The organism is Microbacterium sp. CR_7 (assembly GCF_041954755.1).
Taxonomy (GTDB): domain Bacteria; phylum Actinomycetota; class Actinomycetes; order Actinomycetales; family Microbacteriaceae; genus Microbacterium.
Window position 1 is genome coordinate 396,951 of record NZ_JAVAYF010000002.1, and the last position, 56,869, is coordinate 453,819.

The window sequence follows — 56,869 nt, forward strand, 5'->3', positions numbered from 1 at the left end:
ATCTCGCGGAGCAGGTCGGGCACCATGGCCGGCTTGACGCCGACGAGCACGATCCGGGCGCCGGAGACCGCCGCGGCGTTGCCGTCCGGCTGCTCGGAGAGCGCGATGCTGGTGACGCCGTCGAGGTCGGCGAGGGCCGCGGCCTTGTCGGCGGAGCGGTTGGTGGCGGTGATCCCGCCGTCGACGTGGATGCCGGAGGCGATCACTCCGCGGAGGATGGCTCCTCCCATCGATCCGGCACCGACGAACGCGAGAGAGGGAAGGGAGTCAGCCATGTCGTCATCCTACGGCGGGCTCACCCGGCATCCTCCGGCGGGCGGTTCTAGACTCGGACCATGAGTGCTTCCGGCGGCAGCAAGGCGATCATCGCGGCGTTCCTGGCGAACCTGGGCATCGCCCTCGCGAAGTTCCTCGCGTGGGCGCTCTCGGGCTCGGCATCCATGCTCGCCGAGGCCATCCACTCCGTCGCCGACTCCGGCAACCAGCTGCTCCTGATGCTCGGCGGGCGCAAGGCGAAGCGCGAGGCCGACCGCGCCCACCCGTTCGGGTACGGGCGCGAGCGCTACGTCTACGCATTCGTCGTGTCGATCATCCTCTTCTCCGTCGGCGGTCTGTTCGCGATCTACGAGGGTGTCGAGAAGCTCACCCACCCGCACGAGCTCGACCAGACGTGGTGGTGGCTGCCGATCGTCGTGCTGCTCGTCGCGATCGGACTCGAGTCGTTCTCGCTGCGCACCGCCGTCAAGGAGAGCAACCTCGTCCGCGAGAAGGGCCAGTCGTGGGTGTCGTTCGTGCGCCGAGCGAAGGCGCCGGAGCTCCCCGTCGTGCTTCTGGAGGACGTCGGGGCTCTGACGGGTCTCAGCTTCGCGCTGCTCGGCGTCGGCCTCACCGTGATCACCGGCAACCCCCTGTTCGACGCACTGGGCACCGTCATGATCGGTGTCCTGCTGGTGCTGATCGCGATCGTGCTGGGCGTGGAGACCAAGAGCCTGTTGGTCGGTGAGGGCGCGACGCCGGCCGATCACGACCGCATCGTCGACGCGATCAACGCGGGCGACGAGATCGAGAAGATCATCCACATGAAGACCCTGTACCTGGGTCCGGACGAGCTGATGGTCGCGGTGAAGATCGCCCTGAGCGCAGACAAGCCCCTTCGCGAGGCTGCCGACGACATCGACGTGATCGAGGCCCGCATCCGCGAGGCCGTGCCGATCGCCCGAGTGATCTACATCGAGCCCGATGTGTACCGCCCGTCGCTGGACCCGGAACCGTCGACCGACGTCTTCGTGCTGAAGTCCTCCGACTGACTGCGAGGCGTGCGCGCTGATCGACTCAGGTCAGCGCCGCTGCTCGAAGAAGTCCCGGAGCAGTGCCGTCGCGGCATCCGCCTCGATTCCTGCGACCACCTCGGCGCGGTAGGGAAGCCGCCGATCACGCAGCACGTCGTACATCGACCCCGCCGCGCCGGCCTTGTCGTCCCATGCGCCGAACACGACACGCGCGATGCGCGCCTGCAGGATCGCGCCCGCGCACATCACGCACGGTTCGAGGGTCACCACCAGGGTGCACCCCTGCAGATTCCAGGAGCCGAGGGATGCCGCAGCGCGCCGTAGCGCCTCGACCTCCGCGTGTCCGGTCGGGTCGTGGGTCTCTTCGCGGGTGTTGCGCCCTTCGGCGATGATGAGTCCGTCCGGGTCGAGGACGACCGCGCCGACCGGGATCTCATCGGCTCGTGCCGCCTCGCCGGCGAGTTCGAGCGCGCGCTGCATGGCTGCGGTGTCGGCCTCGGTCATGCGTCGAGCCTATGGGGTCGGATGTCGTGCGCGCGCCCGCGGCGCATTAGCCTGTATTCATGCGTGTCCACGTCGCCGACCACCCTCTCGTCACCCACAAGCTCTCGGTGCTGCGCGACCATCGCACCCCGTCGCCGGTGTTCCGTCAGCTCACGGAGGAACTCGTGACGCTCCTCGCGTACGAGGCGACCCGCAGCGTCAAGGTCAGCCCGATCGAGATCACGACCCCGGTCACCACGACCATGGGCGTGAAGATCTCGGAGCCCCGCCCCATCGTCGTCCCGATCCTGCGCGCCGGCCTCGGAATGCTCGAAGGCCTCGTGAAGCTGCTGCCCACCGCCGAGGTCGGCTTCCTCGGAATGGTGCGCGACGAGCAGACGTTCGAGCCGACGACCTACGCCGAGCGACTCCCCGAGGACCTCAGCGACCGTCAGTGCTTCGCGATCGACCCGATGCTCGCCACCGGCGGTTCGCTCGCCGCCGCGATCCAGTTCCTGTTCGATCGCGGCGCCAAGGACGTCACCGCGATCTGCCTGCTCGGCACCCCTGAGGGTGTCGCCGCGATCGAGGAGATGGCCGGCGACCGCGACGTCACGCTCGTGCTCGGTGCCCTCGACGAGCGGCTGAACGAGAAGGGCTACATCGTTCCCGGCCTCGGCGACGCCGGCGACCGCCTGTACGGCACGGTCTGACCCGCACGCCTCACACGTTCAGGCGGTAGCCCCGTTCGTCGCCGTAGTGCACGAATCCCGCACGACGGAGGATCGGTGCAGACGTCGAGATGCGGCCCTTCACGAGCGCGGTGGTCGCGCCTCTCTCCGCGCTCGCGCGAAGGCGTTCGGCGAGCACTGCACGATACGCCCCGCGTCCGCGTGCGTGCTCCAGCGTCGCAGCACCCCAGAGCCGGGCGAAACCGTCGACGATGGTGCAGCCGCCGGTGCTGACGGGTATGCCGTCGATACGGGCCAGCACGCGGAGACCTCCTCCGGCGTCGAGCGCGGCTGTGACCTCGGCGAGCTCGGCGCGCAATCCGTCGTCGTCGAGCGCGCTCTGCTCCCACACCGGCACGTTCACGCTGTCGACGTCTCGCACCTGGTCGAGGGTGCGCACGATCTCCACGGTGACGTCAGGCGGCACCTCGATGGCGGGGCCGTCGATCGCGCGGGCGAAGACGGCGACCGTGTCGATGTGGTCGGCGCCGCGGCGGCGGAGTTCGTCCTCGAGGTCAGGCGAATCAGACTCGTTCGTCCAGAACGTGAAGACGGTCTCGCCCCACGACTTCGTCTGCTCCAGCGCGTGGTCGATCACCGCACCCGGGTCGGCGCGCGAGTCGACCTGTGACCCGCGGACCCCGCCGCCGAAGCGTGCGGGGTAGCGCACGAGCTGCAGATGGGTCTTCGCCTGTTCGCTGTCGCGCGGGAACCACGCCCACGCGGCGGAAGCCCGCAGGATCTGCTCGGTGGTGTGCCCGGTCGAGGCTGCCTGGCTCACTCGGCAGCTCCCACCAGTCGTGCGAAGGCGCTCAGCCGGGCGACCCCCTCGGGCGTGCGAGGGAGGTCGTCGAGCAGCGCGGGCGAGTGGATCAGGTAGGCCACGACCTGGGCCCGCGAGATGGCGACGTTCAGACGGTTCTGCATGAGCAGGAACTCCGGTCCGCGCGGCGCATCCTTGCCGCTCGACGCTGCGAGCGATGTGATCGAGACGACGGCTTCCTTGCCCTGGAAGTTGTCGACCGTGCCGACGGGCACGTCGGGGAAGCCTGCCGCGGCGAGAGCGTCGTGAACGAGCTGTCGCTGGGCGTTGTACGGCGTGACGACGATGATGTCGTTCTGGGCGAGGGGACGCGTGGACGTCTCGGCGGTGTGATCGGTGACCGCGCGGCCGAGCAGGTCGCGGACCAGCGCCACCACCTCGGCGGCTTCCTCGGGCGACTGCGTGGCGTTGCCGCGATGACGCAGCGGAACCACGTGCAGGCCGGGATCGATGCCCTCGATCCCGCGCTTCTCCGTGCCCGCCGCCGACGCCAGGCGTCCGGCGTAGGCCAGGCGTGAGACGGGGGCCGCGACGAACGGGTGCATGCGCCAGGAGCGCTCGAGGAAGTACCCGTACTCGGGCCGCACGACCTCATCGCCGTCCATGACCCAGCCGAGCGCCGACGTGTCGACGGGCTCGGGATGCGCGCCCTGGCTGACCTGCGGCAGCTGCTGCGGGTCTCCGAGGAGCAGCAGGTTCTTCGCACCCGCTGCGACCGCGATCGTCGACGCGAGCGAGAACTGACCGGCCTCGTCGACGACGAGGAGGTCGAGGCCGTGACGCTCGACTCTCGTCGTGTTGCTGAAATCCCAGGCCGTGCCGCCGACGACGACGCCCCGGCCCTCGTTCTCGGCGAGGAACGACGCCATGCCGGTCTTCGGGATCACCGTGTACCCCGGCTCAGCCGACGGATCCTTCGGCGCCTTCCCCACCTGTCCAGGCGGCACCCCGTCGGCGACGACGCGTTCGAGCAGGTTCTCGATGATCGAGTGCGACTGCGCCACGACGCCGATGCGGTAGCCGTGTTCGTTCACGAGCCGCGCGATGACCCGTGATCCCGTGTAGGTCTTGCCGGTGCCGGGAGGGCCCTGCACGGCCAGGTAGCTGTCGTCGAGATCGAGGACGGCTCGGACGATCGCGTCGACCGTGTCGTCGGCCTGTGCGGGAAGGCTCTCCCCCGACCGCGTGCGCGGCGGGATGCGCCGCAGGATGTCGGTGGCCGCGTCGCTCGGATAACCGGGTGCGGCGGCATGCACGGCATCCGCCCACTCGTCGATCGCCCCCTGCAGCGACACGACCCGCGGAGGGGCGGCCGGTGTCAGCGCAAGGGGCAGGGCGTCCCAGGTCTGTCCCTGGATCGCCGACTCGGTCACGAGATAGCCGTCATCGAGCACCCCCGTGATCGTGACGGTGTGCGGCACGTGCACGGCTCGCGACGGCACCTCGAGGTCGAACGGCGCCGGCACCTCGTAGAGCGCGAACGGCTGGCCGCCCTCGCCCAGGGTCGTACCCGGAGAGACCTCGCCCCTGATCTCGATGTCGCGCGACATCACGCGGCGCCCCTCCCCCACGCTCCACTCACGGACCACGCGCGACGCCAGGCGGTCGACGCGGACGACGTCACGCGTGTGGTCCCACATCGTGACGGGCTCCCGCAGCCGCTGGAAGTGCGAGACCCAGAAGCTCTTGGCCTCCCGGGGGAAATAGTCGATCGCCGCGGCCGCGATGCGGTGCAGCTGACCGTCGCTCCCCGCTGCGGCGGCGAGCTCGGCGTCGGCAAGCAGCGCGACCGAGCGCGGCGACGGCTCGTAGATCACCTCGTCCGCCTCATCGGGCGGGGCCGGATTCACGCCCTCGCGGCGCGCGATCTCGATCAGCCAGTCGCGGAGGCGCCTCGTCGAGACGCAGTCGTACCGGTTGTAGTCGGCGAGGTCGGCGAGCACGGCATCCGCCTCCGCCTGTTCTCCCGCCGCGGCGAGCTCGCGGGCCGCGACGTACTGCACGATCGAGTCGTCGCCCTTCTGCACGTCGCTCGTGCGCACGTCGTCGCCCATGTAGAGCGGCTCGAGCTTCTTGATCGAGTACGAGCGCGACCCGACGCGCACCGTCCGAAGCACGAGCGGGTAGAGATCGACGAACACACCCTCGCGCAGCAGCCGGTCGACCTCGGCCTCACGCACGCCGTAGCGGGCCGCCATCGCCATGAGGTGCGAGGTCTCATACGGCGCGTAGTGGTAGATGTGCATGCCGGGGTGGGTGGTGCGGCGGAGCTTCACGAAGTCGAGGAACTGCTCGAAGGCACGCTTCTCGGCCGCGAAGTCGTGCGCCCACAGCGCGGAGTACTGGTCGTGGTTGTCCACCCAGCCGAAGAGGTAGTCGAGTCCCCAGTGCGGGCGATCGTCGGGTGCCGGCTCGGTGTACAGCGGGTCGCCCTCGAAGTCGAAGAAGATGTCGCCGTGGCTCGGCACCGGCAGCGTGTGTATCGCAGCGGCGTAGTGCACGTCGTAGGCGGCCACGCCCTCGGCGTCCGCCCGCAGCTGCACCCGCGCCTGCGAGCGGAGGGTCTCGAACGTGTCGACGTTCATGCCCTCCGGCGCCGCCGTCGCCTCGGCGAGCGCGTCGATGGTCCCGATACCGGCCGCGCGCAGACGTGCGCGCTGAACCGGCCGCATCCTGGCGACCATCAGCAGGTCGCGGTGGGCGATCACCTGCTCCTCGCAGGTCGCGCAGCGACCGCACGCGACGACGTCGAGGTCTCCGCGGTCGTCTCCCCAGGCGAGCGCTGCGTCGGGGCTGGGATCGTCGATGCGGCGATCGGCGATGAGGGAGCGGAGCCGCGCACGGCGCACCTGGAACAGGGGCAGCAGGTCGTCGACGCGATGCGTGCTGACTGTGCCGTCGCCGAGGATCAGGTCGACCTCGTCCGAGCGAGGTACCCCCAGTCGATCGAGCTGGTCGACATATGCCGCCAGCTGCATGAGAGCCGTGACCCGCGCCGTGCGGGCGAGCTTCGAGTCCTGCACCCGCCAGCGACCGTCGTCGTCGCGCTTCAGGAAGTCGGCGAACCCCACGAACTCGTCGGTCGAGAACGCCGCCTGGAAGACGACGTGGGCGTCGGAATCGAGAGCCGCGATCGTCTCGGCGACGGCGGCGGAGAGGGCGTCGGCATCGACCGACGACACCTTCTCGACCTGGTGCACTCGCTCGTCTCCGAGCTCCGCGATGTACCGCTCGAGCACGTTCTGCTCATGCACGTCACCGAGGCGGGCGGCGCGGGCCAGGGTGGCGTCTTCCGGCTCGTCGACCGCGGGTACGCGCCCGAGCTTCGCGTCGATCGCGCGACACCAGGCGAACTCGCACTCGGCGGCCGCCTTGAGATCGCTCGCGCTCCAGATGACGCGCTGCGCCAGGGTGTCGATCCGCACGTTTCTCCCGTTCCTTCGGATGCTTCGACCCTAGCCGCGGCATCCGACACGGGACCTCCGTCGCGCAGGGCCCGTCAGCGCCACCAGGTGTCGTCGGGCGTCACCGGGAGGTGCCGCTTGTGCTGCGTCGCGAGGTACCGGGACTCGATGCGCCCGGCGACCTCCGGATCGACGTCCTCACCCTCGAGGAACGCGTCGATCTGCTCGTAGGTGAGGCCCAGCTCGTCTTCGTCGGCGCGGCCGGGCTGTCCGTCGAGCAGGTCTGCCGTCGGCACCTTGTAAGCGAGTCGTTCCGGGGCATCGAGGTGCAGCAGCAGGGAACGCCCCTGACGCTTGGTCAGGCCGGAGAGCGGCAGGATGTCGGCCGCGCCGTCGCCGAACTTCGTGTAGAAGCCCGTGACTGCCTCGGCCGCATGGTCGGTGCCGATCACGAGCAGTCCGTCGTGACCTGCGAGGGCGTACTGGGTCACCATGCGCAGACGCGCCTTGATGTTCCCGCGGTTGAAATCGGTGATGTCGCTCGTGACCGCGAACTCGATGTCGGCCTCGACGCCGTCGACTCCGTTCTGGATGTTCACCTCGACCGACGCGTCAGGCTCGATGAAGGCCAACGCAGCGGCAGCATCCTCCGCGTCATGCTGCACCCGGTACGGGAGCCGCACGGCGAGGAACTTCGCCTCGCCGCCTTCGGCGCGCACACGCTCGACCGCGAGCTGCGCGAGCCTGCCCGCCAGAGTGGAGTCCTGACCGCCCGAGATGCCGAGGACGAAGCCCTTGGCTCCGGTCGTGCGCAGGTAGTCGACGAGGAACTGCACGCGGCGTTCCACTTCGGCTTCCGGGTCGATCTCGGGCTGTACACCGAGCGCTTCCGCGATCTGCTTCTGCAGGGTCATGGCGGTCCTCCGGTCTCGTCGACATCAGTATCCTCCTCCAGTGTTACATCGGAATGACGTGCCGGGCGCGGAGCACGCGGGGCGTCGACGCACGATGGGAGAATGGGCGCGTGAGACTTCTCGTCGCCGCGATGGCATCCGAACTCGAAGCGTTCCCCGACGACCTGGAGGGCTTCGATCAACTCGTCACCGGCGAGGGCAAGATGCAGGCGACGTATGCGCTGACGAGAGCGCTGTCCGCGAAGGACTACGAGGAGATCGTCGTCGTCGGCACCGCGGGCGGCATCGACCCCGAGCTGGACGCCGTGGTGCACGAGGTGGGCAGTGCGCTGCAGCATGACGTCTTCGACCTCGAGGGCGTCGCGGGGCAGCACGTGTCGCTGCCCGCGCGCGTGTCGACCGGCCGCGAGGGTGTGCTGATCGCCACGGGAGACAGCTTCGTGGGCGATGCGGGGATCACCGCGGTCATCCGCCCGTCCGGTGCCGGGCTCGTCGACATGGAGACGTACGCGTACATCTGGGTCGCGCAGCAGTTCGGCGTGCCGATCCGCGCGTTCAGAGCGATCTCGGATCGTGCGGAGGACGGCGCACTCGTCGACTTCCGTGCGGCGATCGCGCGCTGCAGCGTGATGCTGCGCGAGACGGTGCGCCAGGAGTACGGCGTCTGACGCTCAGCGCGTCTCGATCACGCTCGGACCGTTCGGCGTGGCGCGCACGGACAGCTGAGCCGGGATCTGCTCCTGCATCGCCTCGACGTGGCTGATGACGCCGACGGTTCGGCCACCCTGACGCAGCTCGTCGAGCGTGCGCATGGCGACGTCGAGCGTGTCGCCGTCGAGTGATCCGAAGCCCTCGTCGATGAAGAGAGTGTCGAGACGGATGCCGCCGGCTCGCGCCGTGACGACCTCGGCGAGTCCGAGCGCGAGCGCGAGAGAGCTCAGGAAAGTCTCACCGCCGGACAGCGATTGCGCGGGACGCGTCTGGCCCGTGTAGGCGTCGAACACGACGATGCCGAGGCCGGAGGCGGCACCGCGCGCGGCGAGGGCGTCGGAGTGGCGCAGCTGATACCGTCCGGTGGACATGTCGGCCAGACGGCGATTGGCCGCCTCGGCGATCTCCTCGAGCTCGGCGGCCAGCACGAAGGTCTCGAGGGTCATCTTGCGCGTGTTGGCGCCGCGACCCGCGAGAGCGTCGGCGAGCCCTCGCAGCACCTCGAAGTCGGCGGCGCCCGCAGCGCTCTCCTCGTGAGCGGCGGAGGCGGAGCCGATGAGCGCTCCCAGCTGCTCAGCGAGCGCAGCGGCGCGCTCCGCGTCGGCCACGGCCGTCGACCACAGCGATCTCGCCGCGGCAGAACGCTGCTCGATCGGGTCGAGGTCGATCGGCTCCTCGGGCAGGGTCCGGAGTTCGAGGTCGAGGAGGATCGCCCGTTCCTTCTCACGCTCGACGGCGTGGTGGGAGACGCGTGATTCGAGCTCGGCCTGCACGAGAGGCGATCGGAGCGCGGCCTCGGCGGCGCTCGCGTCGTCGAACGCGGAGGCGTCGAGCGCTGTGCTCAGCTCCTGGGCGGCCGATGCCGCGGTGTCAGCGCGTCGCGCTCGTTCGTCGGTCGCCTCGATGAGCGTGCGCGCATCGGTGACCTCGCGTTCCGCCGCGGCGATCCTCTCGGCCACCGAGGGGAAGGCTCCACGAGCATCCGCCACCGCGGACGCCGCCTCGATCTCCCTCTGCTCGACGATCGCGTGGGTCTCGCGTGCCGCCGCGAGCGCGGCGGCCGCCGATTCGCGTTCGCTCTGCAGTCCGGCGATGCGCGCCGACAGCTCGGTGGCGCGTCGGTCGAGGGCGGTCACCCGTTCGGCGGCGGCGAGACTCTGCGCATGCTCGTCTGTCGCTCGGGTCAGCTCGTCAGTCGCAGTGCGGACGTCTCTCCCGTCGGCGCGACTGCTCGCGGCCGCCAGCTCGACGCGCAGCGACGCCACCTTCTCAGCGGCCGAGCGCTCGACATCGACCGCGTCGTCGCGTCGTGCTTCCGCGGCGACGATGTCGTCGGCGGATACGGGATCGGTGTGGTCGGCCGGCGCCGGATGCTCATGCGCACCGCACACCGGGCAGGCCTCGCCGTCGATGAGAGCGCTCGCGAGCTCACCCGCGAACCCGTCGAGACGACGCTGTCGAAGGCGCGCGAGCTCTGTCTGCCTCTCCGCGAGCACAGAGCTCGCCGCGACCAGATCCTGCTCTGCAGCCGCGCTCTCCGCCTCCAGCCGCACGACGTCGTGCGCGGCTGCCACGCGCCCCGTCGCTGCCTGCAGAGCCGCGGCGAGGTCGTCCGATCGGTCCGCGACACGACGGAGAGCGTCGCGCTCGCGGGTCGTCTCGTCGAGTCGGACCGGGAGGGTCTCGCCTTCTGCGTCGACCGCTGCGAGGCGATCCCCAGCGCCGGTGACGGCCTCCGCCGCCCGGTGCAGTTCGGACTCGCGCGCCGACGCCGACCGCTCGAGCGCGTCTGCGCGCCTCCAGGCCCCGGTCTCTCGGGTCCGCTCGGACGCCCACGCGGCGAGGTCGTCGGCGTCGACGTCATGAGCGTCCCAGTCGCGCTGCGCTCGCGCCTCCTCCTCGACGGCCTGGACGAGCGCCACGTCGGCGCGCGTCGCCGCCAGGATCATCGTCCGCAGGGCCTCTGCTTCTCGCGCTCGCGACAGCTCCTCGCGCGCTGCGACGATCTGCGGCTCGACCTCCTCGAGGCGCGCGAGCGCCTGCCTGGCACGGTCGCGCTCCTGCTGGGCTCGGCGCTCCTCCCTGGCGGTACTCAGCGCTTCATCGGCCGCAGCCGACCGTGTCGCGGCATCCTCCCGCTCCGCGGCCCGTCGCTCCGCGCGATAGTCCGCTCGTGCACGGGCGAGGGCCAGTTCGTCGAGCCGCTGCTCGGTCGTGCGCGCGGCGACCGGCTTCGTTCCTTCGCCGCGCGGCGACCCGCTCTCGACGGCTTCGTGCTCCTCGGTCAGAAGTCCGCCGTTCTCGACGAGCCGCTCGGCCTCGTCGAGTCTCGCATCCACGACGGCGAGCCCCGAGGCGAGCTCCTGCTCGGCAGCGCGTCGACGCTCGTCGAACCGGGCCTGTACGTCTTCGAAGCGCTCGGTGCCGAACAACCTCCGCAGCAGCGCCTGTCGCTCGCGGCTGCCGGCCAGAAGGAACTCCGAGAAGCGGTTCTGAGCGAGGAGGATGACCTGAAGGAACTGCTCGCGACTCAACTGCAGGATGTCGTCGAGCTCGTACGCCGCCTCTCGCTCCTTGGCGGCGAGACCGATCCACTCACCCGCGACGAGCGCGTCGAGTTGGACGGCGGACGCCTGCACGGTCATGCCACCGCCGCGCTTCTTGGGCCTCTCGTACTCGGGCGATCGCCGCACGCGATACCGCCCGGCGGGCGTGCTGAACTCGACGACGACCTCGGTGACGTCGTCTGGTTCGCAGTGGTCGCTGCGCAGGCGCTTGTCTCCGCTCTCGTAGCGGGGCACGCCGCCGTAGAGCCCGAAGCACACGGCGTCCAGGATGCTCGACTTCCCGGCACCGGTCCGACCCTCGATCAGGAAGATGCCGTCGTCGGCGAATGCGTCGAAATCGACGATCTGGCGTTCGCGGAAGGGACCGAACCCTTCGACCTCGAGGCGATGGAGCTGCACCGGGACTCTCCGCCTCAGATCAGCGCGTCAGCGCGCACGCGGTCGTCGAGGACCTCGCGAATCAGCTCGCGCTCGCGCTCCGTGGGGCCGTGCCCCGCGCGGACATGCTCGAGGAAGGCATCGATGCGCTCGACGTCGGATACCGCTCCGCGCAGTCTGTCGACGTAGGTGCGCGGCGTCTGATCGCCGGCCTCGGCCGGCTGATGCTGGACCATCGCGCAGAACGGGAACTGCTCGCGCAGACGACGCATCGGCTCCGTCTGAGCGACCGCATCGGTGTACACCGCGGACACCCAGTGCTCGGCGTGCGCCTCGACGTTCGCGGTCGACAGGATCTCGTCGAGCGTTCCCGTGAGGGTCACCAGCGGGCGAGGCACGGGCAGATCGAGCCATTCCACCGTGGTGAGGCCGTCGGCGTCGAGGTCGACGAGCCACGACCCGCGCGGCTTGTTCTGCTCGCCGAAGCTGTAGTGCAGCGGTGCCCCCGAATAGCGCACCCGCTCGCTGACCTGCTGGCGTCCGTGGATGTGACCGAGCGCCACGTAGTCCGGACCGTCGAACACCGCGAGCGGAACGACGTCGAGACCGCCCTGACGCACTTCGCGCTCGAGCCCTACGGTGGCGTCGACTCCCGCGGAGAAGCAGTGCGAGATCGCGACGGAGCGGCCGGGGTGGTCCCGCATGCCGCTGCGGACGAGGTCCATCGCGTGAGCGACGGTCTGGGCCTGCGTGCGCAACTCGACATCCGGCCAGTGCTGGCGGACGACCGCCGGCTCGAGGTACGGGATGCCGAAGAACCGCACCGGCCCGTGCTCGTCTTCGACGGTGATGGGCGTGCCGATCGCGCGCGGGTCGGTGAGCACATGGATGCCGTCCCGCAGCAGCCGAGCCTGGAAACCCAGCCGTGCGGCCGAGTCGTGGTTGCCGCTCGTGACGATCACGCGCGCGCCCGTCTCGCTCAGTGCGACGAGCGCGTCGCTGAGCAGGGTGTAGGCCGCGCCGGCCGGAGTCGCGGAGTCGAAGACGTCTCCCGCGATCACGACGACGTCGACCGCGTGGTCGCGCACCTGCTCCGTGAGCGCTCCGAGCACCTCGGCCAGTGCGTCCATGGTGGAGTTGCCATGGAACGTGCGGCCGATGTGCCAGTCGGAGGTGTGCAGGATGCGCATACTCACACGGTACGAACCCCCACCGACATTCGTTCAGAGGCGTGCCGCCGACAGCACGGACCGGGTCGAGGGACGCTGCCGGTCCCCGGATCTCGAGCGGAGCACGTGTAACACGGCGTCACACGACGGAACGCTCACCGGGAGCGCAGGAGTCCGGCGTGCTCGGGGTGCGCGGAGAACCAGTCGGCGACGTACCAGCACACCGCGTCGACCTTGCGATCGCCCCGCGCCTCGATGTCGGCGACGGCGCCCTCGACGACGGTCCCGGCGTAGCCGTGGCCGCGGAAAGTCGGGATCGTGAAGGCTCTCGTGAGAGCGATGGTCCGGCCGTCGTCGCGGTAGTCGAGCACGCTCACGAGCTTCCCGTCACGAGTCAGCGTGTACCGCGAGGCGTCCTTCTCATCTGTGAGGATGAATCCGGAGGCGAGTGTCGAGGTGGTCACCCGTCCACGTTACGCCCGCCGCGCCCAGGGGTCGCCGTTTTGACACACGGGGACTTCTTCGGACATAATCCCTCCCATGACTACCAACGCAAGCCCTTTGTCCGCCCAGGAGGCGAACGGGACTGCCGGGATGATGATGCCCGGTCGCGTTGGCATGTGTTGCCGAATGTGTCGCTGAACGAACAGCCACTCCGTCTGACCTGACTTCTCGCGATCTGCGAGGTCCGGGTCTCCGAGCATCCACCCTTGCTCGCTCCTCCGGCTCGCCCGGTCATTCATGCAACGCATCAGAGCCTTCCGGCTCACGTCCTGAGGACTTCATCATCATGTCGAACACCGCACTTCTCGAGCGTCCCTCCACCGCATCCGCCCCGGCCTCCGCCGCCTCGGCACCGCTCGCCGCCGATCTTCCCGCCGTCCGCTCCCCCCGCGGCTTCGCCCTGTACGTCGGCCTCGACGAGATCAAGGCCGCCGAAGCCGGCGTGAGCCTCCCGCTCCTCGTCGACGCCCTGCGCCGCACCCTCGCCGAGCTCGCACCCGGTGCCGAGACCCACGCCACCGTGGCGCTCGCCCCGCACGGCTCCGGCGGACGCGACCTCGACGTCGTGCGCCTCGCGCTGCACGAGCCCGGTGCGATCGCCCGCACCAAGGCGGCCGCCGAGGAGGAGACCACCGACGAAGAGGGCGGCGTCGTCGTCGACATCTCCCGCAAGCGCGTGCTCATCGACGGAGAATCCGCCGCCTTCACCTACAAGGAGTTCGAGCTGCTGCAGTACCTCGTGCTTCGGGAGGGACGCACGATCGAGCGCAGCGAGCTCGTGTCCGCTCTGTGGCAGGCGCAGGACGACGAGACCCCCGGCGAGCGCACGATCGATGTGCACGTGCGTCGTCTCCGCGCGAAGCTCGGCCGCTACGAGGACATCGTGCGCACGGTGCGCGGCATCGGCTACCGCTTCGACCGCCACGCCGACGTCGTGATCCGCTACGGCCACGGAACGCCGTCGCCCGACCGCTTCTGATCGGCGCGCACTCGCACCGGGGTGTCAGCCCCGCCGCGTAGGGTGGGCGCATGACCCTGACGCAGGATGCCGCAGCCGCCGAGGCGGCCGCTCACCCTCGTCGGGAATCGGTGTACCGACCCGGTCACGACGTCGACGTCCGACGCACGGTCGGCATGCTCCGTCGCGGCCCCGGCGATCCCACCATGGTGTTCGACGGCGCCGTCATCTGGCGTGCGGTGCGCACCTCGCACGGAGCAGCCACGCTCGCGCTCCGCGCCGTCGGCGACGAGATCAGGGCGAGCGCGTGGGGCGCCGGTGCCGACGAGGCGCTCGCGACCGTGCCCGCGCTGTGCGGCGCGCACGACGACCCGTCGGGATTCGACCCCTCCCACCATCCCCTCATCGCGGAGGTCGCGCGGCGGTCTCCGGGTATCCGCCTCGCCAGGACGAACGAGGTCTTCGACGCGCTCGCCTGCGCGATCCTCGAACAGAAGGTCACCGGGCTGGAGGCCTTTCGCGCCTGGCGTCTGCTGGTCACGAAGTTCGGCCACCGCGCGCCGGGCCCCACTCCCCGCCCCCTGTACGCCGCGCCCGCGGCATCCCAATGGCACCGCATCCCCTCGTGGGAGTGGCACCGCGCCGGCGTACAGCCCCCGCAGTCGAAGACGATCGTGAGAGCCGCCGCGCGTGCCGACTCCGTCTCCCGCGCCCTCCTCGCCGCGACGACCGGTGACGACCGCGATCGCGTGCTCACGAGTCTCCCCGGCATCGGGGTGTGGACCTCCGCCGAGACGCGACTCCGCGCGCTGGGCGACCCCGACGCCGTGAGCGTGGGCGACTACCACCTCGCTCACGAGGTCGGCCACGCCCTCACCGGCCACCGCACCGACGACGACGGGATGCTGGAGCTCCTCGCCCCCTGGGCGGGCCACCGACAGCGCGTGATCCGGCTCATCTTCGCGAGCGGCGTCAGCGAGCCGCGCCGCGGCCCCCGGCTCACCCCGGCAGACCACCGTCGGCACTGACCGCGTGCAGGCCCCGCGGCGGCTCTAGGCTGAGACCATGTCACGCACCGCACTCCGCGTCTCCGTCACCGTCGGTCTGCTCGTCGCCGGCGTCGTGATCGGTCTCGTCTTCCAGAACGTGTGGCTCGGCATCCTGCTCGCGGCGATCGTCTGGCTGGGCTGGTTCCTGGGCTACGAGTCGCGACGCGGTCGCAACGCCGGTGTGAACGACGAGGACCACGGCATCGAGCTGTGACCGCCGACGGTCGCCGCGCTCAGTAGTAGACGGCGAGCGGACCGGACGGCCCCTCGACCACCCGCACCGGGGTGTCGAACACCCGGGTGAGCACGTCGTCGGTCATGATCTCGGCCGGCGTGCCGAACTCGACGATCGCCCCGTCCTTCATGGCGCAGATGCGGTCTGCGTAGTGCCCCGCGAAGTTGATGTCGTGCAGCACGATGACGATCGTGCGTCCGAGCTCCTCGGCGGCCCGCCGGAGGTGCTTCATCATCTGCACCGCGTGCTTCATGTCGAGGTTGTTGAGCGGTTCGTCGAGCAGCACGAACTCCGTGTCCTGCGCGAGCACCATGGCGACGTACGCGCGCTGCCGCTGGCCGCCCGACAGCTCGTCGATGAAGCGCCGCTCGAGGTCGGTCAGACCGAGGAAGTCGATCGCCTCCGAGATCCGCTCCTCGTCGAGCTGTGTGAGACGTCCACCCGAGTGCGGGTAGCGTCCGAAGCCGACGAGTTGACGCACCGTGAGCCGCGTCACGAAGTGGTTCTCCTGCCGGAGGATCGAGACGATCTTCGCGATCTGCTTCGAGGGCGTGCGCTGGACGTCGAGCCCGGCGATCTCGACCCGCCCGTCGTCGGGGGCGAGAAGCCGCCCGATCATGGTCAGCAGCGTCGATTTCCCCGCCCCGTTCGGACCGATCAGCGCGACGATTCCGCCGGAGGGCAGGTCGAGCGTGAGCGGTCCGATCTCGGTGTCGCTGCTGTAGCGGTGGACGAGTTCGCGGATGCTGATCACAACCGCCCCTTTCGGAGGATCACGACGAGGAAGACGAGCCCCCCGATCAGTTCGACGATGATCGTCGCCGCGCTGACCAGAGTGAACACGTGCTTGAGGAGGAAGTAGGCGAGGCCGAGCGCGACGTATCCCAGGAGCCAGGCCATCGGAAGCAGGATCCGGTGGTCGTAGGTGTCGGCGATCGCATAGGCGAGCGTCGCGACGAGAAACCCGAGGAACGTCATCGGGCCGAACAACGAGGTGCTCATCGCCGACAGGATCGCGACCAGAGTGAGCATGAGCATCACCTGCCGCCTGTGGTTCAGACCGAGGTTCGTGCTGACGTCACGGCCGAGTCCGATGAGATCGAGGCGCCTCGACAGCATCCAGATCGCCCCTCCGACGGCGGCGCACACCGGGATGACGAACCACAGGAAGTCCGTGTTCGCGCTCGCGATGCTGCCGAACAGGCGCGCCGCGAGCACGTCGAACTCGTTCGGGTCGAGCATCTGCTGCAGGAAGGCCGACAGCGCGCCCATCCCCGTGCCGAGGATGATCCCGATCAGCAGCATCACGTGCAGATTCCCGAAGCGCCCGGACAGCAGCCACGAATACAGCAGCACCGCGAACACCACCATGAGCGCGGACTGCAGCAGGAAGCGGGTGAACGGATCGAAGCCCGAGACTCCTGCGACGCCGAAGAAGAAGACGATCGCGGTCTGGATGAGGACGTACAGCGACTCGAACCCCATGATCGACGGGGTGATGATGCGGTTGTTCGTGGCGGTCTGGAACGCGACGGTCGCGAAAGCCTGGCAGAAGGTGACGACTGCGACGACGAGCACACCCGAGACGCGCATCCGAGAGATCCGCAGCCACCGCTCGCTGAACGGCGCGTACGGGTTGTCCCAGCACAGCAGGAGAGCGGTGATGACGACCGCGCCCACGATCAGCGCCGCGAGGACGAACCGGTACCGCCGGCGGTGCGCGGGGTCGGCGAAGGATCGCGTGGTCCGCGCGGAGGGACGGATGCCGAGGTCAGCTGACACGGGTCCTCCTCGTGCGCAGGAGCATCGCGATGAAGACGGCGGAGCCGACGACGCCGAGCACGAGCGCGATGGGGACCTCGAACGGCATGATGATCGTCCGTCCGATCAGATCGCAGAGCGTGACGATCCAGATCCCGGTGAGGAACACCCACGGCAGGTTCGAGCGGAGATCGTCTCCCCGCACCATCGCCACGAGGTTGGGGACGATGAGGCCGAGGAAGGGCAGGGCGCCGACCATCACCGTCACGACACCGGTCGTCATGGCGACCAGCCCCACGCCGAGGAGCACGACGCGCTCATAGCGGAGACCGACGTTCGTCGCGATGTCGCGGCCGAGCCCGGCGACGGTGAATCGGTCGGCGGCGATCCACACCATGATCGAGACTCCCAGCACGATCCAGAGCGGTTCGTAACGGCCGACCTCGATGCCGGTGAAGCGCCCCAGGAACCATCCACCGATCACCTGCAGGAGGTTGAAGCGCAGGGCGAGGAACGTCGAGATCGCGCTCACCACGGCGCCGAACATGATGCCGACGATCGGAACGATCAGGGAGGACTTCAGGGTGACGCGTCGCAGGAAGACGAAGAACACGAGCGTGCCGACGAAGGCGAAGACGATCGCGATCGCCATCTTCGCGAGGATCCCGGATGCCGGCAGCAGGATGTATGTGACGAGAAGACCCAGTCCCGCCCATTCGGTCGTGCCGACCGTGGTCGGCTCGACGAAGCGGTTCTGCGTCATGAGCTGCATGACCAGACCGGCCATGGCCATGCTCGCCCCCGCCAGCACGAGCGAGGCCGTGCGCGGGATCCGCGTGATCCAGAGGAACTCGCCGCCGTGCCCATCGGGTGCCGTGATGTCGGCCACGCCCGTGATGAGCGAGAGGCCGATGAGTCCGGCCGTCAGGACGAGAGCGAGCGGCAGCGGCCACCCGCGTCGCCGGCCCGGTCGTGGTCGGGGTGCCGACGCACTCGCGAGCCCGTCGACGTTCGTGATGCGCCGGGCCGGGGGCTCGGCGGGTGTCGTCGAAGTCAAGGGTTCCCTCCGGACGGGGGCGCGCTGCCACCATGCCAGGGGCACGGTGGCAGCGCTCGGTCGGAATCAGCGCGTCAGGCGGTTTCGAACAGCTCGGTGAGCCCGTCGAGGACCGCGATGTACGCGAACACGTCCTCGGTCAGGTAGTAGTCGGCCGGCATGACCGAGATCGCCTCGTTGCGCACGGCGGGAACGTTCGCGAGGGCGGCCGATCCCGTGATCAGCTCCCGTGCCGGGACCACCGTCTGCCCCTCCTCCGACACCGCCGCGTCGCGGTCGAGCACGAGCAGGTAATCCGCGTCCGCCTGCGCGAGAGCCTCCAGCGACACGGTGTCGCCGGTGTGGTCCGCGGAACCCTCGGCGTCGAGCGCCGGAGTCATCCCGACCAGATCGAAGAAGATGCTCGCTCCGCGCCCGTCCTTCGGGTTCGAGTAGTTGATCTCGCCGCCGGACGTGACGAGACCCATGACGGTCTTCTCCGAATCGTAGGCAGCCTTCGCATCATCGAGCGCGGTGTGGAACCGGCTGATGAGCTCTTCCGCCTCGGCGGTGCGGTTGAAGATCTCGCCCATGAGCGTGATGCTGTCGACGACGTACTCATCGGCCGGCTGGTCCTCCGGCCCGGTCATCTCGACGAACGCCGCGTCGGGCGCCGCGTCCTTCACTCCCTGAGCCCTCTCCTCGCTGCTGAAGCGGTACCCGTTGATGACGAGATCGGGATCCGCCGCGACGATCTGCTCGAAGTCCGGCTCGGTGTGCAGGCCGATGTTGAGGATCTCCGACGAGTCCTTCAGCGGGTTCTCGGGGCTGAACAGATCGAGCGGCGCGACCGTGACGGGGAGATCCCAGTCGGCGGCCAGCTGGAAGAAGCGGTTGTCGGTGATCGCGACACTGTCCGCGCTCTCGATCGTCACCTCGTTGCCGGCCATGTCGGTGACCGTGACGGGATAGTAGTCATCGGCCGCCGTCGTCTCTGCGGCGTCAGGGGCGTCCGCGGTGGCTGCGCAGCCGCCGAGGGCGAGCACGGCGACGAGACCGAATCCGGCCGCGGAGAGCTTTCTGGGCATGGACATGGAGAGACTCCTGTTCTGCTGGGCATCGCGCACGAATGGCGCGGAATGGACGGGAGTTAGGCTGACCTAACCCCTTCGAGGATAGGTTAGCCTTACTTTATGAGCGATACGCAATCCGGCTTCTCGATCGAGCGGCGCGGGCTCGATCTGCGGTTCCGCACCGTCACCCTCTCCTCGCGCGAATGGCTCGCACCCGACTATGTGCGCGTGCGAGTGACCGGCAGCGACCTCGCCGGCTTCGCTTCGCTCGGGTCCGACGATCACATGCGCCTGTTCTTCCCCGCGGGTCCGGTGGGATCCGTCGAGGAGATGCGCGCTGCACCGAGCCGCGAGTACACGCCGCTCGAATGGGGAGACGACTGGCTCGACGTGGAGTTCGCGGTGCACGGCGACGCGGGCGTGGCGGCGCCGTGGGCGGCGAACGCTCCCCTCGGGTCGTCGATCGGCGTCGGCGGACCGCGCGGCTCCGCCGTCATCGTGGGAGAACCCGGATCCTGGTTCCTCGTCGGCGATGAGACGGCGATCCCCGCGATCCGGCGTTTCGCCGCGCTCATCCCCGACGGTACGCCGGCGCGCATCGTCATCGAGACCGTCTCCGCCGGGCGCGAGCTCGACATCGATGCGCCTGTCGAGGTCGAATGGCTGCACAGGGGCGACGCGGCACCCGGCGCGGCCCTGATCGCCTTCCTCGACGGGCTGACCGAGGCGGATGCCGTCGGCGCCGACCCGTTCATCTTCATCGCCGCCGAGCAGTCGGTCGTGAAGCCCGGTCGGGCTCTCCTGGAGCGCTGGGGCATCGACACCGGGAAGGCGGTCGTGAAGGGCTACTGGAAGCGCGGCGAAGCCGAGTATCACGCTCCCCACTGACACCGACGCAGCGCCCTGACAGACTGGGCGGATGGCTCTTCTCGATCACCTGGGCATCACCGTCGACGACCTCGAACGCGGACGGACGCAGTTCCACCCCGTGCTCACCGCTCTCGGATACGTGAGCGGAGGGGAGGACGACCACTCGATCTCCTGGAACAACGGAGACGAGACCGAGATCATCCTCTACGTCTGGGATGAGGACTCCACTCCGCACAGGCATGGGCGCATCGGCTGGCAGCACATCGCCTTCGCCGTCGACTCGCGCGACGAGGTCGATCGTCTGCACGACATCGCGAAGGATGCCGGCTGGACCGTCGTCCGCGAGCCGAAGGACTACCCGCGGTATTCGGCTCGCTACTACGCGTCTTTCGTCGAGGATGCCGACGGCATCCGCATCGAGTTCATGCACAATCCACCGCGGGAGAGCTGACGCGCCGACCCTCTCTGCACCGTACGAGGTTTCGGTCACCTTTCCCCCGTCGGTGGAATCCCGGAATCCGTTGTCGCGGACACGTGCCAGACTCGCCTGATCGATGCGACGATCGGGGGATGGGGTTCATGAACGATGCGCAGACCTGGACGATGATCGGCGTCGTCAGTGCCCTGCTGTTCGGCATGATCGGCGTCGTCTCGACCCTCTTCGTGAGAATCCTGCGCGCCGAGATCGGCGGACTCCGCGGCGAGATGAACGCTCAGATCGGCGGACTCCGCGGCGAGATGAACGCTCGTTTCGACGCCGTCGACAGCAAGTTCGACGCGGTCGACAGCAAGTTCGACGCGGTCGACAGCAGGTTCGACGCGATCAACAGCCGCATCGATGCGATGAGCATCCGCATCGACGGACTCGATCGCGACGTGCAGGCGCTCGTGAAGCGCACCTTCGGCCTCGACCGCGAATGACGCCGGTACCGGACATTTGACGCCCGGGCGTGTCGTCCCCTACTGTGGCAAAGCTGTGCCGATCGGCGCAGCACGCCAGCCGAGGAGACGACAGATGACCGCCCTGCGGAATCTTCCCATCGCAGCGGTGTCGATGTTTCAGCAGAAGCACGATGACCGCTACGAGTCGTACCCTCCGGCGCGCGCCGTGTGACAGCATCCGCTCTCGCAACGCCCCGCACCGTCAGGTCCGGGGCGTTTTCCGTATGGGAGACCCCTGACCTGTGACTGGACACCTCACAAGGAAAGGAATCATGGAGAGGCTCTCCGCACGGCTGCTGTCGTGGGCGTCTCTGATCGACGAGAAGACGCTCGATCAGGCGCACACCACGGCCCGCATGCCGTTCATCCACCCGCACCTGGCGCTGATGCCGGACGCGCACCTCGGAAAGGGCGCGACGGTCGGCTCGGTCATCCCGACGCTCGGCGCGATCATCCCCGCCGCCGTCGGCGTCGACATCGGATGCGGCATGATCGCCGTTCGCACCGCGGTCACGAGAAGCGACCTCGACGGTCGCGACCTCGCTGAGCTGCGGGAGCAGATCGAACGCGCCATCCCGCTGTCCGCCGGCCGCTACAACCGCAAGGTCGTCGCGACGGCCGAGCCCAGGGTCGCCGAGCTCGAGCAGCTCGCCGAGAGGAACGGGTTCGACCCTGCGACGTACGCCGGGAACTGGCGTCTGCAGCTCGGCACGCTCGGATCCGGCAACCACTTCATCGAGGTCTCGGTGGACGAACTCGACCGCGTGTGGCTGTTCCTGCACTCGGGGTCGCGGGGAGTGGGCAACCGGATCGCCGGCCACCACATCGGCGTCGCGCAGCAGCTCGCCAAGCAATGGTGGATCGATCTGCCCGATCCCGACCTGGCCTACCTCGTCGAGGGCACGCCCGAGTTCACCCGGTACATCAAAGAACTGCGGTGGGCACAGCGCTTCGCTCTGCTGAACCGGGAGGAGATGATGGACCGCGTGATCCGCCAGGTGTCGGAGTTCCTCGGCTCGCCGGTGGAGGAGCAGGAGAGGATCAACTGCCACCACAACTTCACCGAGTCGGAGAAGCACTACGGCAAGCAGGTCTGGGTGTCTCGGAAGGGAGCGATCCAGGCCGACCTCGGTCGGCCGGGACTCATCCCCGGATCGATGGGGACCGCCTCGTATGTCGTCGAGGGCCTCGGCGACCCGCAGTCGCTGAACTCCTCCCCGCACGGCGCAGGCCGCGAGTACTCGCGGTCCGCGGCACGGCGCACCTTCTCCCACGAGCAGCTGCGCGAGGCGATGACGGGCATCGAGTTCCGCGACACCGACGCGTTCGTCGACGAGATCCCGCAGGCCTACAAGCCGATCGACCAGGTGATGGCGGATGCCGCGAGCCTGGTGTCGATCCGGCACACGCTGCGGCAGCTCGTCAACGTGAAGGGCGACTGAGGGAGGGGTGGACGACGGGCGACGTCGTCCACCCCTCCTGCACATCTCGACTCCGTCGCGGGTTCTCCCCTCTTCGTGGAATCCCGGAATCCGTTGTCGCGCGACCGTGGCAGACTCCCTGCATCGGTGCGACGATCGGAGGATGGGGTTCATGAACGATGCACAGACCTGGACGGTGATCGGCGTCGTCTCGACGCTTCTGTTCAGCATGCTCGGCGTCGTCTCGACGCTGTTCGTCCGGATCCTGCGCACCGAGATCGGCGGACTCCGCGGCGAGATGGTGGCGGAGATCAGTGGTCTGCGCGCCGAGACCACCGCCCGATTCGACGCCGTGAGCAGTCGATTCGACTCCGTGGACAGCAAGTTCGACGTCGTGCACAGTCGCATCGACGCGATGAGCGCCCGCATCGACGGCCTGGACCGCGATGTGCAAGCACTGGTGAAGCGCACCTTCGGCCTCGACCGCGAGTGACACGCTGCCCGCGACTTCAGAGCACCGGCGCAACTGCGGCCTCGGCATCCGTCCTGTCGGTGAAAGCGGTCTTCGGCACGAAAGCGAGCAGTACGGCTGCCGCGAGGGCGGTCACGCCGCACACGACCCACACCGTCACATAACCGGCGAATGATCCGGCTGTGCCCTCGACGGCGCCCACGGCTCCGTTCAGGAGCGCGATTCCGAACACGCACGACGCGATCGCGCCGCCGACGGTCTTGACGGAGTTCGTGAGCCCCGTGGCGACGCCGGTCTGCGTCGCGGGAGCCGCCGACGCCGCCGCAGCGGGCAGCGCCGCCACGAGGGCTCCGGACCCGAGACCCACCACGACCATGTTCGTGATGACCTGGGCGTAGGCATCGTGGAAGGGCAGGAAGAGCAGGAATCCGACGCCGACGAGCACCGAGGCCCCCATGAGCGTGACCCTCGGCGTGAGAGCCCGGGCGACGACCGGGAACAGGAGGGCGCCGACGATCATGCCGATCAGATAGATGCCGATGATCAGGGAGGTGGCGAATCCCGTGGTTCCGAGGCCGTACCCGTACATCTCCGGATCGGTGCGCGCGAACGTCGACAGCGGCGCCTGGGCGCCCAGCACGCTGACGCCGAAGAGCCCTGCGGTGAGGAAGACCGGTCCGAGGGCCGGCGAGCGGAACATGCGCACGTCGATCAGCGGGTCGTCGTTGCGCAGCTCCCACAGCACGAACGGGATCACGAGCAGGATGCCGAACAGCACGACGCCCCACGACAGCGGGTTGACGAGGCCGCCCTCCAGCCGCAGCAAGCTGAGTCCCCCCGTGAAGCAGATGAGCGCCAGCGAGATGAGGATCACGCCGACGGTGTCGAAGACGCCGCCGACCGGCTCCGGCGACTCGGTCACCCCGAACAGGATCACGAAGAAGCACACCACGATGAGCAGCGCGGGGATGAGCAGCACGACGGTGAGCGGGAGCACGTCGATGAGCGCGCCACCGGCGAGCGCTCCGATGATGGCCCCCGCCTCGAGCGCGGCGACCAGGAGTCCCGCAGCCTTCGCGGTGATCGAGGCACGGCCCTCCAGACGACGGGCACGCGACCAGATCAGCGCGATCTCGAGCGGCAGCCACACGACGTAGAAGCCCATCAGCGTCCACCCGATGAGGAACACGGCGAACGAATCGGTGAACGGCAGCACCATCGCGGCGGCAGCGGTCAGCGCGGTGGAGATCAGCAGCATCCGCTTGTGGCCGACCATGTCGCCGAGCTTCGCGAACGCCGGCACGACGAGCGCCGACAGCATCAGCTGCGTACCTTCGAGCCAGTTCACGTCGGCGTCATGGATGCCGAGGTGCCGCGCGATGTCGCTGAGCATCGGGGTGTAGTACCCCTGCAGCACACCGCTGGTGAACTCGACGAAGGCGAGGAAGCCGACGACGACGGCCAGAGTGCCCAGGGTGCGGGTGCGCGTCATCGCGACTCCTCGGAGACAAGGCGGGACCGGTCGCGGCGGCGACCGGGAACGGGTGAGATCACCCTAGCCGTTCGAGCAGCGCGCGATGGAAGCGCTCGCCGCGCTCGAGAGCCGCGATCTCGACGTGCTCGTCGACCCCGTGGATGGAGGCCCGCTGCGCGTTCGACATCTCCAGCGGAGCGAAACGATAGACGGCCGAGGCGAAGCGGTGGAAGTGCCGGGAGTCGGTAGCCGCCATCATCACGTACGGCACTGCGGGGATGCCGGGGTGGGACACGGCGAGCGCGTCGGCGAGCAGAGCGAACTGCGCGTTGTCGACCGCCGACTCGGGCGAGGGCTCGCTGGCGTCGACCACCGTGACCGTGACGAGCGGATCGCGGATGCGGCGGCGCACCCTCAGCACGGTCTGCTGCGTCGTCTCCCCCAGCGCGATACGGAGGTTCACGGTCGCCGACGCCTGCGAGGGCAGGACGTTCGCGGCCGTGCCGCCCGACTGCATGGTCGGCGCCACGGTGGTGCGCACGAGAGCTGCGGCTTCTCCCCCGAGCGCCGCGAACGCGGGCCCCGTGAGCCAGGGCGCGGAGCCCAGCAGCCGCAGCAGGTGGCGAGCGGCGCCCGGCGTCTCGGCGGCGAACCGAGTCAGCATCCGTGCGATCGCCGTCGAGACCCGGGGCCGGAAGGTCGTCGGCCCGAGGCGGTCCACCGCTCGCGCGATACGGCGCACGGCGGTCAGCGGCGGCGGCGCCGAAGCGTGGCCGCCGTCGCCACGGGCCGACAGAGTGAGCGTCATGACGCCCTTCTCGCCGACGCCGATCATCGCGGCACGACCCGGCACGAACGGCAGCGGGGCGTCGACGACCGCACCGCCCTCGTCGACGACGAGCCACGGGACGATGCCGCGGTCGCGGAGTACACGCGCGATCTCCTCGGCCGCGCGGCCGAACGTCTCCTCGTTGCCGCCGAACGAGAGGTACACGTCGCGCGTCGGGGTGAACCCGCCCGCCAGGAGGTTCTCGACCGCTTCGAGCACGACGATGAGCGGGCCCTTGTCGTCGAGCGCGCCGCGCCCGTACACGATGCCGTCGGCGATCACGCCGTCGAAGGGAGGATGGGTCCAGTCGTCGCTCTCGTCGACCGGCACCACGTCGTAGTGCGCCATCAGCACGACAGGTTCATCGGAGCGACCTAGGCTGCCTCGCCAGTGGAAGAGGAGACCGAGGTCGGTGTGCCGCTCGACGGTGAGAGACTCGTGCGTCAACGGGTAGAGCTCTCGGAGGAGGGCGACGAAGTCCTCGAAAGGCTGCATCCCGCGCTGATCGAGCTCGGCCGACACCGTGGGGAGCTGGATCACCCGCGAGAGGCGGTCGGCGATTCCGGGGCGGGGATCTGTCACGAGGGCCATGGTATCGGCGGAGGCATCTTCGGAACGCGAGAGAATCGAAGGGTGAGCCTGTTCGCCTTCGCCCCGTCCCGCGGCCCGCGATGGCCCCTCGCCACACAGGCCGCGCTGGGGATCGCCGCACCGATCGCGATCATGACCCTGCTCGGTCAGCCGTCGCTCGGGTACATCGCGGCATCCGGAGCGTTCACGGTGCTGTTCGCCGGCTCGGCGCCGACGATCGACCGGGCACGCGTGCTCCCGTTCGTCGCCACCGGCCTCATCGCCAGTGCGGCGCTCGGCGTCGCGGTGTCGGGCAGCCCGTGGCTCGTCAGCGTCGGCGTCGTCGTCATCGCGATCGTCAGCGCCGCGCTGTCGTTCGGCTTCCGTCTGGGGCCACCAGGGCCGCTGTTCTTCGTGCTCGTGTTCGGGCTCTCCGCCCACGTCGTCGCGAGTTCGCCGGTGGCGCCACTCGTCTACCTCGGCGCTCTCGCCGGCGGGTGCGTCTTCTCGTACGCGGTGGCCATGACGCCGCTCCTGCTCCCCCGCCCGCGGGCCGCCGCCGCGCGTCCGCTCGGCGAACTGCTCCCAGGGCCGTCGCTCGACGTCGACTCCCGCCTGCTGCTCCTCCGCGTCGCCATCGTGTCGGTGCTGGGCGTGCTGCTCGGTCTCGTCGTCGACCCGGCCCGCACCTACTGGATCGTCGGCTCGGCGGTGGCGGTCATCGGCATCGCCGCAGCCCGCCGGGCGGCCGTGCAGCGGGGTCTGCACCGGATGGTGGGAACGGTCGTCGGCGCGGGTGTCTACGCACTGCTGGCGCTGCTGCATCCGACCGGGCTGTGGCTGGCGGTGCTGCTCGGCGCCCTGCAGTTCGCGATCGAGCTCGTCGTCGTGCGTCACTACGCGCTCGCGCTCGTCTTCATAACCCCGCTCGTGCTCCTCCTCACCGGGGCTGCCACGGGCGACATCGGCTCGATGGGCGTGGCGGGAGAGCGCATCGTCGACACCGTGGTCGGGGCGGCTCTCGGCGCCGCATCCGGTCTCCTGCATCCGCGCTCCCCCGCCGAGGCGTGACGGCATCGGGAACAGCCGCGGACGGCATCCCGTTCTCCCCTGTGTGAGAGGACGACGATCATGGAGCTGACCCTGGTGACCTCGGCGTTCTGCGGTGCCTGCGCGCGAACGCGCTCCGTATTGGCCGAGGCGACCCGATATCTCCCCGATGCCACCGTCACAGAGATCGACGTCGCGCGTGACCCGGATGCGGCGGAAGCGCTCGACATCCGCGTCACGCCCACCGTCATCATCCGCGATGCCGTGGGTGTGCAGGTGTTCCGCGCAGAAGGGGTGCCCACCGTGCCCCAGGTGCTCACCGCGGCGGTCAAGGCCCTGCCCGCCTGAACGACGAAGCAGGAGCTCGAGACCGCCCTGCAGCACCCGCTCAGTGCTGTTCGATGCGAACGGAGCGTTCGGCGTCGGGGAAGAGCGCGTCGAGCATCCGTTCGCCCTCGACCACCACCGCCTCCTCGTCCGCGATCGGCGCGAAGGCGCGGACCGTGATCCCGCCGGGGCCGCTCTTCCAGATGCCGGCCGCCATGCCGTCGACGAGAAGCGGACGCGCCGGCAGCAGGAGGATCTTCGACCGGTGCTCGGTCGCGAGCACACGGGTGCGATCGTCGTGTCCGAGCAGGACGTTGTCGAACTCGCCGAGGAAGCGAGGAGGCACGGGAGTGTCTTCGTCGGGCAGCGGACCGTCCGGCACATCCAGCAGCTCACGGCGGCGATCGTCGGAGAACCGGCGCAGGTCGAGTCGCTTCACGATGTCGCGAACGCCGGCGAGCCCGGTGAACGCGCGGATGTCAGAGGTGCTCGCCGGGCCGAAGGCCGTGAGGTAGCGCAGCACGAGATCCGCCGGGTCGGCATCCGCGCGCAGCGGACGGCCGAGCGTGGCGGCGATCGGAGCCAGCATCGCCTCTGCTCTCTCTCCCCAGACTCCCCGCGGTGGCGGTTGCAGGAGCGGCGCGAGGTAGACGACGGCCGCAGCGAGAGCCGCCGGCGGGTGCCCGGGGAATCGTTCGGCGAGCTCCCTGCCGAGCGCCGAGGCGGTCCGAGGCTCGGCTTCCAGAAGCGCGCTTCCCCACTGTGCGACCTCGGCGACGTCCACCCCGTCGAGTTGACCCCGGAATCCGTTGCGCAGCGCCCGATCGAGTGTCGGCTGCACGATCGGTCGCCAGGCGAGCGCGTCATCGACAGTGTGCAGGTGGATGGTGGCGCGCTGCGCGACGAGGCGTACCAACGAGAGATTGGCGATTCGGCTGCCGAGCTCGTGAGGATCGAAATCGGCGATCCGCGACCAGAGCGCGAAGTACGGAGCGATCGGCACCTGCGCCTGCACACCGGCGAGATACGCGACCGCCTCGCGGATATCGATCTGTGCGCGCTCGTCGAGGAGCTGCCGCCGCATCAGCGCGCGATTCAGTGCGCGGGTCGACAGAACGGAGCCGGCGGGTCTCGTCATGAGCAGACGCTAGCAGGGGCTCTTGCGCGCGCGGCCGCCCGGGCGCACGATGATCGTAGTTCGGACCGATCAGGACAGAGCACACCCGGGAGCAGTCATGGCGAATCTGAATCCGTATCTCTCGTTCCGCACCGAGGCGCGGCAGGCGATGGAGTTCTACCGGGAGGTGCTCGGGGGCGACCTCGAGATCACCACGTTCGGGGAGTTCCCCGACATGGTGCAGGACCGGGACCAGGCGGACCTCGTGATGCACGCGCAGCTCACGACCGACGACGGCCTCGTGCTCATGGCATCGGACACCCCGATCGGGATGACGTACGAGGCTCCCGCCGGCATCTCGGTCTCGCTGAGCGGCAACACGCAGGCGCGCACGCAGGAGGTGTGGAACGCGCTGTCCGCGGGCGCGACGGTCACGATGCCGCTCGACACCCCGCCGTGGGGCGGGACGTTCGGGATGCTCGTCGACCGCTTCGGCATCGCATGGATGCTGCACGGCGACCCCGAATGACCGGATCGCCGCGAGCGGTCAGCGCAGCGCGTTCTCCTGGATGAACGCGCGGAGGGCCTGCTCGTCGTCAGCCATCTCGGTCACGTGCTGCGGGGCGTCGAGCATGGCTCGGAGCTCGTCGGAGTAGTCCAGCTCGATGCCGATCGCCTCGCGGATCGTGTCGGCGAACTTCTGCGGCTTCGCCGTCTCGAGCACGAGCATGGGGACGCCCGACTCGACGTACTCGCGGGCCACCTTCACACCGTCGGCCGTGTGCGGGTCGATCACGTCGTCCGAGGTCTCGTAGACCGAGCGGATGGTCGCGAGTCGGTCGTCGTGCGTCGAGGTGCCGCTGACGATGCCGTACTCGTCGACGAACCGCGCGAGGTCGGCCGTGAAGTCGAAGTGGCCCTGCGTGTCGAGGTCGTTCCACGCGCTCACCACACGGGCGGCATCGCGGCCGACGAGCTCGAAGATGAACCGCTCGAGGTTCGAGGCCTTCGAGATGTCCATCGACGGGCTCGAGGTCGCCAGGGTCTGCGCGGCGCTGCGCGGACGGTAGACGCCCGTGCGGAAGAACTCGTCGAGCACGTTGTTCTCGTTCGCGGCCAGCACGAGGCGGCGGATCGGCAGCCCCATCTCCTTCGCGAAGAACCCGGAGAGGATGTTGCCGAAGTTGCCTGACGGGACCGTGAAGGACACCTCGGTCCAGCCCCCGGCATCCGTCGCCCGCAGCCAGGCCCAGAAGTAGTAGACGACCTGCGCGGTGATGCGCGCGAGGTTGATCGAGTTCACCGCACCGAGGTGCTGCGCGCGCTTGAAATCGAGGTCTCCGGCGAGCGCCTTGACGAGGTTCTGACAGTCGTCGAAGACGCCGTCGATCGCGATGTTGTGGATGTTGTCGTCGTCGAGGGAGAACATCTGCGCACGCTGGAACGTGCTCATGCGGCCCTGCGGCGAGAGCATGAAGACCGAGATGCGGTCCTTGCCGCGCAGCGCGTGCTCGGCTGCCGACCCGGTGTCGCCCGAGGTCGCGCCCAGGACGTTGAGGACATCGCCCCTCTGCTCCAGCGCGTACTCGACGACCTGGCCGAGGAACTGCATAGCGAGATCCTTGAACGCCAGAGTCGGTCCCTCCGAGAGTCCGACCAGGGTGAGACCCCCGTCGATCTCGCGGAGCGGCACGACCTCCTCGGGGAACGGCGCGTAGGCCGCGGCCGTCATTCGGGCCAGGTCCTCGCGCGGGATGTCGGTGGCGAACAGGCCGAGCACCTCGGTGGCCAGTTGCGGATAGGCGAGCGCGCGCCAGCGCTCCAGGGTCTCCCCGTCGACCGTCGGCATGACCTCGGGCACGGCGAGACCGCCGTCGGGGGCGAGGCCTTCGAGCAGCGTCTCGCAGTACGGCAGCGGCTGCATGCCGCCTCGGGTGGAGATGTACTGCACGGGAGCTCCTCGGTTCGGAATCGGCACGGGATCTCCATTGTCGCAGGTGCGCCGTCGGTGGTTTCACGATCGGCCTCCTCGGCCGAGCGCACGCCACAGCCCGGCCCACTCCTCGGCGCCGAGCTCGCGCGGTAGACGCAGATCCGCTGCGCCCGCTTCGCGCAGGGCCGCTCGCGCGCGCGCAGCGCCGACGTGCGTCGCTGCGGAGACCATCGCGGTCAGGCTCGCTCCGCGCGCGGTGAAGACGGCACGGACGAATGCCTCGTACGCGCGGCGGTCGCGCGCCGACACGAGCGGCTCGTCGCGGCGAGCGATCGTGAGCAGGCCGCCGTCGACGCTCGGCTGAGGTGTGAAGGCCCATGCGGGCACCCGTGCCTCGAGAGCGACCGTGAACCACGGTGCGACCTGCGCGGTCATCATCGTGCCGCCGCCGACTCCGGCCCGCTTGCGCGCCACCTCCCACTGCGTGAGCAGCACCGCGTGCGTCCAGCGGTACGACGACAGCATCCGCCGCAGGATCGGGGTGGTCAGATGGAAGGGGATGTTCCCCACGAGGACGTCCGCGTCGAAAGGATGCCGCAGCGCGTCGCCTGCGCGGACGGTGACGCTCGGCAGAGCTGCGCTGAGTCGCCGGGCACGGCGCTCGTCGAGTTCGACAGCGGTGAGCGGCCTGTTCAGACGCGCCAGCGCGCGTGTGAGGGCGCCGTCGCCGGCTCCGAGTTCGAGGATCGATCCCGAGGTCGCGCCGACGAGGGAGACGATCCGGTCGACGGTGGGCGTGTGGGTGAGGAAGTTCTGGCCGAGCTCGTGGCGGCCGCCATGGTGTGAACGAGGCATAAGTGCGCTCCGGATGAGTGATCGGAGCACCTCTGAGCAGGGTGGACGCGATGCGTCGAGAGACAGCCCGTCCCGAGGTGCGATGACATCTCGGTGGACGGCGCGCTGATGCGTGCGAGTGCGAGCGCGCCGTCAGGGGCGGCGGTCGCGGAACACGGCGATGCGCCCCATCACGGGCGCGCTGTCTATCATGCCGGCCAGCCTAGCCCAGGGGCGCACGCGATGCGCATCGGTATACCCTGTGTGTCCGTCGGAGGCAATGGGTTATCCCTTCTCGACCCGAACTCGTAGCGTGAGGCTCACCAACTACAGAATCGGGAGCACTCATGTCTGCGAACACCCCCACCGCACATGACCAACGCACGGAGTCGCGGGACCTTGACGCGCAGCCGACACCCGCTTCCGAGCCCCTGTACGAGCGCGTCGACATCGACCGCTACGTTGTCTTGCATGAGGGTCCTGTCGGATACATCGAGCACGTCGCCCCGGTCTTCGTCTGCTACGTCGGAGTGCCGTACCCCCGCGCGGAGGAGGTGGCGCAGGTGCACGACTTCCACGACGCGGTGAAGACGGTCCTGCACCGCGCAGCGTCTGTTCGGCGCGCTCTGTGAGCCTCGAGGTCTGGCCCGGGTCGCCGTATCCCCTGGGGGCGACGTTCGACGGACAGGGCACGAACTTCGCGCTGTTCAGCGAGGGAGCCGAGAAGGTCGAGCTGTGCCTCTTCGACGAGGACGGCACCGAGCATCGCGTCGAGCTGGAAGAGGTCGACGCGTTCGTCTGGCACGGCTACCTGCCCTCGATCCAGCCCGGTCGTCTCTACGGCTACCGCGTGCACGGGCCGTTCGACCCCGCGCAGGGGCAGCGCTTCAATCCGAACAAGCTCCTGCTCGACCCGTATGCGAAGGCCGTCTCCGGCCGACTCGACTGGGGCCAGCCGCTGTTCGGATACGACTTCGGCGAACCCGACTCCCGCAACGACGAAGACTCGGCCGCGGCGATGGTCAAGGGCGTCGTCGTGAACCCGTTCTTCGAGTGGGCGGGCGACCGTCTGCCCAAGACTCCCTATGCGCAGACCGTGATCTACGAGGCGCATGTGAAGGGCCTCACGATCCAGCACCCCGACGTCCCGGAGGACCTTCGGGGGACGTACGCCGGGATCGCCCACCCCGCCGTCATCGAGCACCTCGTGCACCTGGGGATCACGGCCATCGAGCTGATGCCGGTGCACCAGTTCGTGCACGATTCGATCCTCGAGGAGAAGGGGCTCGCGAACTACTGGGGCTACAACACCCTCGGCTTCTTCGCCCCCCACAACGAATACGCGTCGAGCGGCCAGCACGGCGAGCAGGTGCAGGAGTTCAAGGCGATGGTGCGCGCGCTGCACGCGGCGGGCATCGAGGTGATCCTCGACGTGGTCTACAACCACACCGCCGAGGGCAACCACCTCGGGCCGACCCTGTCGATGCGCGGCATCGACAACGAGGCCTACTACCGACTGGAGGAGGACCGCCGGTACTACACCGACTACACCGGCACGGGCAACAGCCTGAACGCGGGCAACCCGCATTCGCTGCAGCTCATCATGGACTCGCTGCGCTACTGGGTGACCGAGATGCACGTCGACGGGTTCCGCTTCGACCTCGCATCGACCCTGGCCCGGGAGTTCTACGACGTCGACCGCCTCGCGGCGTTCTTCGAGCTCGTGCAACAGGATCCGGTGGTCTCGCAGGTCAAGCTGATCGCCGAGCCTTGGGACGTCGGCCCCGGCGGATACCAGGTCGGCAACTTCCCGCCGCAGTGGACGGAGTGGAACGGCAAGTACCGTGACACGGTCCGCGATTTCTGGCGCGGCGAGCCGCAGGCGCTCGGCGAGTTCGCCTCCCGGCTGACGGGGTCGGCCGACCTCTACGAGCGTTCGGGCCGGCGCCCGGTCGCCTCGATCAACTTCGTCACGGCCCACGACGGCTTCACGCTGCGCGATCTCGTGTCGTACAACGAGAAGCACAACGACGACAACGGCGAGGACAACAACGACGGCGAATCGCACAACCGCTCCGCGAACAACGGGGTCGAGGGCCCGACCGACGACGAAGGCATCAACCGGCTCCGCGCCCGTCAGCAGCGCAACTTCCTTGCGACGCTGCTGCTGTCGCAGGGCGTCCCGATGATCGCCCACGGCGATGAGCTCGGCCGCACGCAGCACGGCAACAACAACGGCTACGCGCAGGACAACGAGATCACCTGGGTGGACTGGGAGTCGGCCGACCTGCCTCTCGTCGAGTTCACCGCGGCCGTCGCGCGCCTGCGCCGCAACCACCCGGCGTTCCGACGCAGCAGGTTCTTCGACGGGCGCCCTGTGCGTTCGGAAGACGGCGAGCGTGTGCCAGACGTGGTCTGGTTGCGCCCGGACGGACGCCGGATGGAACCGGAGGACTGGGACAACGGCTTCGGCCTGGCGGTCGGCATGTTCTTGAACGGGCAGGGCATCAGGGAGAAGGATCGCCGCGGCCAGCCCGTCTCGGACCAGAACTTCCTGGTCTACTTCCACAGCGGAACGGATGCCGTCGACGCCGTGCTCCCCGACGAACGCCTCGGCAGCGCCTGGGACGTGGTCGTCGACACCTTCGGCGAGCGCGCGGGCGAGACCCGCCTCGCCCCCGGATCGTCGATCACGCTCGAGGCGGCCTCGCTGCTGGTGCTGCGCGAAGCTGCGGAGGAGGAGCCGCCGACCGACGACTCGGTCGAGGCGTCACTGCGCATGCAGACCGAGCGCACCGAGGCACCCGCCCCGGCGCCGTCCCCGGAGCTCCCTCGATGACTCGGCGTCCGCTCTCGACGTATCGCCTGCAGATCCGCGCGGGATTCACGCTCGACGACGCGGCGGCGACGACCGACTACCTGTCGGCGCTCGGCGCGTCGTGGGCGTACCTCTCGCCTCTGCTGGCTGCGACCCCGGGCTCGGACCACGGCTACGACGTCGTCGACCACTCGCGCGTCGACGAGTCGCGCGGCGGGCGGGAGGGCCTCGACCGGTTCGCCGCCGCGGCGCGCGCAGCCGGCCTCGGCATCCTCATCGACATCGTGCCGAACCACGTCGGCGTCGGAAGCCCTCGCGACAACCCATGGTGGTGGGATGTGCTGCGTCTCGGTCGCGCGTCTCGTCACGCCATCGCGTTCGACGTCGACCGTCGGCTCGGCGACGGTCGCATCCGCCTGCCAATCCTCGGCTCATCCGTCTCCGAGGTGCTGGCCGCCGGGGACCTCGTCGTCGACACGACTCCGGCCGACGATGCTCCGGACGGCACCCTGCACTACTTCGAGCACGTGCTCCCGCTCGCCCCCGGCACGGGCGAGCTCGCGGACGACGTGCCGGCACTGCTCGATGCGCAGAATTACGAGCTGCGCTTCTGGGAGGATCAGAACGCCGAGCTGAACTACCGCCGCTTCTTCGCGGTGCCGGAGCTGGCCGGCATCCGGGTCGAGCTCCCGGACGTGTTCCAGGAGTCGCACCGCGAGATCGTCCGCTGGATCACCGACGGTCTGGCCGACGGTCTGCGCGTCGATCACCCCGACGGCCTGGTCGATCCCGCCGGCTACCTCGAGAGCCTCGCGGATGCCACGGGTGCGGCGTACACGCTGGTCGAGAAGATCCTGGAGCCGGGTGAGGAGCTGCCGCCGTGGTGGCGCACCGATGGGACCACAGGGTACGACGCCCTGGCGGAGATCGACCGCGTGCTCGTCGACGGCGACGGCGTGGCAGAGCTCGACGCGCTCGACGCCCGCCTTCGCGAGGAGACCGGGCTGCCCGTGCGGGAGGACTGGCACGACCTCACGGTGTCGACGAAGCGCATGGTCGCCGAGACGATCCTCCAGTCCGAGGTGCACCGGCTCGTGCGGTCGCTGCCGCACGGCGTCGTCGCAGCGAAGTACGCCCTCGCCGAGATCATCGCCGGGTTCCCGGTGTACCGCTCGTACCTCCCGGCCGGAGGCGAGCACCTGCAGCGGGCGATCGACGCGGCGACCGCACGCCGGCCCGACCTCGCCGAGGCCATCGGCGAACTCACCCCGCTGCTCTTCGACACGGCGCTCGAGGTGTCGGAGCGCTTCCCGCAGGTGAGCGGCGCGGTGATGGCGAAAGGCGTCGAGGACACCGCGTTCTACCGCTTCACCCGGCTGGGAACGCTGACCGAGGTCGGGGCCGATCCGTCGATCGCGTCGCTGTCGGTCGAGGCGTTCCATGAGGCGCAACGCACCCGGCTGGCCTCCTGGCCGCACTCCATGACCACCCTGTCGACGCATGACACGAAGCGCTCGGAGGACGTACGCGCCCGCCTCTCGGTGCTCGCCGAGATCCCGGATCGGTGGGCCGAGGTCCTGTCGGATCTCCGCGCCGTCGCGTCAACCGGACACGGCCCGCTCGACGCCCTGCTGTGGCAGGCGGCCGTGGGTGCCTGGCCGATCTCGACCGAGCGACTGCGCGAGTACGGGCTGAAGGCCGCGCGCGAAGCCGCAGAGGGCACCACCTGGCAGCATCCGGACGAGGAGTTCGAGAAGGGCGTCGTCGCGATCGCCGAGGCGGCGAACGGCGCGGCCCGCGGCATCCTCGACGGATTCGTCGGCGAGATCGTCGACCACGGGCGCAGCAACTCGCTCTCCGCCAAGGTGCTGCAGCTCGCCGCGCCCGGCGTGCCCGACGTCTATCAGGGCACCGAGCTCTGGGACCACTCGCTCGTCGACCCCGACAACCGCCGTCCGGTCGACTTCACGGAGCGCGAGCGGATGCTGCGCATGCTCGACGCCGACGTGGCGCGCGGCGCCCTGCCGCCGGTCGACGACTCCGGGATCGCGAAGATGCTCGTCACATCCCGCACCCTGCGACTCCGTCGTGACAACCCCGAGCTGTTCGAGCGCTATCGCCCTGGTGTCGCCGCGGGTTCAGCATCCGATCACGTGGTGGCGATGGACCGCGGCGGCGTGCTCGCGGTCGCGACCCGGCTGCCGGTCGCTCTCGAGCGGCGCGGCGGGTGGGGCGACACGGTGCTGCTCCGCCACGACCTCCCCGCGACCGACGCCTTCACGGGTCGCCGCATCGAGCCGGGGCCCGTGCGGCTCGCCGAGCTGCTCGATACCTATCCCGTCGCACTGCTGGTGGACGAACGATGATCCGCGTCTGGGCTCCCCGCGCCGAGCGCGTGCGTCTGCGCCGGCTCACCCCCGGCGGCGCGATGATCGGCGAGCACGAGCTCGCTCGCGACGAAAACCGCGATGGCTGGTGGGCGATCGACGTCGACCTGCCCGAGGGCGAGCGCTACGGCTTCCTTCTCGGCGACAGCGACGAGCTGCGCCCCGACCCGCGCTCGCTGCGTCAGCCGGGCGGCGTGCACGGTCCCTCGGCGGTGTTCGACACGAAGCTCTTCGAGTGGGACGACCACGACTGGACCGGTCGCCAACTCGCCGGCGGCGTGATCTACGAGCTGCACGTCGGGACCTTCACGCCGGACGGCACGCTGGACGCGTTGATCGGACGGCTCGACCACCTCGCAGACCTCGGCGTCACCCACGTCGAGCTGCTGCCAGTGAACGACTTCAACGGCGAGTGGAACTGGGGCTACGACGGCGTGCTCTGGTACGCCGTGCACGAGGGGTACGGCGGCCCCGCCGCGTATCAGCGGTTCGTGGAGGCTGCGCACGATCGCGGCCTCGCCGTGATCCAGGACGTCGTGTACAACCACCTCGGCCCGAGCGGCAACTACCTGCCCGAGTTCGGTCCGTACCTGCGCGACGGCCAGAGCAACACGTGGGGCGCGTCCGTGAACCTCGACGAGCACGAGGTACGCGAATACATCATCGAGAACGCGCTGATGTGGCTGCGGGACTTCCATGTCGACGGCCTGCGCCTCGACGCCGTGCACGCGCTGCACGACGACAGCCCGACGCACCTGCTGCGTGAGCTCGCGGAGCGGGTCGACGCGCTGTCGGCGCACCTCGGCCGCCCTCTGACGCTGATCGCCGAGTCGGACATGAACGATCCGACGCTGATCCTGCCCCGCGAGGCCGGGGGCTACGGGCTCACCGCCCAGTGGTCGGACGACTGGCACCATTCCGCTCACGTCGCGCTGACCGGCGAGACCGCCGGGTACTACGAGGACTTCGCCGATCCCGAGGCGCTCGTGAAGGTGTCGCAGAGCGGGTTCTTCCACGATGGCACCTACTCATCGTTCCGGGAGCGCAACCACGGCTCGCGGATCCCGGAGACGGTGCCCGCGTGGCGCCTGGTCACGTTCGCGCAGGACCACGACCAGATCGGCAACCGCGCTGCGGGAGACCGCCTGTCTGCGACGCTCTCGCCCGAGCGGCTCGCGGTCGCCGCGGTGCTGACCCTGACCACTCCCGGCACGCCGATGCTGTTCATGGGCGAGGAGTGGGGCGCGTCGACTCCGTGGCAGTTCTTCACCTCGCATCCCGAGCCGGAACTCGGCCGCGCGACCGCCGAGGGACGCATCGCCGAGTTCGCCAAGATGGGCTGGGATCCGGCGCAGGTGCCCGACCCGCAGGATCCGGCGACCTTCGAGCGCTCCCACCTGCGCTGGGAGGAGATCGATGAGCCGACGCACGCGGGCCTGCTGTCGCTCTACCGTCGTCTGACCGCGCTGCGGCGGGAGCGGCCCGAGCTCACCGACCCCGACATGACGCACACGCTGGCCGCCGTCGAGCACGCGGACGCAGCCCCGGATGCCCGGGCGTTCCGCATCGATCGCGGCGCGGTGGCGGTGCTGATCAACCTCACGACGGGCGACGTCGACTTCGAGATCCGCCCCGGCGACTCGGTGCTGGTGGAGACCGCGGACTCCCGCCTGCACGAGGACCGGATCACTCTCGGACCCGAGTCGGCCGCGATCGTCGGACCGCCCCTCTGAGCTCGCTCAGGGCGTGAGGTCCTTCGCGAAGCAGAGCGACAGGTCGCTGCCGACGTAATGCCCGTAGAGCGGGATCGCCGCGTACCCCTCGCGCGTGTAGAACCGGACAGCGTCAGGTTGCGCGGTGCCCGTCTCGAGCACGAGACGACGGATGCCGAGGCTGCGCGCCTCGTCCTCCAGACCGCGCAGCAGGGATGCTGCGGCACCGGTGCCCCGCGCCTCCGGTGCCGCGTACATGCGCTTGATCTCGGCGACCGCGGCTCCGAGATCAGGTTCGTCGAGCGGGCGGAGGCCGCCGCAGACGATCGCCTGCCCCGCGGAGTCCCGCGCGAGGAGGAACACCGCGACGTCGTCGGCAGAGGGGATGACTCCCGGCTCGTGATCGTCGCTGCCGTACCGTTCGTCGAGCTCCCGACGCTGTGCAGCGCGCAGCCGCACGGCATCCGCGTGCTCCCAGTCGACGCGGTGGATCGTCACGCCCATCTGTCCCTCTCCCTCATCGCTGCGCCCAGGCTACCGACGCGACGTTTCGCCGATGTTGCGAGGATCTCGTCAGATCCAGCCGCGCTCCTCGGCGACGAGTACGGCCTGCTGACGCGTGGCGACCGACAGCTTCGTCAGCACCGCGGAGATGTGGTTGCGCACGGTCCCCGGCGCGAGCGACAGAGCGCGAGCGATCTGCCCCGTCGTCTCCCCTCGTCTGCCGGCCCGCAGCACGTCGAGCTCGCGGTCGGTGAGGGGCGAGCGCTCGTCGCTGAGCGCGTCGGCCGCGATCTCGGGGTCGACGTAGCGCGCTCCGGCGGCGACCCGGCGGATGACGTCGGCGACCTCGTCCGCTCCCCGGGACTTGGGCAGGAACCCCGCCACCCCGGAGGCCAGGGCACGCCGAAGCACGCCGGGGCGCGCGTGGCGGGTGACGACCACGCAGCGGGTGGCGATCGCTCTGTTCAGCCGCTCCGCGACCTCGACGCCGTCGAGACCCGGCATCTCCAGGTCGAGCAGACAGACGTCGGGCGTCAGTCGCAGCGCCTCGGCGACCGCCTGCTCGCCGTCCTCGCATTCGGCGACCACGTCGATATCGCCCTCGAGTCGCAGCAGCGCGGCGAGCGCTGACCTGATCATTCCCTCGTCGTCGGCGAGCAGCACCCGGATCATCGTCGCCCTCCCTGCGGATCGTCCGTCGCCGGCACGGTGACGACGACCGCGAACTCGCCGCCCTGGTCTCGCACCTCCAGCGTGCCACCGGCCTCGGTGATGCGCCGTTTCACGCCGTCGAGGCCGGACCCCGTGTGCTCGCGCTGCGCGGCGGGGTCGACGTCGTTCACCACCTCGTACCGCCATTCGTCCCCCGCGCGCGCGAAGGTGAGCCGCGCGCGGCGCCCAGCGCCATGCCGGAGCACGTTCGTGGTGGTCTCGCGGATCACGGGACCGAGCGCGGATGCCGGGGCCTCACCGGCATCCGGAGCGATCTCGGCCTCGACGGCGATGCCTGCGGCACTGAGCAGATCGCGGGCGTTGGCGACCTCGTCGCCGAGCGGCACGGATCGGAACCGGGTGGCGAGGTCGCGCGTGCCCTGCCTGGCGTCGTCTACGCTCGCGCGTGCGGCGCGAAGCTGTTCCAGCGCGGCATCCGGGTCGCGCGCCATGAGTCGTTCGGCGAGTTCCAGCTGGAGCGCGATGACCTGCAGATGATGCCCCTGCAGGTCGTGCACGTCGGTCGCGATGCGCAGACGCTCCTGCGTCGCAGCGAGGCGTGCCTCCGACGCGCGCGCCCGGTCCAGGGTGACAAGCACGTCCCACCACCAGAGCGACGACACCGACATCGCCGGGATGACGATCGCGTAGAGCGTGGGAATCCAGTCGGGGATGCCGCCACCCAGCGCGCCGCGCGCGCCGTCGATGAACGCGAAGCCGATCATCACGAGAGTGGCGAGGCCCACGACCCGCACCCGCACCCCGCGCTGCCAGTTCAGCAGCACCACCGACTGGGCGACGGGCATGATCCCGAACAGCCAGCTGTCGGCAGCGAGCCCGGCCGCGACGCCGTAGGCGACGGCGATGAGCAGCGGCACGGCGATCCGCGCCCACGGGAATCCCGGCCCGTTCTCGACCCGGTGCCGATACGCCGACAGCAGCACCACCGTCGACAGCAGCCAGACGATGCCGCCGATGCCGACCACGACGACCGCGATCGGGTCGACGGGGGTCGCGAGCACGCGGAGCGCCCAGGCGAACACGAGGAACAGCTCGATGAAGACGACGGCGGTGACCGTGTACCACCAGGTCGCGGTGATGCCGCGGGCGAGCGCGCGCTCCCCGGGAGGCGGGTCGCCGAGCGGACCGGCGACGGCGGAAGGGCTGCTCACCCCTCCCACCATAGGGGCGTGACACATGTCACGGATGCCGTGGGCGAACCGTCCGGAAACCGGTGACGGTGCGACACTGCCGCAACATCCGCAGACGCGATGGACTGGTGTCATGAGGGCGGAGACACCGCCTCCCCAGAGCCACAGGAGCCCATCATGAACCTCGTCGAGACGTTCCAGAACCTCGTCGCGCAGGTCCCCGAACTCGTGCAGCCGCTCATCGTCGCACTCGCCGGTGCGGTCCCCTTCATCGAGGGCGAGGGGGCCGCTGCGATCGGCATCATCGGCGGCATCCACCCGGTGATCGCTGCACTCGCCGCGATGGCAGGCAACTTCCTCTGCGTCGCGATCCTCGTGATCGCCGGCGCCGGGGCACGCAACGCCATCGTCACCCGCTCGCGCAACCGCGAGGCCGTCGCCGCGGGCGGCGGTTCCCTCGCCGAGGTGGATGCCGAGACCGACCGCGGCTCCGCGCGCCGCGCGAAGTTCCAGCGCGCGTTCGAGCGCTACGGCGTGCCCGGCGTGAGCCTGCTCGGCCCGCTGCTGCTGCCGACGCACTTCACCGCGACCATGCTCGCCGCCGCCGGCGTCGGCAAGGGCCGCGTGCTCATCTGGCAGGCCGCGGCGATCATCCTCTGGACCACGGCGGTGTCGATCATCGTCGGCGGAGCGGTCTACGCCATCCGCTGACGCGCGGACTCCGCACCCCGGTCGCAGTTCGTGCCGTCGAGATCGCATCTCGGCGGCACGAACTGCGACCCGGGCAGGTGGGCCTCAGCGAGCCGTGCGCGGCGCGAGCGTCGACAGCAGCTGCAGCTTCTCGTGGCTCTCGGAGCCGGGCACGGCGGTGTACACGAGCAGCAGATGGGACTGCACCGGGTCGACGAGCGTCTGACAGGCGAGAGCGATCTCGCCGAGATCGGGATGCAGGAAGCGCTTGATCTCCCGGGGCCTGATGCCGACTTCCTGACGGGCCCACAGCTCCCGGAACTCCGCACTCCGCTCGCCGAGGAGGCGGCAGTACTCGCCGGCCCTCGACTGCGCGCCCCGCAGCGACAAGAGCTCCCGAAGCCCCGATGCGAAGAGCCGGGAGAGGAACTCGTGGTCGTCCGGGTGGTACAGCGCCCTGGTGCGGGCGTCCGTGAACCAGCGGAAGCCCAGGCTGCGCTCCGGTCCGGTGAGCGCCTCTGTGTCACCGGTCAGGGCGACGCCGAGCGGCGTCTGGCGGAGGGTCTCGCCGAGCTCGGTCACGATCTCCGCCGGGGTGTCGTCGAGTCTGTCGAGGATGCGCTGCATGCCGGGGCTCACATGCTCGGTGCCGAGCCCGCTCTGCGGCGGCCGGTGTCCCGCGAGGCGGAAGAGGTGGTCGCGTTCGTCGCGCGTCAGATGAAGGCCCTGTGCGATCGACCCCAGCATCTGCTCCGAGGGCTGCGGGCCGCTGCCCCTCTCGAGCCGCGCGAGATAGTCGGGCGACATGTGACTCAGCGACGCGACCTCCTCGCGTCGCAACCCGGACGTACGGCGGCGGGTCCCCCGTGCCAGGCCGACGTCCTCCGGCTGCAGCACCTCACGGCGGTGGCGGAGGAACTCGGCGAGTCCGTCGCGATCGAAAGGCATCTGTCCCCCTGGGTCGTCGGATCGATCCTGACACGGCCCTCGCGGCGCATCCACTGATCGTCATGTCCTGGATACGTCGTCGGCGCGCCCCGAGAGTGGAGGGCGACACAGAGGAGCACACCATGCCACGACGCACCATCGACATCACCCTCCCCTCCTTGACCGGCCGCCGCGCCGTCGTCACCGGCGCCAGCGACGGCATCGGGCTGCGCATCGCCACGCGCCTGGCGCGGGCCGGCGCCGAGGTGATCCTCCCGGTGCGCAACACCGCGAAGGGGGATGCCGCAGTGAGGACGATCCGCGCTGATACTGCGGACGCGCAGGTGCGCACGCTTCCGCTCGACCTCTCGTCGCTGGATTCGGTCGAGTCGTTCGGCGCTGCCATGCGCGGCGACGGCGCTCCGATACATCTGCTGATCAACAACGCGGGAGTCATGACTCCGCCGGAACGTCAGAGCACGGCCGACGGCTTCGAGCTGCAGTTCGGGACGAACCATCTGGGTCACTTCGCCCTCGTGGCGCACCTGCTGCCGCTGCTGAGGGAGGGGCGGGCGCGGGTGACGACGCAGATCAGTGTCTCCGCGAACCAGGGTGCGATCAACTGGGACGACCCGAACTGGGAGCGCTCGTACCGCGGCGGCAGGGCGTACAGCCACTCGAAGATCGCGTTCGGGCTGTTCGGCCTCGAACTCGAACGACGCAGCCGCGCGCTCGACTGGGGCATCACCAGCAACCTCGCGCACCCCGGCGTCGCACCCACGAGCCTCCTCGCCGCCCGCCCGGAACTCGGCCGCGCGGAGGACGGTTTCGATGTGCGCCTGATCCGCTGGCTGTCGGCGCGCGGCATCCTGCTGGGGACTCCGGAGTCCGCCGCCCTGCCCGCGCTGTTCGCCGCCGTGTCACCGGAGTCGCGGGGCGGCGCCTTCTACGGCCCGAGCGGCCCCGGCCACCTCGGTGGAGCTCCCGCCGAGCAGCCGCTGTATTCGCGGCTGCGAAGCGAAGACGACGCGCGCCGGATCTGGTCCCTGTCGGAGCGACTCACACGGGTCGAGTTCCCCGCGGCGTAAGGGGCTGCCATGGCAGATCGACGCCGGGCGCAGCGGCGGCGACCGCTGTTCACGTGTGAGGTGTGATCGCTGTCAACGGGCGCCCACTACGGTCATGAGGTCCCGACCGATCCCGAGGAATCCCCATGACCGATCCCCACTTCCCCGTCTCCGCCCGTTCGCGCTTCGCGCGCTCCGAATCGGCCCCGTACCGCCCGACCATCGTCGTCGCCGGGATCTTCCTCTTCGTCTGGCTGATCGCCCCCTACGTGAATCGGCTCGCCCCGCTGTTCGGGGGCAGTCCCGAGGAGGCGAAGGGCGACCCCCTGGCCGCCCTCCAGGAGCTCACCCCGTTGGCCGACCTCACCTTCGACCAGTTCGCCTTCCAGGTGATCGCCGTCATCGCCTTCGTCACCGTCATGCGGTGGTGGCGCTTGCTTCAGCACGAGCCACACCCGCTCCGACCCCGATTCTTCGCCGCTCTCCCGTTCGGCACAGCCGCCGCATTCGTCATCGCGACCGTTGTCGGGATCGCCGCCACGCCGAACCCGAACGTGTCGTTGCTGTCCCTCCAGTTCCTCTTCATGGTGCTCGTGGCGGTGATCGAGGAGTTCGGATGGCGTGGTGTCGCCGTCATCGGGCTGCGAGGTTCCGGAACGCCGGAATGGCTCGTGTGGTTGCTCACCTCGGCGGGCTTCGCCGCGATGCACTTCCTGAATCTCTTCTCCGGCGCCGCGCTGGAGGACACTCTCGGCCAGGTCGTGTTCACGTTCCTGCTCGGCACCGCCTGCTACCTCGCGCGCCGCGCGGGCGGCATCTGGCTCGCGGTCGGTGTGCACCTCGCGAACAACTACCTGCAGGTCGCCGCCGCCGGAAGTGCGGGGTCACAGCTCTTCGATCTCGTGAACATCGTGGCGATCGTCGGCCAGCTGCTGATGGCGCTCGCTCTGCCGGTGACGATCGTCGTGCTGATCCTCGAGGCGCGACGTGAACGCCGCACCTCGAGGGAGTCAGCGGCGACTACTCCGTCAGAGTGAACTGCACGGTCGCGGCGTTGCCGGCGACGTCCCGCACCACCAGAGTGTTCAGGCCGGCCACCGCGCCCATCTTCCCGACGACCACGTCGTTGACGTCCGACCACACGGCGTCGGTGAGGTTCTTCACGGAGCCGTTCAGCACGACGAGATCGACCTTGCCCGGGTCGTGCACCTTGAAGGAGACCTTGCTGTAGACCCCGTCGCCGCCCACGGTCTGTGCGGCTCCGCCCTTCGCGGTGACGACCGGCGGCGTGACGTCGAGCGTGAAGGTGACGGTCGTGGCGTTGCCGGCGAGGTCGGACACCACGAGGGTGTTCGATCCCTCGACAGCGCCGAAGGCCCCGGGGACCACGCCGTTGAGGTCGGACCAGACGGCATCCGTGAGGTCCTTCTCCACACCGTTCAGCGTCAGGCGGTCGATCCGGCCCTCGTCGTGGAGCTTGAACGACACCCTGCTGTAGACGCCGTCGCGCCCGACCGTCGCGCCCGCCTCGCTCTTCACCGTGACCACGGGGGCGACGTCGTCGACCGCAGCGGCCGTGACCGTCAGGTCGCGCAGCCGCCCGACGTTGTCGAACGAGCCGAAGCCCACTCGCCCGGTGGGGAACGTCGTGTCGGTCGCGGTCAGCAGCGGCGACGGCAGACCGTCGAGGTAGACGGCGACCTGACCGGTGTCGGCGCACCGGATGAGCCGCACGTCGTGCCACTCCTCGTCGGTAACCGCCGGTGGAGCGCCGATCGTGCCGTTCCACTGATCGTCGATGCGGACGCGGTCGACCCCGTTCACCTTGAAGATGCCGTTGTGCGGGTAGATCGTGTTGTCCTTCGACAGATGGGCGTAGTAGTACTCGGTGTCGGACTGCCAGCCGAAGACCACGATCACGTCGCGGTTGTTCACCGACGCCTTCTCGTCGAGCCGCACCTGCGCTGTGAGGTCGAACGAGCCGAGCTCGTCGCCCTCGGTGAGCACGGCGTACTCGAAGGGGCGGCGTATGCCGTCGCCCGGGTCGGTTCCCGGCTCGGCGAGCACGATCTCGTCGCCGGGGAAGTCCCACTTCGCCGGGGTGCGCGGCGCCCAGTCCGCGGCATCCATGACGTCGGTGATGACCTCGCCGTCCGGCGTGCACGGGGCGGGCGCCGGCGGCTCGGTCGGCACGGCGCCGTACAGCGCGTACTGCGCGGCGATCTGCTCGGCGGTGGGCACCGTGTCGAGCAGCATCACGTCGTCCATGCGTCCGTGGAACGGGTTCGCCTCGCGAGTGTTCTGCGGGAAGCTGCCGCCGATCTTGATGCCTGCTGGTGCGGTATCGGACGTCGCGCCCCCACCCCAGGGGTTGGATGCCGTGTACCGGCCCGCCAGCTCCTCGCCGTTCATGAACAGCTTCATCTCGCCGGCCGCGAAGTCGAACGTCGCGGCGAGGTGCACCCACTGCCCCTTCTTCAGGATCTCGTCCCAGGGCAGGTCGGCCGCGAAGGTCCACGACCCTCCCCCGTCGACGCGGCGACCGAGGGCGACGAGCTTGAGCTCGCCGTCGACCGTGATGACTTCGAGCAGCGCACGCACCGCATGTCCGTCCGAGGTTCCGGTGAGCACACCGGCGAGTCCGATCGCGTTGTAGACGTCGTCGGGGTTCGCGGTGTTCGAGTTCGGCGCCGGGTGGTCGCCGGTCGGTTTGAACCACCCCATCACCGACACCTGCTCGGCCCCGGCGAACGCCGACAGCGAGTCGACACCCGAGGAGTCGTACACGCCCGCCTTCCAGTCGTCGTTCGACGCGGTGCGCGGACTCATCTGCTGCGTCTGCAGCGCCCTGCCCGCGCCGGGGTACGCGCTGTCGGCGACGCGCATCTCCACGCCGCCGTTGATGAGCGCGATGTCGGTGCCCGAGCGCCCCTGGTCGACCTCGACCGTCGGGTTCGCGGTGTCGGCGTGGTCGAAGTCGTGGTGAGTCACGAGGTTCGGCGCCAGCTCGGGAAGCACGAACGGCGAAGCCGGGGCGCCCGCATCACGCGCACCGGTCACCTTCCAGATCTTCCCGTTGGCCTTCGACACGAGGTACAGCTCGCCGTCGGCATCCGACCCGAATCGCAAGTCGACGCGCGTGTCGCCGACGAGTTCCTGGAACGTCGTCTCGACGCCGTCGGCGAAGACCCGCAGCTGCTCGATCGTCGCCAGGTCGTCGATGTCGCCGTCGTTGCGGACCATCTCGTCGGCCTGCGTCGAGAGCACCCACCCGCGCACCAGATCGGTGAACAGATAGCGCCCCTGCAGCTCGGCGATGTCGCCGCGGTAGACGAACCCGCCGTTCACGGCCACTCCGGCATCCCCTGTCTGCCCGGGATCCCGGTTGTGGTCGTAGGCCGCGACCGGGTACGTGAATCCGTACTGCGCGTCGTCGGCGGGCAGCGGGAAGATCTGCCGGTTCTCGGCGAGGAACGATCCCTCGCGCACCGACCACCCGAAGTTGTCGCCCGGCTCGACGGCGTAGATCGACTCGACCTGCCACTCGCCGATGTGGGCGAGGTACATGGTGTGGTCTCCCTCGGGGTCCCAGCTGATGCGGTGCGGGTCGCGCAGCCCCAGCGCATAGATCTCGGGGAGGGCTCCGGCCTGTCCGACGAAGGGGTTGTCGGCGGGCACGCCGTACTCGCCGTTCGCACTGTCGGACCCGGTCGGGTCGATGCGCAGCACCTTGCCCTGCGGCGTCGCGAGGTCCTGCGGATTGCCGTTGCCGACGCCGTTGCCGCCGTCGCCCACGAGGATGTACAGGATGCCGTGCTCGGCACTGCCCGGCTCGGCGGTCGGGTTGAACGCGATCTGCTGCACGGTGTGCACGCGGCCGCCGAAGGGGATGCGCATGATCTCGCGATGGGTACCCGCGAAGGTCTCAGCGGAGGGGTCGGTGGCCTTCCACTCGGTGATGACGCTGTGGAACTGCGTGTTGCCGTAGGCGGGGAAGTCGGGGGCGTCCTCGGTCAGCGCCGTTCCGCCCTCGGTGTGCACCGTGTAGAAGAGGCCGTTGTCGGCGAAGTCGGGGTGGAACTCCGCGGCGCCCAGTCCGGTGCCCAGCCCCGCGCTGTTGTGGAAGTTGTCGACGAACTGATCACGCACATTCAGATACGGCACGTACTCGCCCGATGCCTTGTCGACGAGGTAGAGGACCGCGTTGTTGTCGGGCACCATCAGGCGACCCGATCCATCGGGCACCTCGTCGAGGTGCGTGATGCGGTTGTGCCGTACGAGGCGCGGATCCTGCGTGGCCGGGGTGGTCTGCGACGCCGGCAGCTGCGCGAGCTCCGTGACCTCGATGCCGAGAGAGGCGAGCTCGGGGTCGGGCAGCGGGTTGAGCAGCGGCTGAGCCGGTGTCTCCCCCGGTGCGCAGTCGCCCTCGTTGCCCGTGGCGATCGCGAGGTTCTCGCGGGCGGTGTCGACCGCGACGTCGTCGAGCAACAGGCGACCGGCGCTCGATGAGCCGTTCTTCCAGAAGAAGCGGTCGAGCGAGCCGTCGACGGCCTGGCGGAACCCGAACTGCTCCTCGGTGCCCTCGGGCAGTCGGGTGATCTGCTCGTACGGGCCGCCCTGACTGTATACGGCGACCTGGTCGTTCGCGTTGTCCGCGACGATCCACACGCACTGCCAGGCGTCGCGCGACCACACGCCGGCGGGCTGGAACGCCCCTCCGTCGCGGACGCGCAGCACGTCGTCGTTCTGGTTGTTCACGTAGGCGCGGCTGTGCGTGTAGTCGTTCGGAGCATCGACGTCGGTGAGGCCGAACGAGGTGTCGACGCTGCCGGTGCGCAGGAACCGGAAGAACAGCGTGCCGGTGTCGCCCTCGGCGATCGCGGGGATCTCCCGGTAGGCCTGCTGCCCTCCGCCGACCGACTCGACCACCTGGTTGTTGCCGTTCAGCGGGTCGGCGACCACCTGCGGCGCGGTCGAGGCGACCCATCCGTCCTGACCGTTCAGGGCCGTGCGCTGGTAGTCCTCGAAGTCGATCAGCTCGGTGAACGGCTCCGCGGCCGCGGCCGGGGCTGCGGCGAGCAGCCCGCCCACCATGATCGCCGCGACCGCTCCGGCGGCCGCCCTTCTGCGTGCTCGGCGGGACGGCGGAGCCCCTCCCGCACTTTCGCTGCCCTGCATCGATCGCATGCTTCGTTCCTGCATCAGAGACCTCTCAACGTCGTCGTCGTGCGGTGTCGTGCCGGGGTGACTGCTGCCTCGCTCCGGGGCGGCACTGCAGCGGAGCGGACGATCGTGACGAGCGGACCGACGGCCTACCCGTCAGGGTGCGGATCAGTGGTTGGCGGCGGGCTTCCCTCCGAGGTAGAGCGCGGCCAGCGTGGGGTCGGCGAGCAATTCGGATGCCGGACCCGAGATGTGGACCCGACCGAGGTCGAGCACGCAGCCGATGTCGGCGGTCTCGAGTGCGCGCCGGGCGTTCTGCTCGACGAGCAGCACGGCCGTGCCGGCATCCCGCATCCGGACGACCTGCTCGAACACCTTCTCGGTCGTCTTGGGGTCGAGTCCCATCGACGGCTCGTCGAGCAGCACGACCTTCGGGCTGACCATGAGCGAGCGTGCGAACTCGACCTGCTTCTGCTGGCCGCCGGAGAGGAGACCCGCGAGCTGCTTCCACCGCTCCCCCACGATCGGGAAGAGGTTCTGCACGAACTCGACGCGCTCCTGGATGACCTTCTGGTCTGTGAGGGTGAACGCGCCGAGCATGACGTTCTCGCCGACCGTCATCTCACGGAAGACGCTGTGCCCCTGGAGGACGTGCGCGAGGCCGTTGCGCAGCATCGACTGCGGTCCGTCTCCCGTGATGTCACGGCCGTCGACCTCGATGCGCCCCGACCGCGGCTTGAGCATGCCGCTGGCGACCTTGAGCACGGTCGACTTGCCCGCGCCGTTCGGGCCGACGAGACAGACGACCGACCCGGGCGGCACCTCGACGGTGAGCCCTCGAAGCACGAGCGCGGCGCGGCCGTACCCGGCCTCGATGTCGCGCAGTTCGAGCAGGTTCTTCGCTTCAGACTCCAAGGTAGGCCTCCAGGACGCGCGGATCTTGCTGGATGATCTCGGGGGTGCCCTCGGCGATCGGCCGGCCGCGGTCGAAGACCACGACGTGATCGCACAGGCTCATGACCATCTCCATGTTGTGCTCGACGATGATGAAGGTCTTGCCCTCCTCGTTGAGTTCGCGCACGAGGGTGGCGATGCGACCGATGAGTGCGGGGTTCACCCCGCCGGCCGGCTCGTCGAGCATGATCGTGTCCGGCTCGCCCATGAGCACGCCCGCGAGCTCGAGGAGCTTCTGCTGGCCGTAGCTGAGGTTGCGGGCCTCGGCGTGCTCGAGGTGGTCGATGCCGACGCGACGCAGCCATCCGCGTGCTCGTTCCAGTTCGTCGGGATCGTGCGCCGATCGCAGCTGCTGACGGATGCTCGTGCTCCGCACCGCGACGAGCAGGTTCTCCATCACGGTCATCCGAGGGAAGACACGGCACAGCTGGAAGCTGCGTCCGATCCCCGCCCGCGCGATGCGGTCGGGAGACTTCCGCGTGATCGACTGACCCCGATAGCGCACCTCGCCCGAGTCGGGCTTGATCATGCCGGTCACGCAGTTGAAGAACGTCGTCTTGCCTGATCCGTTGGGCCCGATCAGGCCGTTGACCTTGCCCTCCTGGAAGCGGACCGAGGCCGCGTCGACGGCGGTGACGCCGCCGAACGACTTCGTCATCGAGTCCGTGCTCAGGCTCTCGAGCGTGGTGGTGGCGGCGTTCATGCTGACGTCTCCTTGCTCGCGGCATCCGCTTTTCGCTTCTCGTTCTGCTCGAGCAGCTGCGCCGCGGTGATCTCGCGGATCGACGCCTGGTCGGACTTGCGCCGGAACAGCGATCCGACGGCGGGGATCACGCCGTCGGGCATGAAGAGCACGACGACGCCGAGCAGGATGCCGGTGGCGATGAGGTGGAACTGGGTGTCGCCGAACTCGAGCTTGAAGTACTCCAGCGCGACGCCGACCACGACGGCTCCGAGCAGCGGGCCGAAGAGGTTGCGCACGCCGCCCAGCAGAGCCATGAGCACCATGTACGAGCCGATGAGGATGGAGAACTGGAAGATCGGGTCGAGGTCGCCGAACCACAGCGCGTACAGACCGCCGCCGAGCGCCACGAAGAACGCCGAGAGGATGTAGGCGATCAGCTTGTACCGGGTCGTGGGGACACCGAGCGACTGCGCCTTGTCCTCGTCCTCGCGGATCGACTTCAGCGCGGTGCCGAACTTCGACCGGTCGATGATCCACCAGGTGAGCAGTGCCACCGCGAGGATCGCGACGAACAGGTAGAAGAACACGCGGTGGTGCTCTGGGCGCAGCATTCCCGGGAACGGACGGGGGACGTTGAGCCCCTCGGATCCGCCCGTGACGTCGCGCCAGCTCTGGAACACCAGGAGCATGATGAGCACGAACGCGATCGAGACGATCACGAACGACGCGCCGCGCACCCGGAGGGCGGCGATGCCGATCGGGATGGCGATCACCGCCACGAGGACGGTCGCGAGGATCCAGGCGACGAAGCCGGGCAGCGCGAGGTACTTGATGAGGAGGCCGGTGCCGTAGGCGCCCAGTCCGAAGTATGCGGCGTGGCCCAGGGAGATGTACCCGGTGAACCCGCCCATGAAGTTCCACCCCGTCGACAGCACGGCGTAGTTCAGGATGACGACCCCGGCCGACAGGATGTACGGGTTCGGCGCGATCGCCGGGAAGGAGAGGATGAGCGCCGCCCCGATCACGATCAGGACGAGGCGCACCCAGGTCGCCGACGGGCGGCGGACGGGAGCGGGCGGAGCGACGACGACCGTCTCGGTCGCGATCGGTTCGCGGCTAGAAACGCTGGGCAAGACGACCTCCGAAGAATCCCTGCGGGCGGAACATGAGCGTGGCGAACAGCGCGACGTAGAACACCGTCTGCGCCCAGGTCGGCCCGAGCGGCAGCTGCAGCAGGCTCTGCGCGATGCCGAGGACGAGAGCTGCGATCGCCGCACCCGGGATGCTGCCGAGACCGCCGACCACGATGATCGCCATGAGCGGGCCGATCCAGTGCCAGTGCAGCGACGGGTAGATCGTGGCGTCGAGCGACAGCGCCGTGCCGCCGATCGCCGCGGTCGCGAGGCCGAGTCCGAAGCCGTAGCCCGCCACTCGGTCGGTGTTGATGCCGACCAGACGCGCGGCTTCAGGGTGCTGGATCGTCGCCCGCAGCGCCTGACCGAACTTCGTGTACTTCAGCAGCGCGAACAGACCGGCGAGGGCGACCGCCGCCAACCCGAAGGCGATCAGCTTGACCACCGGCACCTGGGCGCCGAGGACCTCGATGCTCGCGCTCGCGTAGGGCAGCGGGATCCGACGCTGGGTTCCGGAGAAGAAGAACCCGAGCGCGCCCTCGATGATGAGCGCCACCGCGAAGGTGAGCAGCACCGACATCATCGTGAGTGTCAGCGGCTTGAGTCGTGACACGAGCAGCCGCTGCATCACGACGCCGGTCAGGAAGAACAGCGGCACGGTGACGACCAGCGACACCAGCGGGTCGATCCCCGTCTCCCGGTTGAACCACCAGGCGAGGTACGCCGCGAGGATCAGGAAGGCGGAGTGCGCGATCATGACGACGCGCATGATGCCGAAGTAGAGGGTGAGCCCGGCGGCCAGGAGGGCGTAGAGCCCACCGAGCAGGATGCCGAGGATGAGACTTTGAAGGAGGAGGGATCCGCTCACGATGCGCTGATCACCACGTCGGCTTCGGGAAGAGGAAGTCGGTCTCCTTGACGTCCTCGGGGAGGACGATCCGGATCTCGCCGCCGACCCACTGCTGGATCAGGTGGGCGCCGGTGGGCTTGCCCGTCTCGTCCCAGCTGAGCGGACCGACGACCGTCTCCACCTCGTTCTCGCGGAGCCAGTCGATGAGCTCCTGCTGGCACTCGCCCTGCTCGGCGCAGCCCACCGCCTCGACGGCGGCCGCGACGACCTGACCCGTCGTGTAGGCGTTCGCCTCGTCTTCCGCGGGCGGGTTCCCGTGCATCTCGGTGTACTTCTCCACGAACTCGATGTTGCTGGGGAACTGCGAGTCCGGCGAGTACCCGGTGGGCGCGAGGATGCCCTCGGTCGCCCCGCCGATCGCCGCGGCGAACTCGGGGTTGGTCGGTGCCGTCGAGAAGGCGGCGAGCTCGGGCTGGTAGTCGAGCTGCTGCAGCGCGATGATGAGGTTCACCGCATCCTGGTACTGCGTCCCGCCGATCACGATGTCGGCGTCCGACTGCGCGATCTTCGCGGCGATCGTGGAGAAGTCCGTGGTGTTCGGCGGATAGACCTCGTCGACGAGGATCTCGACGCCGGCCTCTTCGAGCTTGTCGCGGAGGCCGTACGCCGTGCCCTGTGCGAAGGGGTCGTCCATCGCGGCGACCGCGGCGGTCTCGGGTCGCTGGTCCTCGGGCAGGGCGAGGAGGTACTCGGCGAGGTTGTTGTAGTGGTCGTTCGCGATGGCGGGCGCGGCGTAGAAGAGGTTGTCGAAGCCCTGCTCGAACACCTCCGCGGCGGCGCCGGCCGGCTCGACGAACAGCATGCCGTACTCCTGCGCGACGCGCGCCGAGGGGACGACGAGTCGGGTGGAGAACGGCCCGAACACGAGGTCGACGCCGTCCTGGGCGATGAGCGACTCGTAGTCGGAGACGACCCGGTCGGCGTTGGACTGGTCGTCGAGGATCTTGAGCTCGACCGGGCGACCGAGGAGTCCGCCGTTCTCGTTGACGATGTCGCGCCAGGCCTCGTAGCCCCGCTCGACGCCCTTGCCCGGCTCCGAGAAGTCTCCGGTCAGGGGCAGCGAGATCCCGATGACGATCGGGTCGCCCTCTCCACCCCCGCCCGCGTCTCCGGTTCCGGAACAGGCTGCGAGCAGCAGACCGGCGATCGTGACGGTTCCGATCGCAGCGGGAATCCGTCGGCTGTGGCGGCGTGCAGTCATTGCGGTGTCTCCTACGTCATCGTAGCGAAAGCGCTTTCGTAAGCGCTTCCGCTAATATACTGGGATACAAACGCCGAGAGCAACCCTCAACGCCCATCGCGTCGGATTAGCTCCCTGGGGGAGGTTCTCAATGAAGCGCATCACCGGCACACCGCGTCTGATCGACGTCGCCCAGGCCGCGGGGGTGTCGCTCGCCAGCGCGTCGCGTGCGATGACAGGCGGGTCGGGCATCTCGCAGGCGGTCGCCGAGCATGTCCGACGCATCGCGAAAGAGCTCGGGTATGAGCCCGACCTGCACGCCCGGGGCCTCGCCGGCGGACTCGTGCCGACCATCGGGCTGCTCGTGCACGAGATCGGCGACCCGTACTTCTCCGAGATCGCGAGCGGCGTCATCCGCAGCGCCACGCTCGAGAACCGCTCGGTGCAGATCGCCCAGGCCGACCGCACCCCCGAGAGCGAGCTTGCGCAGGTGCAGTCGCTCAGACGGCAGCGGGTCGGCTCGATCATCATCGCGGGTTCCGGCTACTCCGACCCTGCGCACGAGGAGCGGATGACCGCAGCCCTCGCGGACTTCGCTCAGGCGGGCGGGCGCGCGGCGGCGATCGGTCGACACCACCTGGCGATCGACTCGGTCCTGCCCGACAACCACGGCGCCGGGGTCTCGATCGGACGCCACCTCGCCGACCTCGGTCACCGCCGCATCGGCGTGGTCGCCGGGCCACTCGAACTCAACACCGTCACCGACCGCATCGCCGGCCTCCGTGAGGGGCTGGCCGACGCGAACGCCGAGCTCACCGTGGTGTCGCACGCCTTCACCCGCGAGGGCGGCATGGCCGGAGCGCGCGAGCTTCTCGACAGGGAGCTCACCGCGATCGTCGGACTCAACGACGCCATGGCCATCGGCATCCTGAGCGAACTCCGCCAGCACGGCATCCGGGTGCCCGACGACCGCTCCGTCGTCGGGTTCGACGACATCGCCGTGGCCGCCGACGTCGCTCCCGCGCTCACCACCGCCCGCATCCCGATGTTCGAGATGGGACAGCACGCGGTCTCACTCATCCTGCGCCCGGAGAGCGACGAGCCGCGCACCGTGACGACCTCGCACGAGCTGATCGTCCGCGACTCGTCCGGACCGCCCCGCTCCTGACGGGTCGCGGTCCGCGATTCTGCCAGGATGCTGTCATGCCCCGCTTCGATCTCGATCCTGAACAGCTGCGCGCCTACCGCCCCGACGTCGCGGAACCCGCCGACTTCGACGAGTTCTGGAGCACGACCCTCGCCGCATCCCGCGCCAAGGCGGAGCCCGCACGCCTGAACCGCGTCGACTCGCCGCTCCGCACCGTGGACGTCTTCGACGTCACGTTCTCGGGGTACGACGGCGACCCGATCTCCGGGTGGCTGACGCGCCCCGCCGGAGCCCGGGAGCCGCTGCCGGTCGTCGTCGAGTACAACGGCTACAACGGCGGACGAGGTCTCCCCCACGAGCACCTCGCGTGGGCCGCGTCCGGCTACGCTCACCTGTTCATGGACACCCGCGGTCAGGGATCCGGCTGGGGAACCGGCGGCAGCACCCCCGACCCGCACGGCACCGGCCCCTCGGCGGCCGGCTACATGACCAGGGGCATCCTCGACCCCGCCGACTACTACTACCGCCGCGTCTTCACCGACGGGGTGCTCGCGGTCGACGCCGTCCGCGGCGTCGACGGACTCGACCCGGAGCGGGTCGCCGTGACCGGTGGAAGCCAGGGCGGCGGCATAGCGATCGCCGTCGCGGGGCTCGCCGACGGCCTCGTCGCGGCGATGCCGGACGTGCCGTTCCTCTGCCTCTTCGAGCGTGCCGTCGGCATGACCGGACGCGACCCGTACCAGGAGATCGTGCGGTACCTCTCGGTGCACCGCGATCAGGTCGACCAGGTCTTCCGGACGCTCTCGTACTTCGACGGCGTCAACTTCGCCGCGCGCGCGACGGCCCCCGCGCTCTTCTCGGTCGCCCTGCTCGACCAGGTCTGCCCGCCCTCGACGGTGTACGCAGCGCGGAACAACTGGGGTGGGACCGCCGACATCGTCGACTACCCGTTCAACGAGCACGAGGGCGGCCTGGGCGAGCAGTGGCTGCGGCAGGCGCGGTTCCTCGCCGAGGTGGACGGGGCGCGCTGAGCCCATCGCACGTCAGCGACTGAACTCGGGGTCGCTCAGCGCACCGCGCCCGCGGTGAGCCCTCCGACGAGCCAGCGCTGGAAGAACACCGCCGCCGCGAACACCGGGATCACGCCGATGAACGACGCCGCGGCGATCTTGCCGAAGTGCGGCGTGCGGTCGCCGTAGAACAGCGACAGCGCGACGGGGAACGTCTGTGCGTCCACACTCTGCGTCAGGAACGTCGCCAGCAGGAACTCGTTGTAGTTCAGGATCGCGACGATGATGCCGATCGCGACCAGGCTCGGCAGCAGCAGCGGCACGACGACCGACCACAGCATCCGTGCGGATCCCGCGCCGTCGATGCGCGCCGCCTCCTCGATCTCGACGGGCAGCCGACGGACGAACCCCTCCAGCAGCCACACCGCGACCGGCACGTTCACGAGCGCGTACACGAGGGTCAGACCGACGAGGGTGTTGTTCAGCCCGATCACACGCAGCAGCGTGAGGAGCGGCACCACCGCGACGATCGGCGGCAGCAGCCACGGGCTCATGAGCGTCGCGCCGAGCGTGCGACCGCCGGCGTTGTGCCGCACGATCGCCCAGGCGCCGGGCACCGCGAAGGCCAGCGAGATCAAAGCCCCGCCGAGGGCCGCGAGCACCGAGTTGAGGATCGACCGGGGGATGTCGGTCGAGAGCACGTCGCCCCAGTTCGACCAGTGCGGGTCGGCGCTCCACAGCACCCCGGCGACGGTCTCGTCTCGACCCATGAGCGATACCGAGAAGAGGTACAGCAGGGGCACGAGCGTCACGGCGAGCGCGACGAACAGCACCGTGCTCGCGACAGGGCGGGCGTGCACTCGACGCTCACTCATGGCGGGCCTTCCGGGCGAGGCCGGCGACGACGAGCGTGACGGCCGTGACGATGACGGCGAAGACGATCGTGATGGCCGACGCCCGGCCGATGTCGAACTCCTTCAGCGCGACCTGCTGGATGAGATAGGTCGTGGTGGTCGACGCCTGCCCCGGCCCGCCCGAGGTCATCACGAACACGAGGTCGAACACCTTGAGCGCGATGACGAGGCGGATGAAGAAGGCCGCCACGACCGTTCCGGCGATCGCGGGCCACGTGATGTGCCGGAAGAGGCGGATGCCGTGCGCTCCGTCGAGCGAGGCCGCCTCGCGGACGGCGGGGTCCTGCGTCCGCAGTGCGGCGTAGACGAGGATGACGATGAGCGGCGTCCACTGCCAGACATCGGCGAGACCGATCGCGGGCAGCGCCCAGGCCGTCGTCGAGAGCGGAGCGAGCGAGACGTCGGGCAGCACGGTCGCGAGCAGACCGCCGCCGGGGTTGAACACGAGCTTCCACAGAGTGCCGACGACCACCGGCGGAGTGATGAGCGGCAGCAGGAGCAGGGTGCGCACGACCGCTCCCGACCGTGTCGCCCGCTCCAGCGCGACGGCGATGGCCACCCCGAACACGGCGCTGGCGACCGCGACGACGAGGGCGTAGCCGACCGTCCGCGCGAAGGAGGCGACGACGTCGGCGTCCGTCAGGATGCTCTCCAGGTTCGCCGTGCCCACCCACTCCTGGAAGGGCCGCCCGAGGGTCGAGTCGCTGAGGGCCGCGGCGAGGATGAAGAGCAGCGGGTACGCCCCCAGCACGATGATCGACAGGATCGTCGGCGCGGTGAACAGGGCGACGGATGCCGACGCGCGCCGACCCGCCCGTCGCGGCGCTAGGCCGGACGGGCGGGCGGAACGCGGGAGCGCACGCGCGGCGAGAGTGTCAGCCA

At 69.5% G+C, this 56,869-nt stretch carries 53 protein-coding genes (3 of these 53 cut by a window edge); 23 read left to right on the forward strand and 30 right to left on the reverse strand.

Annotated elements, in window-relative coordinates; genetic code table 11:
- On the reverse strand, positions 1-275 hold the beginning of the coding sequence (gene proC, locus RAC81_RS05120; RefSeq protein ID WP_375081315.1) for a pyrroline-5-carboxylate reductase. Its footprint begins 565 nt before the window's first position; the window shows 275 of its 840 coding nt (coding positions 1-275); the start codon lies at positions 273-275; its stop codon lies beyond the left edge, outside the window.
- 60 nt (positions 276-335) lie between these two features.
- Here proC and RAC81_RS05125 point away from each other — a divergent pair, with 60 nt between their 5' ends.
- Complete coding sequence (locus RAC81_RS05125) at positions 336-1,307, forward strand: cation diffusion facilitator family transporter (protein ID WP_375081316.1); 972 nt, start codon at positions 336-338, stop codon at positions 1,305-1,307.
- Positions 1,308-1,337: 30 nt separating this feature from the next.
- On the opposite strand, the gene tadA is transcribed toward RAC81_RS05125, so the two are convergent.
- A complete protein-coding gene (tadA, locus tag RAC81_RS05130; RefSeq protein ID WP_375081317.1) occupies positions 1,338-1,793 on the reverse strand; it encodes a tRNA adenosine(34) deaminase TadA in 456 nt (151 codons plus the stop codon).
- 59 nt (positions 1,794-1,852) lie between these two features.
- Between tadA and upp the strand changes: the two genes are divergently transcribed.
- Positions 1,853-2,485, forward strand: a complete 633-nt coding sequence (upp, locus tag RAC81_RS05135; protein WP_144876856.1) for a uracil phosphoribosyltransferase — start codon at positions 1,853-1,855, stop codon at positions 2,483-2,485.
- Positions 2,486-2,495: 10 nt separating this feature from the next.
- On the opposite strand, the gene RAC81_RS05140 is transcribed toward upp, so the two are convergent.
- From RAC81_RS05140 to nadE, 3 genes are all read right to left on the reverse strand, one after another.
- A complete protein-coding gene (locus RAC81_RS05140) occupies positions 2,496-3,284 on the reverse strand; it encodes a GNAT family N-acetyltransferase (RefSeq protein WP_375081318.1) in 789 nt (262 codons plus the stop codon).
- Positions 3,281-6,751, reverse strand: coding sequence for a TM0106 family RecB-like putative nuclease (locus RAC81_RS05145; protein WP_375081319.1), 3,471 nt, complete (start codon positions 6,749-6,751; stop codon positions 3,281-3,283). The genes RAC81_RS05140 and RAC81_RS05145 overlap by 4 nt, the downstream gene beginning before the upstream one ends.
- 74 nt (positions 6,752-6,825) lie before the next feature.
- A complete protein-coding gene (nadE, locus tag RAC81_RS05150) occupies positions 6,826-7,644 on the reverse strand; it encodes an ammonia-dependent NAD(+) synthetase (RefSeq protein WP_375081320.1) in 819 nt (272 codons plus the stop codon).
- Between the two features lie 110 nt (positions 7,645-7,754).
- Here nadE and RAC81_RS05155 point away from each other — a divergent pair, with 110 nt between their 5' ends.
- Entirely contained in the window at positions 7,755-8,312 is a 558-nt protein-coding gene (locus tag RAC81_RS05155; protein WP_375081321.1) for a nucleoside phosphorylase, read from the forward strand.
- A 3-nt stretch (positions 8,313-8,315) separates the two neighbouring features.
- Here the strand turns inward: RAC81_RS05155 and RAC81_RS05160 are convergent, their stop codons facing one another.
- The 3 genes from RAC81_RS05160 to RAC81_RS05170 form a co-directional block, all read right to left on the reverse strand.
- A complete protein-coding gene (locus tag RAC81_RS05160) occupies positions 8,316-11,321 on the reverse strand; it encodes an AAA family ATPase (RefSeq protein ID WP_375081322.1) in 3,006 nt (1,001 codons plus the stop codon).
- 14 nt (positions 11,322-11,335) lie between these two features.
- Positions 11,336-12,490: an exonuclease SbcCD subunit D gene (locus RAC81_RS05165; RefSeq protein WP_375081323.1), complete on the reverse strand. Its 1,155-nt coding sequence runs from the start codon at positions 12,488-12,490 to the stop codon at positions 11,336-11,338.
- A 134-nt stretch (positions 12,491-12,624) separates the two neighbouring features.
- The gene (locus RAC81_RS05170; RefSeq protein ID WP_179297472.1) at positions 12,625-12,933 is read right to left on the reverse strand and encodes a GNAT family N-acetyltransferase; all 309 of its coding nucleotides are present in this window, start codon (positions 12,931-12,933) and stop codon (positions 12,625-12,627) included.
- A gap of 326 nt (positions 12,934-13,259) precedes the next feature.
- Between RAC81_RS05170 and RAC81_RS05175 the strand changes: the two genes are divergently transcribed.
- Genes RAC81_RS05175 through RAC81_RS05185 form a run of 3 tightly spaced genes read left to right on the forward strand, consistent with a single transcriptional unit; the run spans position 13,260 to position 15,194 of the window.
- The gene (locus RAC81_RS05175; RefSeq protein ID WP_375081324.1) at positions 13,260-13,952 is read left to right on the forward strand and encodes a winged helix-turn-helix domain-containing protein; all 693 of its coding nucleotides are present in this window, start codon (positions 13,260-13,262) and stop codon (positions 13,950-13,952) included.
- Positions 13,953-14,002: 50 nt separating this feature from the next.
- The gene (locus RAC81_RS05180) at positions 14,003-14,959 is read left to right on the forward strand and encodes a DNA-3-methyladenine glycosylase family protein (protein WP_375081325.1); all 957 of its coding nucleotides are present in this window, start codon (positions 14,003-14,005) and stop codon (positions 14,957-14,959) included.
- Positions 14,960-14,996: 37 nt separating this feature from the next.
- Complete coding sequence (locus tag RAC81_RS05185; protein ID WP_251589022.1) at positions 14,997-15,194, forward strand: hypothetical protein; 198 nt, start codon at positions 14,997-14,999, stop codon at positions 15,192-15,194.
- A gap of 19 nt (positions 15,195-15,213) precedes the next feature.
- Here RAC81_RS05185 and RAC81_RS05190 read toward each other — a convergent pair whose 3' ends face one another.
- From RAC81_RS05190 to RAC81_RS05205, 4 genes are all read right to left on the reverse strand, one after another.
- Entirely contained in the window at positions 15,214-15,969 is a 756-nt protein-coding gene (locus RAC81_RS05190; RefSeq protein ID WP_375081326.1) for an ABC transporter ATP-binding protein, read from the reverse strand.
- Positions 15,966-16,997: an iron chelate uptake ABC transporter family permease subunit gene (locus RAC81_RS05195; RefSeq protein WP_375081327.1), complete on the reverse strand. Its 1,032-nt coding sequence runs from the start codon at positions 16,995-16,997 to the stop codon at positions 15,966-15,968. Before RAC81_RS05195 ends, RAC81_RS05190 begins: the two co-directional genes overlap by 4 nt.
- Entirely contained in the window at positions 16,987-17,994 is a 1,008-nt protein-coding gene (locus RAC81_RS05200; RefSeq protein WP_375081514.1) for an ABC transporter permease, read from the reverse strand. The genes RAC81_RS05195 and RAC81_RS05200 overlap by 11 nt, the downstream gene beginning before the upstream one ends.
- A gap of 113 nt (positions 17,995-18,107) precedes the next feature.
- Positions 18,108-19,106, reverse strand: coding sequence for an ABC transporter substrate-binding protein (locus RAC81_RS05205; protein ID WP_375081328.1), 999 nt, complete (start codon positions 19,104-19,106; stop codon positions 18,108-18,110).
- Positions 19,107-19,205: 99 nt separating this feature from the next.
- On the opposite strand from RAC81_RS05205, the gene RAC81_RS05210 reads away from it, so the two are divergent.
- From RAC81_RS05210 to RAC81_RS05230, 5 genes are all read left to right on the forward strand, one after another.
- Positions 19,206-19,973: a siderophore-interacting protein gene (locus RAC81_RS05210; RefSeq protein WP_375081329.1), complete on the forward strand. Its 768-nt coding sequence runs from the start codon at positions 19,206-19,208 to the stop codon at positions 19,971-19,973.
- Between the two features lie 31 nt (positions 19,974-20,004).
- Positions 20,005-20,406, forward strand: a complete 402-nt coding sequence (locus RAC81_RS05215; protein ID WP_375081330.1) for a VOC family protein — start codon at positions 20,005-20,007, stop codon at positions 20,404-20,406.
- A gap of 128 nt (positions 20,407-20,534) precedes the next feature.
- Positions 20,535-20,876: a hypothetical protein gene (locus RAC81_RS05220; protein WP_375081331.1), complete on the forward strand. Its 342-nt coding sequence runs from the start codon at positions 20,535-20,537 to the stop codon at positions 20,874-20,876.
- Positions 20,877-21,169: 293 nt separating this feature from the next.
- Positions 21,170-22,339 carry an RtcB family protein gene (locus RAC81_RS05225; protein ID WP_375081332.1) on the forward strand — a complete coding sequence of 390 codons (1,170 nt, stop codon included), beginning with the start codon at positions 21,170-21,172 and terminating at the stop codon, positions 22,337-22,339.
- A 151-nt stretch (positions 22,340-22,490) separates the two neighbouring features.
- Complete coding sequence (locus RAC81_RS05230) at positions 22,491-22,811, forward strand: hypothetical protein (protein ID WP_375081333.1); 321 nt, start codon at positions 22,491-22,493, stop codon at positions 22,809-22,811.
- Between the two features lie 16 nt (positions 22,812-22,827).
- Here RAC81_RS05230 and RAC81_RS05235 read toward each other — a convergent pair whose 3' ends face one another.
- Positions 22,828-24,282, reverse strand: a complete 1,455-nt coding sequence (locus RAC81_RS05235) for an MFS transporter (protein ID WP_375081334.1) — start codon at positions 24,280-24,282, stop codon at positions 22,828-22,830.
- A 58-nt stretch (positions 24,283-24,340) separates the two neighbouring features.
- Complete coding sequence (locus RAC81_RS05240; RefSeq protein WP_375081335.1) at positions 24,341-25,675, reverse strand: M20/M25/M40 family metallo-hydrolase; 1,335 nt, start codon at positions 25,673-25,675, stop codon at positions 24,341-24,343.
- 51 nt (positions 25,676-25,726) lie between these two features.
- Here RAC81_RS05240 and RAC81_RS05245 point away from each other — a divergent pair, with 51 nt between their 5' ends.
- Positions 25,727-26,734: an FUSC family protein gene (locus tag RAC81_RS05245; protein ID WP_375081336.1), complete on the forward strand. Its 1,008-nt coding sequence runs from the start codon at positions 25,727-25,729 to the stop codon at positions 26,732-26,734.
- Between the two features lie 60 nt (positions 26,735-26,794).
- Positions 26,795-27,061, forward strand: a complete 267-nt coding sequence (locus tag RAC81_RS05250; RefSeq protein WP_375081337.1) for a glutaredoxin family protein — start codon at positions 26,795-26,797, stop codon at positions 27,059-27,061.
- A 40-nt stretch (positions 27,062-27,101) separates the two neighbouring features.
- On the opposite strand, the gene RAC81_RS05255 is transcribed toward RAC81_RS05250, so the two are convergent.
- Positions 27,102-28,178, reverse strand: a complete 1,077-nt coding sequence (locus tag RAC81_RS05255) for a winged helix DNA-binding domain-containing protein (RefSeq protein WP_375081338.1) — start codon at positions 28,176-28,178, stop codon at positions 27,102-27,104.
- Positions 28,179-28,275: 97 nt separating this feature from the next.
- On the opposite strand from RAC81_RS05255, the gene RAC81_RS05260 reads away from it, so the two are divergent.
- Entirely contained in the window at positions 28,276-28,686 is a 411-nt protein-coding gene (locus RAC81_RS05260; protein ID WP_375081339.1) for a VOC family protein, read from the forward strand.
- Positions 28,687-28,704: 18 nt separating this feature from the next.
- On the opposite strand, the gene thrC is transcribed toward RAC81_RS05260, so the two are convergent.
- Complete coding sequence (gene thrC, locus RAC81_RS05265; RefSeq protein ID WP_375081340.1) at positions 28,705-30,108, reverse strand: threonine synthase; 1,404 nt, start codon at positions 30,106-30,108, stop codon at positions 28,705-28,707.
- A gap of 63 nt (positions 30,109-30,171) precedes the next feature.
- On the reverse strand, positions 30,172-30,945 hold the full coding sequence (erm, locus tag RAC81_RS05270; RefSeq protein ID WP_375081341.1) for a 23S ribosomal RNA methyltransferase Erm: 774 nt from the start codon (positions 30,943-30,945) through the stop codon (positions 30,172-30,174).
- A 326-nt stretch (positions 30,946-31,271) separates the two neighbouring features.
- Here erm and RAC81_RS05275 point away from each other — a divergent pair, with 326 nt between their 5' ends.
- The 4 genes from RAC81_RS05275 to treZ are packed head-to-tail and all read left to right on the forward strand — an operon-like array spanning position 31,272 to position 37,862.
- Complete coding sequence (locus RAC81_RS05275; RefSeq protein WP_375081342.1) at positions 31,272-31,556, forward strand: hypothetical protein; 285 nt, start codon at positions 31,272-31,274, stop codon at positions 31,554-31,556.
- Positions 31,553-33,763, forward strand: coding sequence for a glycogen debranching protein GlgX (gene glgX / locus RAC81_RS05280; RefSeq protein ID WP_375081343.1), 2,211 nt, complete (start codon positions 31,553-31,555; stop codon positions 33,761-33,763). The genes RAC81_RS05275 and glgX overlap by 4 nt, the downstream gene beginning before the upstream one ends.
- Positions 33,760-36,108, forward strand: coding sequence for a malto-oligosyltrehalose synthase (gene treY, locus RAC81_RS05285; RefSeq protein WP_375081344.1), 2,349 nt, complete (start codon positions 33,760-33,762; stop codon positions 36,106-36,108). The genes glgX and treY overlap by 4 nt, the downstream gene beginning before the upstream one ends.
- Positions 36,105-37,862 carry a malto-oligosyltrehalose trehalohydrolase gene (gene treZ / locus RAC81_RS05290; RefSeq protein ID WP_375081345.1) on the forward strand — a complete coding sequence of 586 codons (1,758 nt, stop codon included), beginning with the start codon at positions 36,105-36,107 and terminating at the stop codon, positions 37,860-37,862. Before treY ends, treZ begins: the two co-directional genes overlap by 4 nt.
- A gap of 6 nt (positions 37,863-37,868) precedes the next feature.
- On the opposite strand, the gene RAC81_RS05295 is transcribed toward treZ, so the two are convergent.
- From RAC81_RS05295 to RAC81_RS05305, 3 genes are all read right to left on the reverse strand, one after another.
- Positions 37,869-38,345 carry a GNAT family N-acetyltransferase gene (locus tag RAC81_RS05295; RefSeq protein WP_375081346.1) on the reverse strand — a complete coding sequence of 159 codons (477 nt, stop codon included), beginning with the start codon at positions 38,343-38,345 and terminating at the stop codon, positions 37,869-37,871.
- A 69-nt stretch (positions 38,346-38,414) separates the two neighbouring features.
- Positions 38,415-39,017 (reverse strand): response regulator, encoded by a 603-nt coding sequence (locus tag RAC81_RS05300; protein ID WP_375081347.1) that lies wholly within the window; start codon positions 39,015-39,017, stop codon positions 38,415-38,417.
- Positions 39,014-40,228, reverse strand: coding sequence for a sensor histidine kinase (locus RAC81_RS05305; RefSeq protein WP_375081348.1), 1,215 nt, complete (start codon positions 40,226-40,228; stop codon positions 39,014-39,016). Before RAC81_RS05305 ends, RAC81_RS05300 begins: the two co-directional genes overlap by 4 nt.
- Before the next feature lie 156 nt (positions 40,229-40,384).
- On the opposite strand from RAC81_RS05305, the gene RAC81_RS05310 reads away from it, so the two are divergent.
- Positions 40,385-40,918 (forward strand): small multidrug efflux protein, encoded by a 534-nt coding sequence (locus RAC81_RS05310; protein ID WP_375081349.1) that lies wholly within the window; start codon positions 40,385-40,387, stop codon positions 40,916-40,918.
- 84 nt (positions 40,919-41,002) lie between these two features.
- On the opposite strand, the gene RAC81_RS05315 is transcribed toward RAC81_RS05310, so the two are convergent.
- A complete protein-coding gene (locus RAC81_RS05315; RefSeq protein ID WP_375081350.1) occupies positions 41,003-41,845 on the reverse strand; it encodes a helix-turn-helix transcriptional regulator in 843 nt (280 codons plus the stop codon).
- 122 nt (positions 41,846-41,967) lie between these two features.
- Here RAC81_RS05315 and RAC81_RS05320 point away from each other — a divergent pair, with 122 nt between their 5' ends.
- The gene (locus tag RAC81_RS05320) at positions 41,968-42,912 is read left to right on the forward strand and encodes an SDR family oxidoreductase (protein ID WP_375081351.1); all 945 of its coding nucleotides are present in this window, start codon (positions 41,968-41,970) and stop codon (positions 42,910-42,912) included.
- Between the two features lie 125 nt (positions 42,913-43,037).
- Complete coding sequence (locus tag RAC81_RS05325; protein WP_375081352.1) at positions 43,038-43,928, forward strand: lysostaphin resistance A-like protein; 891 nt, start codon at positions 43,038-43,040, stop codon at positions 43,926-43,928.
- Here RAC81_RS05325 and RAC81_RS05330 read toward each other — a convergent pair.
- The 6 genes from RAC81_RS05330 to RAC81_RS05355 all read right to left on the reverse strand — a co-directional run bounded on the left by RAC81_RS05330 (position 43,912) and on the right by RAC81_RS05355 (position 52,937).
- Positions 43,912-48,078 (reverse strand): PQQ-dependent sugar dehydrogenase, encoded by a 4,167-nt coding sequence (locus RAC81_RS05330; RefSeq protein ID WP_375081353.1) that lies wholly within the window; start codon positions 48,076-48,078, stop codon positions 43,912-43,914. The two genes, RAC81_RS05325 and RAC81_RS05330, sit on opposite strands and share 17 nt — an antisense overlap.
- A 144-nt stretch (positions 48,079-48,222) precedes the next feature.
- Positions 48,223-48,969 (reverse strand): ABC transporter ATP-binding protein, encoded by a 747-nt coding sequence (locus tag RAC81_RS05335; RefSeq protein ID WP_375081354.1) that lies wholly within the window; start codon positions 48,967-48,969, stop codon positions 48,223-48,225.
- Positions 48,959-49,711, reverse strand: coding sequence for an ABC transporter ATP-binding protein (locus tag RAC81_RS05340; RefSeq protein ID WP_251588968.1), 753 nt, complete (start codon positions 49,709-49,711; stop codon positions 48,959-48,961). The genes RAC81_RS05335 and RAC81_RS05340 overlap by 11 nt, the downstream gene beginning before the upstream one ends.
- Positions 49,708-50,826, reverse strand: a complete 1,119-nt coding sequence (locus RAC81_RS05345) for a branched-chain amino acid ABC transporter permease (RefSeq protein ID WP_375081355.1) — start codon at positions 50,824-50,826, stop codon at positions 49,708-49,710. Before RAC81_RS05345 ends, RAC81_RS05340 begins: the two co-directional genes overlap by 4 nt.
- Entirely contained in the window at positions 50,810-51,694 is an 885-nt protein-coding gene (locus tag RAC81_RS05350; protein ID WP_251588965.1) for a branched-chain amino acid ABC transporter permease, read from the reverse strand. Before RAC81_RS05350 ends, RAC81_RS05345 begins: the two co-directional genes overlap by 17 nt.
- A gap of 10 nt (positions 51,695-51,704) precedes the next feature.
- Entirely contained in the window at positions 51,705-52,937 is a 1,233-nt protein-coding gene (locus tag RAC81_RS05355; protein ID WP_375081356.1) for an amino acid ABC transporter substrate-binding protein, read from the reverse strand.
- A 130-nt stretch (positions 52,938-53,067) separates the two neighbouring features.
- Between RAC81_RS05355 and RAC81_RS05360 the strand changes: the two genes are divergently transcribed.
- Together RAC81_RS05360 and RAC81_RS05365 are read left to right on the forward strand one after the other, a co-directional pair.
- A complete protein-coding gene (locus RAC81_RS05360; RefSeq protein ID WP_375081357.1) occupies positions 53,068-54,084 on the forward strand; it encodes a LacI family DNA-binding transcriptional regulator in 1,017 nt (338 codons plus the stop codon).
- Between the two features lie 35 nt (positions 54,085-54,119).
- Entirely contained in the window at positions 54,120-55,094 is a 975-nt protein-coding gene (locus RAC81_RS05365) for an acetylxylan esterase (protein WP_375081358.1), read from the forward strand.
- A 35-nt stretch (positions 55,095-55,129) separates the two neighbouring features.
- On the opposite strand, the gene RAC81_RS05370 is transcribed toward RAC81_RS05365, so the two are convergent.
- A complete protein-coding gene (locus RAC81_RS05370; protein WP_375081359.1) occupies positions 55,130-55,948 on the reverse strand; it encodes a carbohydrate ABC transporter permease in 819 nt (272 codons plus the stop codon).
- Positions 55,941-56,869, reverse strand: partial view of a carbohydrate ABC transporter permease gene (locus tag RAC81_RS05375; RefSeq protein WP_375081360.1) — the 3' portion only. Its footprint extends 1 nt past the window's final position; the window shows 929 of its 930 coding nt (coding positions 2-930); the start codon is cut by the window's right edge — 2 of its three bases fall inside, at positions 56,868-56,869; the stop codon is at positions 55,941-55,943. Before RAC81_RS05375 ends, RAC81_RS05370 begins: the two co-directional genes overlap by 8 nt.
- Positions 56,863-56,869 carry the final stretch of an ABC transporter substrate-binding protein gene (locus RAC81_RS05380; RefSeq protein ID WP_375081361.1) on the reverse strand. It continues 1,334 nt past the right edge of the window, so the window shows 7 of its 1,341 coding nt (coding positions 1,335-1,341); its start codon lies off the right edge, out of view; it ends in the stop codon at positions 56,863-56,865. The genes RAC81_RS05375 and RAC81_RS05380 overlap by 8 nt, the downstream gene beginning before the upstream one ends.

Bases quoted from the DNA above. Each gene is read 5' to 3' on its own strand.
- RAC81_RS05125 (WP_375081316.1), top strand. From the start codon at position 336: ATGAGTGCTTCCGGCGGCAGCAAGGCGATCATCGCGGCGTTCCTGGCG.
- tadA (WP_375081317.1), bottom strand. From the start codon at position 1,793: ATGACCGAGGCCGACACCGCAGCCATGCAGCGCGCGCTCGAACTCGCC.
- upp (WP_144876856.1), top strand. From the start codon at position 1,853: ATGCGTGTCCACGTCGCCGACCACCCTCTCGTCACCCACAAGCTCTCG.
- nadE (WP_375081320.1), bottom strand. From the start codon at position 7,644: ATGACCCTGCAGAAGCAGATCGCGGAAGCGCTCGGTGTACAGCCCGAG.
- RAC81_RS05165 (WP_375081323.1), bottom strand. From the start codon at position 12,490: ATGCGCATCCTGCACACCTCCGACTGGCACATCGGCCGCACGTTCCAT.
- RAC81_RS05175 (WP_375081324.1), top strand. From the start codon at position 13,260: ATGTCGAACACCGCACTTCTCGAGCGTCCCTCCACCGCATCCGCCCCG.
- RAC81_RS05180 (WP_375081325.1), top strand. From the start codon at position 14,003: ATGACCCTGACGCAGGATGCCGCAGCCGCCGAGGCGGCCGCTCACCCT.
- RAC81_RS05185 (WP_251589022.1), top strand. From the start codon at position 14,997: ATGTCACGCACCGCACTCCGCGTCTCCGTCACCGTCGGTCTGCTCGTC.
- RAC81_RS05205 (WP_375081328.1), bottom strand. From the start codon at position 19,106: ATGTCCATGCCCAGAAAGCTCTCCGCGGCCGGATTCGGTCTCGTCGCC.
- RAC81_RS05210 (WP_375081329.1), top strand. From the start codon at position 19,206: ATGAGCGATACGCAATCCGGCTTCTCGATCGAGCGGCGCGGGCTCGAT.
- RAC81_RS05215 (WP_375081330.1), top strand. From the start codon at position 20,005: ATGGCTCTTCTCGATCACCTGGGCATCACCGTCGACGACCTCGAACGC.
- RAC81_RS05220 (WP_375081331.1), top strand. From the start codon at position 20,535: ATGAACGATGCGCAGACCTGGACGATGATCGGCGTCGTCAGTGCCCTG.
- RAC81_RS05225 (WP_375081332.1), top strand. From the start codon at position 21,170: ATGGAGAGGCTCTCCGCACGGCTGCTGTCGTGGGCGTCTCTGATCGAC.
- RAC81_RS05230 (WP_375081333.1), top strand. From the start codon at position 22,491: ATGAACGATGCACAGACCTGGACGGTGATCGGCGTCGTCTCGACGCTT.
- RAC81_RS05235 (WP_375081334.1), bottom strand. From the start codon at position 24,282: ATGACGCGCACCCGCACCCTGGGCACTCTGGCCGTCGTCGTCGGCTTC.
- RAC81_RS05250 (WP_375081337.1), top strand. From the start codon at position 26,795: ATGGAGCTGACCCTGGTGACCTCGGCGTTCTGCGGTGCCTGCGCGCGA.
- RAC81_RS05255 (WP_375081338.1), bottom strand. From the start codon at position 28,178: ATGACGAGACCCGCCGGCTCCGTTCTGTCGACCCGCGCACTGAATCGC.
- RAC81_RS05260 (WP_375081339.1), top strand. From the start codon at position 28,276: ATGGCGAATCTGAATCCGTATCTCTCGTTCCGCACCGAGGCGCGGCAG.
- erm (WP_375081341.1), bottom strand. From the start codon at position 30,945: ATGCCTCGTTCACACCATGGCGGCCGCCACGAGCTCGGCCAGAACTTC.
- RAC81_RS05275 (WP_375081342.1), top strand. From the start codon at position 31,272: ATGTCTGCGAACACCCCCACCGCACATGACCAACGCACGGAGTCGCGG.
- treY (WP_375081344.1), top strand. From the start codon at position 33,760: ATGACTCGGCGTCCGCTCTCGACGTATCGCCTGCAGATCCGCGCGGGA.
- treZ (WP_375081345.1), top strand. From the start codon at position 36,105: ATGATCCGCGTCTGGGCTCCCCGCGCCGAGCGCGTGCGTCTGCGCCGG.
- RAC81_RS05295 (WP_375081346.1), bottom strand. From the start codon at position 38,345: ATGGGCGTGACGATCCACCGCGTCGACTGGGAGCACGCGGATGCCGTG.
- RAC81_RS05300 (WP_375081347.1), bottom strand. From the start codon at position 39,017: ATGATCCGGGTGCTGCTCGCCGACGACGAGGGAATGATCAGGTCAGCG.
- RAC81_RS05310 (WP_375081349.1), top strand. From the start codon at position 40,385: ATGAACCTCGTCGAGACGTTCCAGAACCTCGTCGCGCAGGTCCCCGAA.
- RAC81_RS05315 (WP_375081350.1), bottom strand. From the start codon at position 41,845: ATGCCTTTCGATCGCGACGGACTCGCCGAGTTCCTCCGCCACCGCCGT.
- RAC81_RS05320 (WP_375081351.1), top strand. From the start codon at position 41,968: ATGCCACGACGCACCATCGACATCACCCTCCCCTCCTTGACCGGCCGC.
- RAC81_RS05325 (WP_375081352.1), top strand. From the start codon at position 43,038: ATGACCGATCCCCACTTCCCCGTCTCCGCCCGTTCGCGCTTCGCGCGC.
- RAC81_RS05330 (WP_375081353.1), bottom strand. From the start codon at position 48,078: ATGCGATCGATGCAGGGCAGCGAAAGTGCGGGAGGGGCTCCGCCGTCC.
- RAC81_RS05340 (WP_251588968.1), bottom strand. From the start codon at position 49,711: ATGAACGCCGCCACCACCACGCTCGAGAGCCTGAGCACGGACTCGATG.
- RAC81_RS05355 (WP_375081356.1), bottom strand. From the start codon at position 52,937: ATGACTGCACGCCGCCACAGCCGACGGATTCCCGCTGCGATCGGAACC.
- RAC81_RS05360 (WP_375081357.1), top strand. From the start codon at position 53,068: ATGAAGCGCATCACCGGCACACCGCGTCTGATCGACGTCGCCCAGGCC.
- RAC81_RS05365 (WP_375081358.1), top strand. From the start codon at position 54,120: ATGCCCCGCTTCGATCTCGATCCTGAACAGCTGCGCGCCTACCGCCCC.
- RAC81_RS05370 (WP_375081359.1), bottom strand. From the start codon at position 55,948: ATGAGTGAGCGTCGAGTGCACGCCCGCCCTGTCGCGAGCACGGTGCTG.